The 47,375-nt window shown below is 44.2% G+C and carries 40 protein-coding genes; 10 read left to right on the top strand and 30 right to left on the bottom strand.

Annotated elements, in window-relative coordinates; all coding sequences use genetic code 11:
- The first annotated feature begins 125 nt into the window (after positions 1 to 125).
- The gene (locus A6D97_RS11670; protein ID WP_065584430.1) at positions 126 to 641 is read left to right on the top strand and encodes a GNAT family N-acetyltransferase; all 516 of its coding nucleotides are present in this window, start codon (positions 126 to 128) and stop codon (positions 639 to 641) included.
- A 253-nt stretch (positions 642 to 894) separates the two neighbouring features.
- Here A6D97_RS11670 and A6D97_RS11665 read toward each other — a convergent pair whose 3' ends face one another.
- From A6D97_RS11665 to A6D97_RS11585, 17 genes are all read right to left on the bottom strand, one after another.
- The gene (locus A6D97_RS11665; protein WP_017063903.1) at positions 895 to 1,554 is read right to left on the bottom strand and encodes a sugar transferase; all 660 of its coding nucleotides are present in this window, start codon (positions 1,552 to 1,554) and stop codon (positions 895 to 897) included.
- 9 nt (positions 1,555 to 1,563) lie between these two features.
- On the bottom strand, positions 1,564 to 2,751 hold the full coding sequence (locus tag A6D97_RS11660; protein ID WP_017065796.1) for a glycosyltransferase family 2 protein: 1,188 nt from the start codon (positions 2,749 to 2,751) through the stop codon (positions 1,564 to 1,566).
- Positions 2,748 to 3,848 carry a glycosyltransferase gene (locus tag A6D97_RS11655; protein ID WP_065584429.1) on the bottom strand — a complete coding sequence of 367 codons (1,101 nt, stop codon included), beginning with the start codon at positions 3,846 to 3,848 and terminating at the stop codon, positions 2,748 to 2,750. The genes A6D97_RS11660 and A6D97_RS11655 overlap by 4 nt, the downstream gene beginning before the upstream one ends.
- A gap of 398 nt (positions 3,849 to 4,246) precedes the next feature.
- Entirely contained in the window at positions 4,247 to 5,671 is a 1,425-nt protein-coding gene (locus A6D97_RS11650; protein WP_017063900.1) for a Wzz/FepE/Etk N-terminal domain-containing protein, read from the bottom strand.
- Entirely contained in the window at positions 5,668 to 6,786 is a 1,119-nt protein-coding gene (locus A6D97_RS11645) for a glycosyltransferase (RefSeq protein ID WP_017066742.1), read from the bottom strand. The genes A6D97_RS11650 and A6D97_RS11645 overlap by 4 nt, the downstream gene beginning before the upstream one ends.
- A complete protein-coding gene (locus tag A6D97_RS11640) occupies positions 6,779 to 7,564 on the bottom strand; it encodes an acyltransferase (RefSeq protein ID WP_017068359.1) in 786 nt (261 codons plus the stop codon). Before A6D97_RS11640 ends, A6D97_RS11645 begins: the two co-directional genes overlap by 8 nt.
- Before the next feature lie 92 nt (positions 7,565 to 7,656).
- A complete protein-coding gene (locus A6D97_RS11635) occupies positions 7,657 to 9,033 on the bottom strand; it encodes an O-antigen ligase family protein (protein WP_065584428.1) in 1,377 nt (458 codons plus the stop codon).
- A gap of 252 nt (positions 9,034 to 9,285) precedes the next feature.
- Complete coding sequence (locus A6D97_RS11630) at positions 9,286 to 10,392, bottom strand: glycosyltransferase family 4 protein (RefSeq protein WP_017063896.1); 1,107 nt, start codon at positions 10,390 to 10,392, stop codon at positions 9,286 to 9,288.
- The gene (locus A6D97_RS11625) at positions 10,373 to 11,884 is read right to left on the bottom strand and encodes a sigma-54 dependent transcriptional regulator (RefSeq protein ID WP_065584427.1); all 1,512 of its coding nucleotides are present in this window, start codon (positions 11,882 to 11,884) and stop codon (positions 10,373 to 10,375) included. Before A6D97_RS11625 ends, A6D97_RS11630 begins: the two co-directional genes overlap by 20 nt.
- A gap of 223 nt (positions 11,885 to 12,107) precedes the next feature.
- Positions 12,108 to 12,512, bottom strand: a complete 405-nt coding sequence (locus tag A6D97_RS11620; protein ID WP_017059589.1) for an Hpt domain-containing protein — start codon at positions 12,510 to 12,512, stop codon at positions 12,108 to 12,110.
- 389 nt (positions 12,513 to 12,901) lie between these two features.
- Positions 12,902 to 14,134, bottom strand: a complete 1,233-nt coding sequence (locus A6D97_RS11615; RefSeq protein ID WP_017059590.1) for a glycine betaine/L-proline ABC transporter ATP-binding protein — start codon at positions 14,132 to 14,134, stop codon at positions 12,902 to 12,904.
- Entirely contained in the window at positions 14,127 to 15,026 is a 900-nt protein-coding gene (locus A6D97_RS11610; RefSeq protein WP_017059591.1) for a proline/glycine betaine ABC transporter permease, read from the bottom strand. The genes A6D97_RS11615 and A6D97_RS11610 overlap by 8 nt, the downstream gene beginning before the upstream one ends.
- Before the next feature lie 147 nt (positions 15,027 to 15,173).
- Positions 15,174 to 16,166, bottom strand: a complete 993-nt coding sequence (locus tag A6D97_RS11605; RefSeq protein ID WP_065584426.1) for an ABC transporter substrate-binding protein — start codon at positions 16,164 to 16,166, stop codon at positions 15,174 to 15,176.
- 592 nt (positions 16,167 to 16,758) lie between these two features.
- Positions 16,759 to 17,448 (bottom strand): tyrosine-protein kinase family protein, encoded by a 690-nt coding sequence (locus tag A6D97_RS11600; RefSeq protein WP_065584425.1) that lies wholly within the window; start codon positions 17,446 to 17,448, stop codon positions 16,759 to 16,761.
- Positions 17,448 to 19,547, bottom strand: a complete 2,100-nt coding sequence (locus tag A6D97_RS11595; RefSeq protein ID WP_065584424.1) for an SLBB domain-containing protein — start codon at positions 19,545 to 19,547, stop codon at positions 17,448 to 17,450. Before A6D97_RS11595 ends, A6D97_RS11600 begins: the two co-directional genes overlap by 1 nt.
- On the bottom strand, positions 19,544 to 20,380 hold the full coding sequence (locus tag A6D97_RS11590; protein ID WP_017067078.1) for an OmpA family protein: 837 nt from the start codon (positions 20,378 to 20,380) through the stop codon (positions 19,544 to 19,546). The genes A6D97_RS11595 and A6D97_RS11590 overlap by 4 nt, the downstream gene beginning before the upstream one ends.
- A 62-nt stretch (positions 20,381 to 20,442) precedes the next feature.
- On the bottom strand, positions 20,443 to 20,772 hold the full coding sequence (locus A6D97_RS11585) for an STAS domain-containing protein (RefSeq protein WP_017059596.1): 330 nt from the start codon (positions 20,770 to 20,772) through the stop codon (positions 20,443 to 20,445).
- Positions 20,773 to 21,083: 311 nt separating this feature from the next.
- On the opposite strand from A6D97_RS11585, the gene A6D97_RS11580 reads away from it, so the two are divergent.
- Positions 21,084 to 21,926 (top strand): DNA ligase, encoded by an 843-nt coding sequence (locus A6D97_RS11580; protein WP_065584423.1) that lies wholly within the window; start codon positions 21,084 to 21,086, stop codon positions 21,924 to 21,926.
- 101 nt (positions 21,927 to 22,027) lie between these two features.
- On the opposite strand, the gene A6D97_RS11575 is transcribed toward A6D97_RS11580, so the two are convergent.
- On the bottom strand, positions 22,028 to 23,398 hold the full coding sequence (locus A6D97_RS11575) for an MATE family efflux transporter (RefSeq protein ID WP_017063888.1): 1,371 nt from the start codon (positions 23,396 to 23,398) through the stop codon (positions 22,028 to 22,030).
- Positions 23,399 to 23,851: 453 nt separating this feature from the next.
- Here A6D97_RS11575 and A6D97_RS11570 point away from each other — a divergent pair, with 453 nt between their 5' ends.
- Positions 23,852 to 24,460 (top strand): riboflavin synthase, encoded by a 609-nt coding sequence (locus tag A6D97_RS11570; protein ID WP_017063887.1) that lies wholly within the window; start codon positions 23,852 to 23,854, stop codon positions 24,458 to 24,460.
- A gap of 107 nt (positions 24,461 to 24,567) precedes the next feature.
- On the opposite strand, the gene A6D97_RS11565 is transcribed toward A6D97_RS11570, so the two are convergent.
- Both A6D97_RS11565 and A6D97_RS11560 read right to left on the bottom strand, forming a co-directional pair.
- Positions 24,568 to 24,771 (bottom strand): CPXCG motif-containing cysteine-rich protein, encoded by a 204-nt coding sequence (locus tag A6D97_RS11565; RefSeq protein WP_017059600.1) that lies wholly within the window; start codon positions 24,769 to 24,771, stop codon positions 24,568 to 24,570.
- Between the two features lie 63 nt (positions 24,772 to 24,834).
- On the bottom strand, positions 24,835 to 25,701 hold the full coding sequence (locus A6D97_RS11560; RefSeq protein WP_017059601.1) for a fructosamine kinase family protein: 867 nt from the start codon (positions 25,699 to 25,701) through the stop codon (positions 24,835 to 24,837).
- A gap of 585 nt (positions 25,702 to 26,286) precedes the next feature.
- On the opposite strand from A6D97_RS11560, the gene A6D97_RS11555 reads away from it, so the two are divergent.
- Positions 26,287 to 26,631 carry a DUF3802 family protein gene (locus A6D97_RS11555; RefSeq protein WP_010440912.1) on the top strand — a complete coding sequence of 115 codons (345 nt, stop codon included), beginning with the start codon at positions 26,287 to 26,289 and terminating at the stop codon, positions 26,629 to 26,631.
- Positions 26,632 to 26,738: 107 nt separating this feature from the next.
- On the opposite strand, the gene A6D97_RS11550 is transcribed toward A6D97_RS11555, so the two are convergent.
- On the bottom strand, positions 26,739 to 27,224 hold the full coding sequence (locus A6D97_RS11550; protein ID WP_065584422.1) for an NlpC/P60 family protein: 486 nt from the start codon (positions 27,222 to 27,224) through the stop codon (positions 26,739 to 26,741).
- A 104-nt stretch (positions 27,225 to 27,328) separates the two neighbouring features.
- Here A6D97_RS11550 and A6D97_RS11545 point away from each other — a divergent pair, with 104 nt between their 5' ends.
- Positions 27,329 to 29,374: a methyl-accepting chemotaxis protein gene (locus tag A6D97_RS11545; protein WP_065584421.1), complete on the top strand. Its 2,046-nt coding sequence runs from the start codon at positions 27,329 to 27,331 to the stop codon at positions 29,372 to 29,374.
- A gap of 206 nt (positions 29,375 to 29,580) precedes the next feature.
- On the opposite strand, the gene A6D97_RS11540 is transcribed toward A6D97_RS11545, so the two are convergent.
- Positions 29,581 to 30,384: a sterol desaturase family protein gene (locus tag A6D97_RS11540; protein ID WP_065584420.1), complete on the bottom strand. Its 804-nt coding sequence runs from the start codon at positions 30,382 to 30,384 to the stop codon at positions 29,581 to 29,583.
- Positions 30,385 to 30,452: 68 nt separating this feature from the next.
- Here A6D97_RS11540 and A6D97_RS11535 point away from each other — a divergent pair, with 68 nt between their 5' ends.
- Positions 30,453 to 31,199, top strand: a complete 747-nt coding sequence (locus A6D97_RS11535) for a tRNA-uridine aminocarboxypropyltransferase (RefSeq protein ID WP_017080483.1) — start codon at positions 30,453 to 30,455, stop codon at positions 31,197 to 31,199.
- Between the two features lie 163 nt (positions 31,200 to 31,362).
- Positions 31,363 to 32,271, top strand: coding sequence for an N-acetylglucosamine kinase (gene nagK, locus A6D97_RS11530; RefSeq protein WP_004733781.1), 909 nt, complete (start codon positions 31,363 to 31,365; stop codon positions 32,269 to 32,271).
- 188 nt (positions 32,272 to 32,459) lie between these two features.
- On the opposite strand, the gene A6D97_RS11525 is transcribed toward nagK, so the two are convergent.
- The 6 genes from A6D97_RS11525 to A6D97_RS11500 form a co-directional block, all read right to left on the bottom strand.
- Positions 32,460 to 32,726, bottom strand: coding sequence for a DUF2960 family protein (locus A6D97_RS11525; protein ID WP_004733780.1), 267 nt, complete (start codon positions 32,724 to 32,726; stop codon positions 32,460 to 32,462).
- Positions 32,727 to 33,007: 281 nt separating this feature from the next.
- Positions 33,008 to 34,825, bottom strand: a complete 1,818-nt coding sequence (locus tag A6D97_RS11520) for a bifunctional molybdopterin-guanine dinucleotide biosynthesis adaptor protein MobB/molybdopterin molybdotransferase MoeA (RefSeq protein ID WP_065584419.1) — start codon at positions 34,823 to 34,825, stop codon at positions 33,008 to 33,010.
- On the bottom strand, positions 34,825 to 35,409 hold the full coding sequence (gene mobA / locus A6D97_RS11515; protein ID WP_004733776.1) for a molybdenum cofactor guanylyltransferase MobA: 585 nt from the start codon (positions 35,407 to 35,409) through the stop codon (positions 34,825 to 34,827). Before mobA ends, A6D97_RS11520 begins: the two co-directional genes overlap by 1 nt.
- Positions 35,387 to 36,106: an energy-coupling factor ABC transporter ATP-binding protein gene (locus A6D97_RS11510; protein ID WP_065584418.1), complete on the bottom strand. Its 720-nt coding sequence runs from the start codon at positions 36,104 to 36,106 to the stop codon at positions 35,387 to 35,389. The genes mobA and A6D97_RS11510 overlap by 23 nt, the downstream gene beginning before the upstream one ends.
- 10 nt (positions 36,107 to 36,116) lie before the next feature.
- The gene (locus A6D97_RS11505; protein WP_017068184.1) at positions 36,117 to 36,815 is read right to left on the bottom strand and encodes an ABC transporter permease; all 699 of its coding nucleotides are present in this window, start codon (positions 36,813 to 36,815) and stop codon (positions 36,117 to 36,119) included.
- Between the two features lie 210 nt (positions 36,816 to 37,025).
- The gene (locus A6D97_RS11500; RefSeq protein ID WP_048612063.1) at positions 37,026 to 37,832 is read right to left on the bottom strand and encodes a substrate-binding domain-containing protein; all 807 of its coding nucleotides are present in this window, start codon (positions 37,830 to 37,832) and stop codon (positions 37,026 to 37,028) included.
- Positions 37,833 to 38,134: 302 nt separating this feature from the next.
- Between A6D97_RS11500 and A6D97_RS11495 the strand changes: the two genes are divergently transcribed.
- Positions 38,135 to 39,598, top strand: coding sequence for a sigma-54 dependent transcriptional regulator (locus tag A6D97_RS11495; protein ID WP_065584417.1), 1,464 nt, complete (start codon positions 38,135 to 38,137; stop codon positions 39,596 to 39,598).
- Positions 39,588 to 41,615 carry a cache domain-containing protein gene (locus A6D97_RS11490; protein ID WP_065584416.1) on the top strand — a complete coding sequence of 676 codons (2,028 nt, stop codon included), beginning with the start codon at positions 39,588 to 39,590 and terminating at the stop codon, positions 41,613 to 41,615. The genes A6D97_RS11495 and A6D97_RS11490 overlap by 11 nt, the downstream gene beginning before the upstream one ends.
- 368 nt (positions 41,616 to 41,983) lie before the next feature.
- Here the strand turns inward: A6D97_RS11490 and A6D97_RS11485 are convergent, their stop codons facing one another.
- Both A6D97_RS11485 and A6D97_RS11480 read right to left on the bottom strand, forming a co-directional pair.
- Positions 41,984 to 42,871 (bottom strand): mechanosensitive ion channel domain-containing protein, encoded by an 888-nt coding sequence (locus A6D97_RS11485; RefSeq protein ID WP_048612067.1) that lies wholly within the window; start codon positions 42,869 to 42,871, stop codon positions 41,984 to 41,986.
- A 1-nt stretch (position 42,872) separates the two neighbouring features.
- Positions 42,873 to 45,218, bottom strand: coding sequence for an AAA family ATPase (locus tag A6D97_RS11480; RefSeq protein WP_065584415.1), 2,346 nt, complete (start codon positions 45,216 to 45,218; stop codon positions 42,873 to 42,875).
- Between the two features lie 462 nt (positions 45,219 to 45,680).
- On the opposite strand from A6D97_RS11480, the gene A6D97_RS11475 reads away from it, so the two are divergent.
- Entirely contained in the window at positions 45,681 to 47,264 is a 1,584-nt protein-coding gene (locus tag A6D97_RS11475) for an ABC-F family ATPase (protein ID WP_009846736.1), read from the top strand.
- Positions 47,265 to 47,375 lie beyond the last annotated feature (111 nt).

Genomic DNA, 47,375 nt, shown 5'->3' with positions numbered 1-47,375 from the left:
ACGATTGTTCTGGTTAAACTCTAGGAACGTGGCCAATATCAGTTGACCACTACATGGTTTGGAAACGAAGCCAATACGAGAACTCAGGTGTATAATCCACATTTTTATCGAATTAGGCAGGACACATGGCGATCTCGTTTGAAACTCAAAGACTAAAAGTAGAAGAAGTTGCAGGTGAATTTACTGTTCCTGAACGTTCGGCTCTGCTTGAGCGAGTGCCTGGCATTCTAACCCCATCAGTTGTTGAAAACCTTCCACCATACTTTCACGGTATTGTGTCACGTGAACTGGCTGAAATTTGGCTCGATCGAATGTTGTCGGAGAGCCGCTTACTTCAAGTGAAATCCAACGATAATCAATTGATTGGTTTTCTGTTCGCTTATGTAGAAGACGAAAGTGATGCTCATATTGGCTACTTGCTTGCAGAAGAGTTCTGGGGCAAGGGTTTAGCGAGTGAGCTACTGAAGGGTTTCATCACAGAAGTCGCTAAAATGGAGTCATGGTCAACACTGATTGGCGGTGTCGATCGTTCAAACATAGCCTCTGCCAACTTACTTAAAAAGCTAGGTTTTGTTGAGCAAGCCTCTGACGAAAGTGCTGTGGTTTTCTATGAATATAAGCTTTCTCGTCTTAACTCTTAATTCTTAACTCTGAGCTCTCAGCTCTTAATTTCTAATCCCTAACTCAAGCCACATCTGCGTTATACATTCATTGCCAATGTTTACGTCAATTGATAGGGAAGAAACCTTATTACACCATTCAACTGAGAACCGAGAGCAGCGAGTCTAGTTAACGTGGGCTAATTCGGCACTCTGTGTTTCATTAGCGACTTTCCAATCGCCCCCTAAGGCTTTATAGAAAACAGGCTTTGTATCCACATTAGACCATACTGGTTTAGCGACCTCGACCATCTACCATTACGATGATTGTTTTAGAGATGATGCTGAGATCAGCGGCAATCCAAGACTTAACCGAACATAGGCTTAGTGCATAACTGTGGTCAAAACCTACTTTACGACGTACATCATCAATACAGGTGTCGTAACCTTGATTTACTTGTGCAAGCCCTGTAATACCAGGCATTACACCGTATGTACGGTCAGCAAAGTAAGGAATTTCGTTCTCTAGTTTGGTGTAAAAAGTAGGGCGTTCAGGGCGTGGGCCAATTAGAGACATTTCACCTTTCAGTACATTGATCAGTTGTGGCAGTTCATCAAGACGTGTCTTTCTCAAAAAGCGGCCAACAGGCGTGATTCGTGGGTCATTCGCGGTAGCCCAAACTGCACCAGAGCGAGTTTCTGCATCCTCGTACATGCTACGGAATTTCATGATCTCAAAGATTTCCATTTTCTCCGGTGTCGATTTACCAACGCGCAATTGACGGTAGAAAATAGGGCCACGAGAAGTGAGTGCAATCGCCATCGCAATCAACGGAAATACGGGCGCTAGCAAAATCAAAGCAATCAGTGAGCTTACAAAATCGAAAGTACGTTTAGCACGTGAGATTTTGTATTGGTATAGGTTTTGGGTAGATAGCTGTTCGATGTTCATCATAATAAGTCCTTAATGATTTGCTCGTGTCCAAGGTGAGTTTTCTAGTCCGATTAGGTAACGAATGCCACCAATGAAGTTGGCGTAGTGTCCAACTATCAAATAAGAGATTAATGAAATAGGTTTGTTTACTAGACGCTTTGGCAAGATGCAGCCAAGGACGCCAATGGTATAAACGGCAACTTGAGCCCATAACAGCGCTTCAAATACCAAGTAGTTGCTAAGTAAGATTGAGCACACTAAGCACACAATCATTAAATATGGAGTGAGTAGGCGAAGCCCTTTTCCTGAAAAGAACGCAAACGCGATGCCTTTAAACTTCGGGCTGAACAAGCCAAATAATCGAATCGCTTGTTGCATGTTGCCCGCTGAAATACGAAGTCTTCTTTTGAAGTCTGTTTCTAGGTTCGATTCTTCTAGCTCTAATGCCACCATTTGGGTTTCGTATTCGGCGATGTAACCTTGTTTAACGATTTGCATCGGTAAGATGAAATCATCATTAATAGTGTTGAGTGGAAGCAGTTCAAACAGGTGTGTTCTAAACAAGTAGAAAGCGCCATGAGAACCCAAGCTAGAACCTAACGAAGCCTCAGACTCTTTAACCGCGGTTTGGTACTGCCAATACGTGTTTTCGCCTTCATTGCCTGTTGGACAAAGTTGATACGTTGCGTTTACCACTCCAACCTTGTCACTTTCAAAATGAGCGGCAGCTATAAGCAAAGCATCCAATGAAATAAGGGCAGAAACATCACTCATCGCCGTGATATCACTGGTTATACGTGTCACTTCTTCATTAACAACCGCGACTTTACCTCGGTTTACTTGATGGTCATGTATCTCAAAATAGACATCACTGCACATCGCTTCTTGTATGGTCATTTGTGCAATGGCGACTGTGTTATCAGTGCAACCATCGCAAGCGATAATGACTTCCAACTTCTTTTTTGGGTAATCGAGTGAAGCAAGGTTACGAATCTTGTCTGCGATCCACTGTTCTTCGTTAAATGCAGGAACAAGAACGGTGATGGTCGGCAACGTGCAATCTTGCTGTTCCTCTTTGTAGCAACGATGACTCTCTTCAACTTTGCGTGCGGGGTGGCTTTTCGCATACCAACGCAGTAACAAAGGGTAGGCTGCGTGATGATAGACAATCAACGCACCTGAAAACAAACAAAGTCCCGCAAGCAACCAATCAATCATGCGTAAGCTCCTTCTGATATATCGTTGTAAGACGAAACCATTTTGATGATGTCAAAGTTTTCGAGTACGTAACGACGAGGTGACAAAAAACGCTCATTTTGCTTTTCTAATAGCGCACTAGCTAACCCCACAATGCTGCCGCTTTTGACGAGGGCGCCGCTGACTGGACATAAGGTTTCATCGACAGCTCCTACATTCATTGCGACGGTTGGAATATTGCATGCTTGAGCTTCAAGTGTAGAAAGCGGCAGCCCTTCGTGGCGTGAAGGTAGGCAGAACGTATCCAACGCTCCGTAAAACGTGGTCATGTCTTCAACTAAGCCAAGAAAGATGACTCGGTCACTCAGATTCAAGCGGCTAGTCAGTTGCTCTAGTTGATTGCGTTTAGTACCGCCGCCAGCCAATGCGACAACCATGTTTGCAGGTAAAAGAGTCAGTGCTTTAATAAGTTGGTCTTGGCCTTTGACATGTTCTAGTCGACCTGCACAACCGATGATGTGTTTGTCTGTCGGCAGGTTTAGTTTTGCTCTCGCGTGTTCTTTCGACATTGGCTTAAACTTCTCACAATCAACGCCATTTTTGATGGTAATGATGTTCTCATAAGAAAAAGCAGTGCGTAGTTGGTTATAAACACGTGTCGCGTCGGCAACTAACGTTGGTTGAGCAGCTTTTAAAGCAAGCGCTTGTAATCGACGACGTTTGTTGTTGTTCAGATGCCAAGCGTCATGTTCGGTATGGATTCGAGTTGGAACCCCGGTTACGCGAGCGGCATAACCAGCGTATAACAGTGGGCCAATATGATGGGTATGAACCACATCAGGGCGAATCGCGTTGAAGGCTTTAATTAGCTTAATAATGATATTGAATTGTACGCCTGGTGCTTTATCCAAAAAGACGATTTGCTTTTTGTATGGCTCTAGCTTCGGCCAGTTGTTTATAGACTCTTGTTTAGTACCCTCTAAACTGACAATCAACACTTGGTCTGTTGGTTTAGCAAGGCGGAGCAAATCCAGAGTTAGGGTTTCTAATCCACCCGGTGCAAGGTGCTGAACAACGTGTATGATCTTTTTGCCATGCTTCGTTAAATGCGTATTCATAGTTTGGACCCTGCCTTTATAATTGTTGTTTCGCCTTTCTGACGTTTCTCTTGAAGTAACTTCTTTAAAACGTTTAACTACACAAGGAGATTGCAGGAGTTGTGCCAATTAAATAACCGTTATTTTTCAGTTGTTTAGATTATTTAATTCTAGGGCAGTTTTCATTTCTCAAAATGGGAATCAAAACAAAATACAATCGAATGGCAGTTTGAATCATAGGGCTTGGGTAAATCGAAAGTAGCATTAGAACTTGGGGCTCTAAATAAACAAAACGCCAACCGAGTGTTGGCGTTTTGCTCTAGGATGCACGAAGCTAGGAAATTAGAAAGCTAGGAAGCACGAAGCTAGGAAATTAGAAAGCTGTGAATCTAGCAAGTCAAAAATGGCTTTGAGGCTGACTAGCTCATTTTAGGGATCACCGTTATCACAGGGACACCCAAGATATCTTCGATTTCGTCTTTGCGTTTGATTGAAGAATCAAACAGTTCAAACAATACCGCTAAACCAATACCCAAACCGATACCTGCAACGAATCCAGCCAGAATAAAAACAAAAGTCGGCATGTTAGATTTGACACTCGGTGTGAAAGGCAAATCGATAATCTTCACACGTTTGTTTTGCTCGAATACACCAAGCGAACCCGTTAGTTGAGCCATTTCATAACGCTCTGTCAGTTCATCATATAGTTGACGTTTGATTTCAACTTGACGTTTAAGGCGGTACATCTCTTTTGCATTTTCGCCGAAGTTATTGGCCTTGTGTTCCAATTCGAAAATCATAGTTCGAAGGCTTTTGGTCTCTTCAGTTAAAGACTCAAAGCGAGCACGAACCAGCTGTAGGCTGTGTAATTGAGTGACCAGAAGAGGTTGGGTATCAGAAAGTTTGTTCAGTGTCGTACTACTTGCGATGTCCCAAAGCTGGTCGCTGTTCATCGTTGGCTGGGTTACCTCGAGCAAACTCTTACGTTCATTCTCTAGTCTGTCTAGCTCACGCACTTTAGCTTGCACAGCACTGTGCTTGTCCGTGTATTTAGCTTGTAACAAGGTAAGGTCGCTACGAATGTCGATGATCTGGTCTTCTAATTTACCGATCACAGGGTTGGTTCTTGAAAGTTGTTGGTCGATTGACCCTAAACTTTTTTCGACACCCGATAACTCGGCCTCTTTTTCTGCCAGTGTTTGTTTGAGTGAAGCTAAGCGATTCAAACTTTGGCTCTGTACCTCAGGCGTCGAATGAACATTCTCATTCATGTATGCAGCTAGCGCTTCTTCTGCTTCTGCAAGCTCTGCGCTACGTTTGTCGATATGGATTTTCAAGAAGTTACTTGAATCTTCAATCGATGAACGTTCCGGTGCGAGTAACTGTTCAATGAAATGTTCACTTACCGAGCGCAGCGTCGCTTCCATTCCATTTGGTGTGTTCGACGTTAGACTTATCTTTAGAAAATCTTTTCCAAGCTGAGTCACCGTTAGACGTTGAGACAGGTCAGTAATGATCTCTTGTTTCTCAATTTCAGGCATATCTGGCGTGGTTAATTGCAGTTCATCAGCGACCGAGTAAAGCACATGTCGACTGTGAAGCAGTGTTCTCAATGCGTTAAGTCGATCTTTGAGCATCGTCGAAACGGCAATGTCTTCCAAGAATGGATTCATCTTGGCCGTTTCTTGAATCAACATACTGGTATGCGCGTCATATTTAGTTGGAGCCAACTTGCTCACACCAAAGCCTACAAAGGGCAAAATAAGCATTGGCAGAACGATAACGTAGCGTTGGCGCCACATCGCATTGATGATGACTAATAACCGCAATTTCAGATTATTCATAATAGCTCCAACATCCAATGTACGAAGTTACCACGGTTCTGCCAGCTCTCTTGTTCGACGACAGAGATAGGTGAGTTGCTTAGCTCGCGTGCATGATCAAGCGCCCAAATCATTTGGTTGGCACTGCCAACCGTGGTCACGTGCTCTTGGTATGGAACCAAAGCAGGGAACGGTGTTGTGATAATGGGTGTGCCCGCCGCAAGGTATTCCATTAGTTTGAGTGGGCTACAAGCTCGGATCTGCTCGTTATCAACAAACGGTAACAAGCTCACATCCCAGTGTTGAGAATAGCTTGGTAGCGTGTGGTGTGGACGAGGGCCAAGGTAATGTACGTTACTCAACTTAGGCAGCATGAGCGTATCAAGCTCGTTTGGACCTATGAAAACAAAGTCCCATTCCGGCATCGCATTCGCAACATGATCAATCATTTCATAATCAAGCCACTTAGAAAGGCTGCCATAAAAACCAGCAATAGGGCGGTGGTTGCTTGGTAAATCTTTTGCTCTTGGTGCGGGTGTTGAAAATAGGTCTACGTCGACACCATGTGGTAGCAAGTGCGCTTTATGCTTTGGAAATTTATCCATCAATTTTTTGCTAGCCGCGAATATAAGCGTTGATTTTTCGATTAGCTCTGATTCGTGCTGTGCAACGGTGTCATGATCAACACCAGCCAGCGCGCTAAAATCATCACCGCAGTAATAGACCACAGATGACTCGCCTAAGTGTCCGCACAAATCAACAGCGGTCGGAAGAGAAGTCCATAGGATAGGCGCGTTAAGATTAAGCTCTGCAATAACCGGTTTTAGTTGGTGCAACATCATTTGCTGAGCCAACTTTCTAGAAAATTTAGAAGCAGGCGCAGGGATTGTCTTTAAGTTAACGATAGTAATGTTGTCGTGTCCCTCAGAGTCGAGCATGTTTTGAGTTACGGCCTTGGTTTTACCAAACAACTTGTTGAACGCTCGGCTAACATCTTTGGCGGACAGCTTCGGTTGTCTTAAGCCAATTGAGTTGACCCATAAGACTTTGTGCTGCTTAGCAAGGTGACGAACTAAATGTTGAGTCGATGAAGGTAGGCCACCAAAGTCTTCACCAAATACGATTAAATCACGCATGGTCACCTCCATGAGTCTCTAACGAATCGAACATATCGGATTCTGTCACTTCAACGGGTTTGATGTGACCGACAACTCGAGCTGGGTTGCCACCTGCGATTGCGAAGGCAGGAATATTCTTTGTTACTACGCTGCCTGCGGCTATTACGGCACCTTCGCCGATGGTTACGCCACCTTTGACCGTCACATTCGTGCCCAACCAAACATCGGGTTCAAGAATGATGTCACCGATTTGCTGAGGGTCGTCACCTTCACCTAGCGCTCGGCGTTTTGCATCAAGCGGGTGTCCAGAGTATCCAAATAGAAAAGCGCCGCCTGCGATTCGTACGTTGTCAGAGATAACGACTTTACCGCCAACAGCGATAGTCGACTGCCAACCAATGTCGACGTTGTTGCCAATCGACAATAGTGGGTGTTCCAAGCCTTCAAGTGGCTGAGTACAACCAGAGAATGTCGTGTGGCCAGAGATACGGCAGTTGTCGCCAATCGTAATTTGCACCGGACCGCTGACGAAAGGCAGTCCACCATACAAATACAGGCGTTTGCCACATTGAGCCACACGACCTTTGAAAGCCGGAGTCCAGTAGAAGAATCGCGTAAAGCCAGAAACCAGATTCACCACTAGCTTGTGCGCTTGATATAGACAGCGATTAAATAGTTTAGGGGTAGGTAGCTCTGCGCTTCTGATGTTTTTCAAAATGAAAAACACATTTCTAATTCGAGAATTAGGATGAAACTTAAGCCAATGTTTGAATTGATGTATAGATACTGACGTCATAATGAAAATCCTCTGTTTTGTTATATAGAAGTACTTTCATATACTGTGCCATTTAATAAATATAATATTTTCAATGAGTTAAAATATAGCTTTTAGGTTTTCTCATTTTGACAGGCAGTTTGAGATACGTTTGAGACGCAAACTGTGAGTGCTGCGAGGATATAAATCGGCCAGTTGAAGCCTTGAGTCAAAAATGTCCCCGACACTATTGTGCCAATCAGACCTGCATAGATCGCATAGGCGACCGCATTAAGCTCGGGGGAGATTTCTGTGGCCGAGTTTTTTAACCTCGTTAGCGTAGAGCGAGAGGTTTTGATCAAAGAAACGATAAGGCAGACAAAAATGATCAGACCAATAAAGCCAGTCTCTGCCAACACACCAAACCAGGTACTGTGAACGGCGTGATTCAGTCCGTCCCAATGCGAACTGTAAAAGAAGTAGTTCGAGAAGAAGTTGTTCAACCCTACGCCGGTCAGTGGATTCTCAACTGCCATCTTTATTGCTGCTTCCCAAGCATAGATTCGACCCATTGCAGATTCATCGATACCTTGTTCAGCGGCACCACCAGAAGATCTGTCTGAGATACCAGCAACTAAATAGAGCACCACGGCCGCGAGAGTTCCCACTGAGATTAAGAGAACTTTAGAGCGCACTAGCTTCCACGCAAAAATACCAATCACCGCAATACAACCCAGTAATCCGCCACGGCTTTGAGTGGCAATAATGGCGGCGAGCAGTAACAGACAAACTAAGGCACTGATTAAACGTTTGGATCGTGAGATGCCAGTCGTGGTGGCTTGGCTTATTGTAAAGGCGAGTGGGAACATCAGTACCAGTGCTAGGTCGTTCGGGTCACCTAACATAGAGCCAAAATCGCGGCCAATAGTCACGCGTGAGCCCTCGACAAGCCCAATACCATTTACTGAGTTGTACACGGAAATAGAGCTGACTAAAGCGCCAGCGTAGATAATCGTCATCGCGGTTTTTGCGAGATTTTCCGTGGTGTTTACTAGCCAAGTAATCGCAAGCGTCATCACTATAATTTTCCAATAAACGCCCTTGAATTCTGCTAGTGCTATTGGCCTGTTGGACGCGAAGATAATACCAATGAAAACCAATACCCAAAATATGGCGAGCCAATTTAAACAAGGGTGCCAGAAGATTTTAAGTTCTTTACTGATTAATGCATGCCATAGAAGAGCCGACAGAGCGCCTAATGAAAGCATCAGCGGTATTTTTAGCGAATAGAGCTGAGGTATAGCTTCGTGAATTCGGAAAAATGAAAAGACAACGAACAATAGAACTAACCAGAATGTTTTGTTTAACACGAATAACCCGGCCAATGGCACAAGAGCGAGCGCCACAATGACAGCAGGGTGAGGCACAAAGTACCAAACAACACCAAGCCCAACACACAAGGTGCTGATCGTGATGATGACTGGCAATCTATTGGCTTCAGGGTTGACCATTGTGACCTCTATTGGCAAATAAACTCTTTAGGACTCGGCTCGTAATCTTTTTAAGACGTAGTTACGCCTGATGTTAAAGATTGCAAAGTGAGTGCCAGTTATGCATTTTATTTAACTTACTGATTTAATGTTGGATTATTAAGTGAGGGCGTAGCCTTGAGGTGAGTTTTGTCATTTTGAGAATCAGTATAAAACTGACTAAAGTACTTAAATCATCAAGCCCAAATAACCAGTTATCGACTAAGGCTAGAATTAACGGTCGAGTTGATAGATTTCCAACAACTGCGGGACAACGGCTTGTGGAGAGTATTGGTTTTTCACGGTTTCTATCGCGTGACTCTTGAGAGAGTTACGTTGCTCGTTCGTCAATGACATCCACAAAGATAAAAACTGTTCTAGCTCAGCTTCTGAATTTGCAAGGTAGCCGTTAACTTGATGCTCGATGAGTTGAGGCAAGTTACCAACTGAGGTGGCGAGAACGGGAATGCCACGAATCATGGCTTCTAATGCCGCCATAGGTAAGCCTTCAAAGCGAGAAGGGATGATTAACAGATCGATTTGGCTCCAGACGTCGTCCATATTGGTCTGATGCCCATGAAAGGTCACATTATCAGGCTGCGATTTAACTAAGATGTCCATTTCTGGCCCGTCACCAAAAAGCTCAAACCGAACATCAGGAAACTGTTTGGCTAATGCAACAAATCGATCAGGCGCTTTTTCATGGCTCAATCGCCCCACAAAACCAACATGGAATGGGCTTGATGAAGGGGAGCTTGTTAACCCGGTTGGCATTTTAACAAAGTTATTCAATTGATGGGTTTGACTCGGCACTTTCGCTTTAATCTTTTCACTGACCACGAGCGACTGATCAGAAAGAAAACTGCTGTAACGGTCGAGCCAATCATAAAGCCATACTTTGCCTGTTGGGGTTTCACCTGCGTGATAAGTGGTGATTTGCTTTGTGTTGTTGAAACGAGGCGGAAGCTTGATTAACTTGCTGACCAAACTGGCTTTGTAACCATGAGCATGGATAAGCCTTGGTTGATAATGTTGAACTGCACGTTTCAGCTGTGTCGCGCTATTGCCATTTGAATCTACAGAACATGAGGCTAAATCGGAGAGGTAACTAAAAGGGATGTTCAGCGCATTCAACTTTTCAACGATGATCGCTTCAGGATTAAACTTAGTCAAAAGAACGATACGAACAGCCTCTGAATACTGAGCGCTTTCCGATATCAGGCCTTGTGCTAATTCTAAAACATGCGTTTCTATGCCTCCAAAAGTTTGGCTGTCGATCAACAGCCAAATCTCATGAAGGTTTATGTCGAGTACACCTTGGTTAGGCTTGATTGTACTCATCTTCCGATTCCCAAGCCTGTTTCTTACGATAAACAGTAGAAGGGCTAAGTTCTAACAGCACAGCAGCGTTTAACACATTCCCATCGCAATGATTGATGGCATGTTGAATGGCTTCACGTTCTATTTGCCACATTGGACGAATAGCACCTTCGCTTGTGGTAAATGCAGGCGTCATCGGCTCGTTGTGAGCTTGAGCAACTGACGATTGTTCCAACTCTTCCGGAGTAATCGGTGGCAACTTAGCTTCTGGTGCTTCAACAACTGCAGGTTGAGGCGCAGTTACTCGAATTGGTGTCACTGATTTAGATGATGGAGCGGCATCTACTTTATTAATCGGAGGCGGTAACATGTCTTTAGTCACGCTCGTTTCATTGTTCAACACCACGATGTTACGGATGATGTTTTGCAACTGACGCACATTGCCTGGCCACGCATAACGTTTAAGTAGATTCTGCGTTTCTTTGTCTATTGATTTGAACTTCTTCTTGTCTTGCTTCGCGTAAAGTTTCAAGAAGTGATTAGATAGGGTGACAATGTCACTTCCTCGTTCACGAAGCGGTGGCATTTCGATAGGCACAACGTGAACACGATAGTAAAGGTCTTCTCTAAAACGTCCTTCTTCTACTTCAACCAGTGGATCGCGGTTGGTCGCACAGATAATTCTGACATCCACTTTAATCTCGCGGTTGCCACCGAGTGAAGTAAACGTACCAGTTTGCAAAAATCTGAGGAGCTTCTTCTGCATCTCCAGTTCCATTTCACAAAGCTCATCGAGAAATAGGGTACCGCCATGCGCTTGCATTGCTGCACCTTTCCGGTCGGTTGTCGCACCGGTAAACGCACCTTTAACGTGACCGAAGATTTCACTCTCCATTAGGTCTCGAGGGATAGCGCCGCAGTTAATGGCCACGAAGGGTTTACCATTACGCTGACTCTCTTGGTGAATCGCTTCCGCACACACTTCTTTACCTGTACCACTTTCGCCGTTAATAAACACGCTGGCAGTGGTTGGTGCTACCGAATCAATGATCTTGTAAACCGCCTGCATGGGTAGGCAAGAGCCAATGAAATTATGAAAACGATCACGATCGAATTTGCTTTGCATGTTATCGACGAGGTTTTCGAGTTTCGCTCTTTTTAGATGCAAGCTAACAGAGGTCTTGAGTCGATCGGCTTGAATGGGTTTCTCTAAGAAGTCTTCTGCACCGCGTTGGATAAGGTCTACCGCGATGTTTACTGAACCATGCGCTGTCGCGATGATGACAGCGGTCGGTATTTCGTTAGCAGTAATCCAATCTAAGACTTCTTCGCCTGGCATGTCAGGAAGCTTAAGGTCGAGAATCACAAGCTGTGGAGAGTGCCTTTCAATGAAGGTCTTAGCTTCCGCGCCGGTTTCGACGTGGAAAATATCATAGGGCTCGTCTTTTACGTACTGCTTGTAGAGTACGGCGAGTGAGGTGGAGTCTTCAACTAACAATACCTTAGGGCGCATTGTGTATTCCTTTTGAAACTTTATCCTAACCAATCAATAACATAGTGATATGCAACCATCAATACGAGTCTTGTGTATTTGTTATCTACCACATGCAATCTTTTAAGAAGCGGCCTGTATAACTTCTCGCATTGCTGTTCATGATGGAGCCCATCTTATGGCGACTATATTAATAACGACTGTTTTGAGTTTTTAATCTGATACCGATAATGAACATGCAAAGCTAGCTGAAGCCTGCCTCTTTCCTTTCAAGCAAGGCTTTTATTGAACGCTCTGCGAGCTCTAGTAATTCATCAACTTGTCGAAATGCCGCATCATGACTCTGTTCTAAACATAGCTTTTCTAAAGCTCGAGCTAATTCACCCAAAGGGCGATTACCTAACGAAAGCGCTGTGCTGCCGAGAGTGTGGACCTCGAACTCAAGTGTTTGAGCGTCTTTCTGCGTGACTGCCTCTTTTATAGCGACCAAGCGTGTTTGTGATTCTTCGACATAATGGTCGATCAAGATAGGGATAATGTCCGCACTTGTATCGCGAATCATTTGCTCCAGAACGCTTTCATCGACAAGCTCGCTCACTTGTTGTGAGTTTAGATTTGTAGCTGCGTCTGACGCTAAAGTAGAATTCATCAAACTAAGTCCTTTTATTGAGCTTAATATCTGTTAATACTATTAAGTTTTAGTCATTTTCTAGAATAATTTCAACTGGTTGCCGTACAAATAGAGCATTTAATTGGCATCTCACTCATCTTGCTATTGGGTTTGTGACAAACCTAACGGACTGATTTTATTTTGTTTTCTCTTATGAAATATAAACTTAGGCACCCATTAGCCTGGGTACTTATAAGCTTAAAGGGGAGAGTGCAGGACAAAGCGAGGCCGATACACATAAAAAAGACCACTGCAGTTACTAACAACAGTGGTCTTAGAGCGGTTTATGTAGTTTAGGCTAATCTAAATAGCAAGAACTCAAACAATGATAATTTAAACAGCCGTGCTTTAAATCACGAAAAGTAGGACTACGAAGCTTTATCAATTTTTGGCTTTGGGTCGGCTTCTACTTCTTCCTCGCTACTTTCTGAGAAGATATCAGCAACAGCGCTTCTCTCGAGTTCACCTTTTAGATTACCGTCTTCATCAACAACTGGAAGAGAGTAGTCACAAGACATAGTGTCCGGTAGCACTTCTTCAATCACCGCATCTGGTAAGATGGCAGGGACTTCTTCGTATATCTCATCACTAAAATCATGTACCGATGAATCTTCAACGGCGTCTTGTAGACTTTCTTGTGTGACTAGGCCTTGATAGCCGTCATCCGTTACGTGATAAGCGTAATCGTTTTTAAGCATCTTCATTTGTGCCAAAGCACCTTCAATTGTTTCTGATGTGATTCGATACAGAGGAGGCTGCATAACGGTTTCAACGGTCAGTGCACGAGCACGGTTTACGTCTTTCACGAACGCTTCCACGTAATCATCGGCTGGATTTAGCAGAATCTCATGTGGTGTGCCTTGTTGTACTAACTCGCCGTCTTTCAAAATTGCGATTCTATCGCCTAGGCGGAGTGCTTCGTCCAGATCATGTGTGATGAAAACAATCGTCTTATGAAGCTTCTCTTGAAGTTCAATAAGCTGGTCTTGCATTTCACTTCGAATCAAAGGGTCGAGTGCCGAAAAGGCTTCATCCATTAACAAGATTTCAGCGTTAGTACACAGAGCGCGCGAAAGCCCAACACGTTGTTGCTGACCACCTGAAAGTTGCGCTGGGTATTGCTTGCCGTAACCTTTTAAGCCCACGGTTTCTAACCATTCGTTGGCTTTCGCTAAACGGTCTTCTTTTTTGATGCCTTGTACTTCCAACCCGTACGCAACGTTTTCAACCACAGTGCGATGAGGCATTAAGCCAAAGCGTTGGAATACCATCGACATTTTATGACGACGGAACTCTTCTAGCTGTTTAGTGTTGAGGCTCATCACATCAATGCCTTCAACCATGATTTTACCTTGAGTCGGGTCAATCAAACGGTTGAAGTGGCGAATCAGCGTCGATTTACCCGAGCCAGAAAGCCCCATGATAACGAAGATTTCACCACGGTTAATCTCAAGGTTGATCTCTTTTAAACCAACGGTATGACCCGTATCCGCAAGAATCTGATCTTTGTGTTCGCCGTTTTGAACTCGGTTCATAACAGACATTGGTTTCGGTCCAAACACCTTGTACAGACCACTAATTTCAATCAATGGTTTAGTCATGCTTGAATCCTCCTAAATGCGCATTAGTTCTTCTTGCGTACGCCTGAGAAGCGCGGTCAAAAAGGATTGCGAGGGCAACGATGGCGAAACCATTCATCAAGCCTAATGTGAAGTACTGGTTAGTAATCGATTTGAGAACCGGTTGTCCTAGGCCTTTCACACCAATCATGGATGCGATAACAACCATAGACAGTGCCATCATGATGGTTTGGTTAATACCCGCCATGATCGTTGGCATTGCTAGAGGAAGTTGAACACCCCATAAGCGTTGCTTTTTGCTCGCACCGAAAGCGGTAGCGGCTTCAAGGACTTCTTTATCAACTAAGCGTATGCCTAGGTTAGTTAGACGAATTACAGGTGGGATCGCGTAGATAACCACGGCGATTAGCCCTGGAATCTTACCGATGCCCAGTAGCATTACCACTGGAATCAAATAAACGAACGCAGGCATGGTTTGCATGATATCGAGCATCGGCGTAACAATTGACTGAGCTCGATTTGAACGAGCCATCGCAATACCAATCGGAATGCCCAAGAATATTGAAACCAAGGTACATACAGTGATGATACTGAGCGTCCGCATGGTGTCTTCCCACATTCCAAAGTAACCAATGAGAAGTAGAGAAGCAACACAGCCTAGAGCCAGTTTCCAAGAACGGCTTGCTGCGTAGACAAGGCTGGTACACACAGCCAGGACTATAATCCAAGGTGTTGAGATAAGGAGTTTTTCAAACCAAACGAGGAATGAAAGAAGAGGGTCAAAGAGAGATTCAATCATTTCGCCGTATTCACGGGAAAATTCACGGTATGCGCCATCTAGCGTCTTTTTTATGGTTCGTAAATCACCGCGTTCCATCTCTGGAAAGCTTGATAACCAATTGCTGTCAGCCATTTTATATCCTTATAGTTCGGAGCCACTTGTCCATGCGATAAGAAAATCGCTAATGAAAAGGGCTCCGAATCATGAATAACATCAAGTATAGCGACGTTATTTCTGTTTTATTGTTGAAGCGTAATCACTTGTTATTAAATCAAGCTCTTACAGCTCTGCTTCAACTTTCTTAGCCACTTCTTCAGAAACCCATGGGTGCCATACTTCTGGGAATTCACTTAAGAAATGCAGACTCGCTTCTTCGCCATCAGCTTGGTTGTCTTCCATCCAAGCAAGTAGCGAGTTCATTTTGTCGTTTGTGAAACCACGTTTAGTAAAGTAGTTGTACGCTTCAGGAGCACGTGACGCAAAACTTTCAGTGGTAATCGTGTGGACAGGTGAAGGCGGGTACATGGTTGCTTTTGGCGATTCACAATCTTCTTTGGTGGTACAGTTAAGGAACTCTTCCTCATTAACGCCACTGCCAAAGTCGACTTTAACCATGTCGTATTTACCTAGCACAGCGGTCGGTGCCCAGTAGTAACCAAACCAAGCTTCTTCACGTTCATAAGCTTTTGCGATAGAGCCAGATAAGCCGGCACTCGAGCCTGGATCAACAATCGTGAAACCGCTGTTTTCTAGCTCAAGAGCATTAAACAAGTTTCCGGCGCTGATCTGACAGTTCCAGCCTGCAGGGCAGCTGTAGAATGCAGATGTATCTGGGTCTTCAGGGTGTTTAAATAAGCTTGCGTTTTTGCGTACGCCTTCGATGGTTGCCATTTCAGGGTACTGTTTTACTAGGTAAGCTGGAACCCAAAAGCCTTCTTCGCCGCCGTTCACAAGTGCTTTACCTGCGTAGCGAAGACGTTTTTCTTCAACACCTTTATCTAATGCGTCTTTTAAGCTGTTGCTCCAAAGTTCAGGTGCAACATCAGGCTGGCCTTTTTCGATCATAGACGTGCCTGTTGGCATAGTGTCGCCAGGGATAAGTTCAGCATCACACCCATAACCATGTTCAAGGATGAATTGGTCGATATTGGCGATCAGTGTTGCAGAGTTCCAGTTCATATCTGCGATTGTTACGCTGCCACATTCTCCAGCGTTAGCATTACCGCTGGCTGCTGCTACTAACAAAAATACGGAGCTTAACTTGTATTTCATATTGAGTTTCCTTTCTCTTTAATAATACAACTAAGGTAACCAAGGTAAATTGATTATCTAAATTGCTCGATGGTGATCCTTTCCGTGTATTTGAACCATTTGAGCAGAAGGAGGGATGGGTGAAGTTTGAATAGATAAACGTGCAAAGTCAGTGAAGTGTGATTTGCCAATTCATCCACTGTGTTTCAACAGCCATCGGATAACTTTGTCAAACTATTACAAATTCGTCAAAAACCACCTCTATTTATAATCTTAGGGAATAATCGTACGAATTCCATCTTTGATGCGATTTACATGGCACTTTAACCGTCTGTGTCACATTACCGCTAAAGTTAGGTATGGGGCTGTTGATTTCTGAAGGGATTTACAGGTGGTAAGACCATGGTTGGCGTGTGTGAAATGCGTTGAATGGTTTTTAAAATCTTATTTTCAATAATAATTTCGCCAAAAACACCCAATTTGGTTTTGGGGTATTTAGAGCTGTCGCGTCTTGAAGTTTAATAGGATAGGTGGCTGTCATGGTATTAATGACAGCTATACAGTTACGTAAGAAAGCTATAGTTGTACAAGAAGCTATAGTGGCACGAAAAAGTTACATCGGCAGGTTTAAAAACTCATTTTGATACAGCTTGTTTGCCAAGCTATCGCGAAGTTTAGTTGGAAGGAATTTCATTCGATTGATTTGTCTTACCAACTCTTGTGCAAAGCTAGGAGTTTGTTTCATGTTCATCACGCAGCCCATTAGGTTGATACTTTGTGCATCAAGCAGCTTTTTCGCTTGTTCTAGGTGGTGACTCGACGTTTCACCATAGGCGACAACCATCAATGTGCTGTCACAAGCACTCGCCACAGACTGAGCCGGAATGTTGCCTTTGTTTATGTTGAGAAGCGGTGAGGTGTCGATGATGACTCTGTCGTATTTCTCTAGCCATTTGTTGACCACTTTTTGTAACGTTGTCGGATCTTTATAAGCCAATTGCGTTGAAGCAACTTGTGGAGCAGGTACACCGATAAACGTACGCTGAGATTCAACATGTTCAATCAATTGACCTTGCTGATTATCTTCTAGCATATTCAAATCTTTGAAAGCAGGGTTGAATAAGTTGAGATCAACATAAAGTGTTGAATGACCCGCAAGAAGAAAACGCTCAGCTAGTGCGGTTGCAATAGATGTTACACCGTCACCTGAATGGCAGGCGGTGACGCATATTGATTTTTGGCCGTTAAGTTCAGAAGCTAAATACAGTTGCTCGACTTCGGCATGGGTCGCTGAAATTGTCATTATAAAGCTCCTATTAATACGATGGTGGTGGTGATACGCAGTATGTCATCAAGTCCGACGCGTGCTTTTTCAATAAAGCTTTCGCGACGGTCTGGGATGTAAATCGTGTCACCAGCGCGTAGCACCGGCAAGTTGTAAATGTTCGCCGTTTTGCTGAATTCAACAAGGTCAAAAGTACGAGCCTGACCTTGGCAGCAAGACATATTGACGATGGTAATTTTTTCTACATAAGCATTGTCGGTAGGTCCTGCTGCTTCTGCCAGAATATCTAGAATGGTCATGTTGTCGTTGAACACATAACGCCCCGGATTGTTAATCGCACCAAGCACACGAACGGTTTCTTCTTTCGGTGTATCTAACCAGTTTTTGCCTTTCTCTGGGATGTAAATCGTGTCGCCAGTGGTTACGTTTGGCAGTAACGATTCGTCACCGGTTTCGAAGTACAGTGATAAGTTAAGTTTGCTTACTTGCGAATAGGTTTTGTCACGATGCGTTACTCGAACGTTGTGGATGTCGGCATCCTTTGTTGGACCGTCAGCCGCAGACAAGATATCAAGGAAGTGCATGTCTTTGGTGAAGCGGTAACGACCGGGTGCATTCACTTGTCCAAAGATGTAGATCGAAGCATCAGAGCTTTGACGAACCCATTGTGATTTATTGTCTGAAGGATCTTGTGGCAAGTCGTGAACACGCACGATAGAGCCCGCTCGAATTTGTGGCATTTGGTCACGTGGCGCACCATTTCGAATAAAATCATCAAGGTTAAACACAACTAGCTTTCTACCAGTAACAACTTCGATTTTCGATGTGTCAGCGCGTAGCGTAGGGCCACCGACGTGTGCCAATAATCCCATGAAATTCATTTCATCTGACCATTCAATACGACCAGGTCGATTCACCTCACCAATCACGTTAACTGCTCTGTCTGGCGTGATTTTCAACCAAGACTTCTCGTTCATGTCGGTTTTCTCGGGAACGAAAATCGCGTCACCCGCTTTGATGCTAGGAGGGTTAGAGTTAGGTAAGCCTTCAGTGTAAGCCGCTAAATCGAATTTAAGCACTCTGCCATCTGCTTTGATAACACGGATTTGTCGTGACTCTGCAAATCGAGTTGGGCCGCCCGCATTCGCCAAGATATCCATAAAGGTCGCGTCTCTTTTGCCTTCAAAAGCACCAGGGGCTGCGACTTCGCCCATTACGTAAACCATGTTGGCGCCGGATTTGATCTCTTCTTCTTGCTTGGGAACGAAAATGGTCGCACCCGGGCGTAAAATTGGAAGCAGACTTTCGTCACCAGAATCTAAGTAACGTTTTAGGTTGAATAGCGTTGGGGTGTTGTTCGAAATCACTCGGATTTGCTCAACACTGGCATAACGAGTTACGCCGCCCGAACGCATAAGTACGTCGACAAGGTCGGTGTTCTCTTTGTAAGTGAACGAACCCGGCGCGTTCACCTCACCAAACACTTTGATGGAGTTACGAGAATCAGCACTGTCACCTGAGTTAGCAAGCTTTGCTGCGTCAAACTCTTGCTCGATGTTACTGACTAATGGAGAAGCTGGAACGAATAGTGAATCCAGTGATTGAAGAGTAGGTAATGCTGACTCGTCTCCTGAATCAAGGAATCGTTTGTAGTTAAACTCTTTCTTATCTGCGCCTCGCTTAAGAATCAGCTTATCCAGTTGCGCGCCCGGGCGTAAACCACCCGCAGCGTAAAGTGCCATTTGGATGCTAGAACCTAATGAGAGCGTGTATTCGCCAGGCTGTTCTACATAACCTTGCACGTAGATGATGATTTGCTGCTCTTTTACATACACCGAAGCGTTCGAAAGATCTTTGTAAGCGGTTGCCAGCGACTCTAGAACGACTTTGTTAAGCTGTTCGCTGTCGTAACCCGCAACAAACACAGCGCCTACTTCAGGAAGGGTAATACGGCCACGCTTATCCACTTGGAACCCCGTGTTTAAGGTACTTTCACCGGGTACGTTAACTTGGATTAGATCACCGACTTGAACCGCGTCTGAAAACTCATCGTTAGCATTGACGACATTCGCAAAGCATAACGATAGGGTGATGATAAAAGCGATCAAGGATTTCATAATCCACCTCCCATTTTCTCGGCATTCTTAGGCGAGACAATTTCAATACTTACTCGGCGGTTCGTTAAACGCGTGCCGTCGGATTCACCTTCAAAAAGAGGGACGGTTTCGCCAACAGAGACGGCTTTGATTCGTTGAGCGCCTAGTCCAAAAATAGTCAGGTAGCGTTCGACTTGTTTCGCTCGTCCAAGTGCTAACTTGTCGTTGTATTCTTCGGCACCCGTTGCATCAGCATGGCCGGTAACAACAAGGTCTAGGGATTTGTGTTCTTTAAGTAAAGTGGTCGCCTCGGCCAGTCTTCCCATATATTTAGGATTTACTTCAGTCGAGTTTTCCGCAAATTGGTTGTCAACATTAAGCAGGTCATACAACTGTTCAATAACCGACAGTTGCATTCTAAATTGATTTTCATTTTTTGGTGGCTCACAGCGGGCTTGTGAAGTTACGTAATCCAGTTGGACCTCAAGTTCATTTAGGCGTTTTCTTTGGATCACTAAGTCGTTGGCTGCATCCAGTAGTAGACCGCCTTGAAGTTCACGAGCAATACGATTTTGCTTTTCGATTGCTTGAACAACAGCAGCTGGGAAACACCAACGAGCACCTTCTTGGATCAAAGCATCAAGGTGCAATTTAGCGAGCTGCCAATCAAAGCGTAATCCATGTTCTGGACCAAGAGGCTCGTCTGGCATGACAGGAGAGAAGTCTGAGTTTTGATAGTTAATAGAATCGTAACTTTCAGCCAAACCCCCTGTGCCTTGTTCAGGATAGCTAGTACAGCCACCCAGAACGAGAGCGGACAGAGAAAGGGCTATGTAGTTTTTCAGTATTTTCATGCCAACGTCCTATGTTTCTAATTTTTCTTATTATTTTTTGTTACTTCTAGCTTAGTGGGTCTTCATGAATTTGCAGGATTTTTTGAATTTACTGGGATAGCGTGGCCAATACGTAGTAGGTTCATAATTTCAAGAGGCTGACCAGTCACATTTTCAAGTCGCATGTTGCGTTCGCGCTCAGTCAGACGTTTGAACATATAAACAATCGCGCCAACACCAGATGAATCTAAAAACTCAACCTGGCTAAAATCAACTTCGATTTCAGGGTGACCATCGTTAGAAATCACATCATCGATGTCGGTTTGTGCATCACGACTGCCTGCTGCATCCAGATCACCGAAAATAGAAAGTGTCAGTGTCGTTGTGTTTAAATCAGTCTTACGTAGTTCCATAGCGATATCTCCTTTTAAGTATGTATGGACAACTGCACTGAATGTGCCAACTTTTATGTTGTTATTTTTCAATAATTTATGTTTAGTACGAATTCCTATCTCAAATTGAGAAAAGACGTTTCTCAATATGAGAACTAAAAACGGCGGAATATATGAGAGTTATAGGTCATTAATTTAATGAATAAATGAAAAGGTTAGATAAGGTTGATGAGTGGATCGCATCTTCTAGCAAAGGTTGTCTACCTACGTGTCAGAACGCTTAGGATTAAAGGCGTTTGTTGACCACTACAGATATCAATACGGAGCAGATGATGAGATTAACTAAATTGGCGATAGCAACTCTATGGGCGTGTTCGCTCTCTTCTCATTCATCCTATTTACCTCCCGACCATTTGGTACTGGCCAATACATACCAACAAGGCATTGATGTTTCTGAATACTGGAAGAGTGAAAAGCTTGATGGAATTCGGGCTCTTTGGGACGGACAACATCTTTATACACGCAATGGTAATCGCATTTACTCACCCAAGTGGTTTACTGAAAACTTGCCTAAGGTCCATCTCGAAGGAGAGTTGTGGGCAGGAAGGGGCAAGTTCCACCTTGTTCAATCTACCGTTCTCGACCATACGCCGAGTGACACAGCATGGCGCCAAATCGATTTCATGCTGTTTGATATGCCAGGCGCCGCAGGAGATTATCAAAAGCGCTATTACAACATTTTGCATTGGGTAAGCGTGATTGGAGAATCTCATGTCAGCTACATAGAACATGTACCAATTCACAGTGAAGAGGCTTTGTTTCATCAACTTGATAATGTCGATGAGCGTAATGGCGAAGGTTTGATGCTTAGAAAAATCACCAGTCGTTATCAAGCAGGCCGAAGTAATGATTTGTTAAAACTGAAAAGGCATCATGATGCCGAAGCCACAGTTATTGGCTACAAGGGTGGGACAGGGAAGTATAAAGGGATGATGGGTTCAATCTTGGTTCACACAGAAGAGGGTGTGGAATTTTATATAGGCAGCGGGTTCAGTGACCAAATGAGACTCGCACCGCCAGAGATCGGCAGCCGTATTACCTTTCGTTACAATGGTTTTACTCAAAACGGAAAACCCAAGTTTGCGCGCTTTGTTCGAGAGAAGAGTGAATATTAAGGCAGATACGATCTACCTGACCATTAAACGAAAAAGAGCCCTGAAAATCAGAGCTCTTTTTTTTATTCGAAATCAGATAGATCGACTTAGCGAGTACGAATCTAGCGAGAACTAAATTCTAACTGAACGTCATCGTCCTGCTTGTGCATCCAGTGTAGACGCATACCCAGCATAATCGCGGCTGACGTTAGACCGACGATGAAACCAATCCAGAAGCCGTGCGCACCCATAGGGTCAACAATCCAATCTTTCATACCCAAGATGTAACCGATAGGAAGACCAAGCAACCAGTAAGCCACAAAGGTGATGTTGAAGATTGAACGCATGTCTTTGTAGCCACGCAGAGCACCCGCAGCGATAACTTGGATGGCGTCAGTACATTGATAAACCGCCGCGAACAACAGCAACTGCATTGCAACCATAATTACTGCCGTGTTCTCTGTGTAAAGTAATGCAACCTGTTCTCTAAACAGAATCGTTAACGCCGCTGTCATAAGGGCTGTCACTAAACCAACAATGATACCCACGTGTGTCGCGATCTTCGCACCTTCGGTGTTGTTTTCGCCCAACTTATGGCCAACACGAATACTCACGGCTGCACCGATACTCATTGGAATCATGAAGACCAGCGAAGAGAAGTTGATCGCGACTTGGTGCGCGGCAACAATCAATGAACCCAATGGTGCAACTAACAGAGAAACCACCGCAAACAGAGTTACCTCGAAGAAGATAGCGGCCGCCACAGGGAAACCAAGTCTAAACAGACGAATTTGAGCTTTAAGTTGCGGTTTATGGAACGTACCGAAGATGTTGATTTTCGCCAAACGCTTTGATGTTAAAACGTAAGCGAACAGTAGTGCAAACATCACCCAATATACGATAGCCGTTGCAACGCCACAGCCAACACCACCCAGAGCAGGAGCACCAAGTTTTCCGTATACGAACATCCAGTTCAGCGGGATGTTTAATAGCAAGCCAATAAAACCAATCACCATCGCAGGCTTGGTTAAAGACATACCATCGGTAAAGCTTCGCAATGTTTGGAACAACAAAAACGCAGGTACAGCAAACATCACCGCATTCATATAGCCGATGGTCTTTTCCGCCATGAGTTGTTCAATGTCCATCCACTCCAATATCAATTGTGTTTGAAAAAGCACACCAATGATTGGAAGGGAGATGACGAGCGCTAAAAATGCGCCTTGTTGAATTTCGAATGGAATTTTTACTTGTCGACCAGAACCATTCAGTTGTGCAACGACAGGAACCAACGCCATCAATAGACCAACACCAAATAGGATTGATGGTAGCCAGATACTTGCTGCAATCGAAACCGCCGCCATATCGATAGCACTTACGCCACCGGCCATTACGGTATCAACAAAACCCATTCCAGTTTGTGCAACGGATGCGATCAATACTGGGGTCGCAAGTTTAATTAGATTCGAGGATTCTTCTTTGTAACGATGCACAAACAACTCCAAATAAGAGGGAAAATTAGAATAATAGTGTAGGAAAGGACATTCTGAAGGAATCAGAGACAATGATCTTAAGCTTCCACTGGACGAATCATAAAGAAATGTCACAATAACTGCTATGAAAAACTGTTATTAGGGCGTGTTGATCTTTCGAGCTGATTTTTGCAGCGAGTTGCTGGGCCTTTATACAAGGCAGAGGCTTTGATGTGTAGCTAGCCTACATGAGAAGCCGATAACGTAGTAAAAATGACCAGCAAACGCTGCCCGAAGGGTTCGAGCTGGGCGCCCCCGCAAAAAGCGTTTTACTCTTTGTTGAGGGAGATTTGCTTAGGATGCTAGGCTACTTCCCCCTCGCCGCGATTAAAACGTTTTTGACTAGGCGTCCCCATCCGAACAAAATTTAACCGCGAAAGGTCAACACGCCCTAGAATGCTAAATAGGAATCTTATGTTTACAGGTATCGTTCAAGGCATGGCAACACTGGTTGCTATCAACAAAAAAGAGTCGTTTCAAACTCATACCATTGAGCTAAGCGATGAAATGGTTGAAGGATTAGCCATTGGTGCTTCAGTAGCTCATAACGGTTGTTGCTTAACGGTAACGGAAATTTCAGGTAACCAGATTGCTTTTGATTTAATGCAAGCGACATTGCGATTGACGAACTTAGGCCAACTGAATGTTGGTGACAAAGTGAATGTTGAGCGTGCAGCAAAGTTTGGTGACGAAATTGGCGGGCATAGCATGTCTGGCCACATTACTCTGATGGCTAATCTAGTCGATGTGATTAAAACAGAAAACAACCGTACACTTTGGTTCGAACTACCAGAAGAATCGATGAAGTACGTATTGAGTAAGGGTTACATTGGTGTTGATGGTTGTTCATTGACGATTGGTGAAGTGGAAGAGAACCGTTTCTCTGTTCACCTGATCCCAGAAACTCTGAATCGTACTCTGTTTGGCGGCCGTGAAGTAGGCGACCAAGTGAACATTGAGTTCGATCCACAAACGCAGGCAATTGTTGATACTGTCGAGCGTGTATTAGCGAACCAGAAATAGCCACTAAGCGCATTGAATCGGTGGCAATAAAATCACACCGATGACCAAATTAAAAAAGAGCACGTGAGGTGCTCTTTTTTAATTTGGTTTAAACGAGAAACTGATTGTCAGAATACTTGTTCATCATCGGCATCAATCGAAAGGTTGATTCTGTCTCTTACTTCGTCAACCTGCATATCCAAATGAATGGCATTGCAACACGCTGGACAATCATCATAGAAGTCTTGGCTACCATTAGATGCATCAAGCGTGATGTTAATACCGTGCCCACAATGCGGACAGGAGACATGTTTCTCTGTGTATTTATGCATGGCAAATTCTCCTCACTGTAACTGATACCAATCGTATTCGGTTATAAACAGCTGTAATTGGTATTAAACGGCCTGTATCTTCTGAATGCATGCTTCAGTGTGTGCTAAATATTCGCCGCCAAATTGATTGCAGTGGTTAAGAAGATGGTACAAGTTGTAAATGTCTTTCCGATCAGTATAGCCAACGTCGAGTGGATTGACGCTCTGGTAACCTTCATAAAACTCTTTAGGGAAACCTTCAAACAATTCAGTTAACGCCAAATCACACTCATGGTCCCCCCAGTAACAAGCAGGGTCGTAGCAAATTGGGCCAAACGCAGAGTTAGCAACATTGCCATTCCAAAGATCCCCATGAAGCAAAGAAGGGCGAGGGTTGTGGCCAGCAAGACGCATATTCACCACATCAACGATGTCATCGATATCACCAAACTCGATGCCTTTCTCTTTGAGCAGTTGCAGTTGGAAACCAATGCGTTGCTCAGAGAAAAAGCGACCCCATTTCTTATGCCAAGGGTTGGGTTGAAGTGTGCTGCCGATATAGTTGTCTTGGTCGCAACCAAACTCTTTTTGCTCGCCCCATTGATGAAGCCGCGCAAGCTGAACGCCGAAATCGAAGCTATTGTTGCCCGTCTCGAGCGGTTTGGTCGGCAAGTAATTCAGAATAATGAACGAGCACTCTTTGGTTTTGCCAATAAGCACCAACTCAGGAACGTAAACAGTGGAGGTTTCTCTTAACAAGCGTAAGTTCTCAGCTTCAATTTCAAACTTAGGTAAAAATTCTCGCTGATTCACTTTCACAAAGTAACGCTCATTACCATCGCTGATCATATAGCAATCGTTAATGTCGCCACCAGAAACCTTGGTACGTTCAGTAATCTGAAAGTTAAATAGAAGAGTATCTGAAAGTTGTTGAGAAATGGCCTGCCACATAGGAAATCCTCAAAGACTGAAAGTTAAAAAGATTGAAGGTTAGAAATACTGTTTGTTTAATAGCAATAGTTTAGGATAAATCTGAACAATTTATAGACGCACTCGTCAATGTTCTTAGCTCTTCTTCATCTTACGTAGAATCAATTGGCCGAATTGTGAACTCGAACTGATTCAAGCTCTTTGAAATACAAACATAAATTGAAAACCTGACGTGATGAAATAGTTTGGAACTGGTCTCACAATCGAAACGGTTTTGAACGCCACAAACTGGAAAAGAGGTTTGAGCTTGTTATTGTCTAGCGACTAAATCAAATGAGCTTTTAGAGTAAGTTGAAAGGGCTATTGTTAACTGGCGCAATACTTTGCTTCAAAGTTTGTCTTACACTTCTTTAGCGTGAATTTACTTATGTCGTAAGTAGGCAGGTATACCACATAAAGCTATATCGATTTAATTTTAAGCTGAAATACTAACTAGGATCATTTAAATGTGGTTTTGGGCAATAAAGTGATGACAAATAGCTTCATTTACATAGTATTAGGCAAGTACGTATTAATCTGCTCTAGAGCTTAAAACGGAGAATTATTGTGGTTGTAGAAACCGATGGCTATTTGGCTTTAATCGAGCACCTATCATTCAACCTTGATGTGTTTACCAATAGTAATGGTGATACTGGAAACGAAAGTGTCGAAGACATTGTTACCGACATGATTTCAACAAACATCATGGCTATTTTCGAGCAAAACCCAGAGTTGCATTCGAGCGTTCGTTTTCAACTTTTGAAAGAAGCAGATGCCGTAGTAGCGGATCTTGGTGAAGTATTAGCGGGTGTGTGGGCTAAGAAAGCGACTAACGAACAAATTGTATTCCTCGATGAGTACATCGCGTTAGTGAAGAACCTGTTTGATACTGCTGTTGCTAAATACGATTAACGGTTTGTTTGCTCATTTATCGTCGTAATTAATCAGCATAATAACAACGGGCGTTTAAGTCGTATCTTTCTAGAGTTACCTCGCTCAGCGGTTTATCTTTCGAACCGCTATAAACGCCTAAAGTGCCAAAACTTGGATGCCCAGTAAGGGTTATCTAACCTAGAAATAATGACACCTTTCGATGTCGAGGCATGTAGAAATTGGTTGTTTCCTAAGTAAACGCCTACATGTCGCACCGTCATCGAAGTCTTGAAAAACACCAAGTCACCGCTTGTTGCCTGCCCATACGCAATTTCTTTTCCCTTTTTACTCTGGTCTTTTGTGGTTCTTGGTAGAGCTTGTTGAGTCGCATTTTGCACGGCGATTTGAACAAAAGCAGAGCAATCTATACCTCGAAATGATGTCCCACCGAAATGGTATGGCACACCTTTCCACTGTTCATACACGCTCATATAAGCGTTTGTAGTCAATTGTTCTGATTTTGATAAGGGTCTCTGTGCGGTTTGACTGAGCTGAGAAGGCGATGGTGACGAGCTACAAGCAGCCAATGTTGCTAAAGTTATTGTAACTACAGCCATTTTTCTGATTTTCATATGTAACTCTTCTGACAAAAAACTGAAATAAAAACGTCATCAAGGACTTCTAGTATACGACCTAACTTAAGGATATCTCTTTTCGTAGTCAAACTGGATTTCACATGCCCGACACAAATTTATCAATAAAACCCTCACGTTATACATTCTCGCTCATTCAAACCGTCACTGCTGTATTTATTTCCATTCTTTTACTTGTTACTTTTTTATCAATGGTTAGCATTCGGGGCGTTGAACGGGTCGGGGGACATTTTGATGCACTCTCGGAACAAGCATTACCCCTTGCTCTACATAACGCCGAATTAACGCAAAGCGTATTAGAACAAGTAAAACTTCTCACTTACAGCACCCAATCAACCGACTTAGATACACTGAATGCCACAAGGGGCTCAATTGACCAACTCGCGACAGAGAGCAATACCACGCTAGAGGAACTTCTTTTTATTTCCCAATCTTTTCCTGATGCGATCTCTTTAGAGCAACAACAAATCCTTGTCGATGACATGGCGCAACTGCAAGCTATGACCAACACGGTACTGCTGGCGCAGATTGAGATTCAAAGTAAGCAAAATCTGATCGACAGTAAAATGGGCGAGTTCCGTTATGGCGTTGGATCTATCGGACCAGAAATGAATCGAATCAGCTCATTCTTGGTTGAAGACAACCCAGAAGCGAGCGATGCAGCGAACCGATTTACATCCAGCGCGTCTGCTATGGCGAACACCTTCTTGATGCTGATGATGCAATCTGACATTGATAAAGCACAAGACGAATACCGTCAATTGAGAAACCGAATCGCAGGTCTGAACTTGGCTTACAGCGACTTTGCCGATTGGCACCCAGATATCGCTGAGTTCGCGAGCTTGACGGCGCCTTACGAGATGGTGAAAGAAGGCTTTACCGAAGAAGGCGTAATCAAACAAATCCTCTTGAAACTCGAACTGGTTCAGCAGCAAGAGCAAAACTTAACGCAAGTCATTAACTTAGCGAACACCGTCATTAGCACATTGAATCAGCTGTCTTCCACCGCTTCCCACCTGATTGATGAAAGTGAACTGGTTGTAAATCAAACCATTACCAATATTGATCGTGTGTTGTTTATCAGCGGGCTAGTGATTGCCGTAATCATTGTGATTTCATGGTTCGTGTTACGCCGTTGGATGAATAAAGGGCTTAAAAACATAACTCAACAGTTGAGTTCACTGGCAGATCATGACTTCTCTAAACAGAGTGAATTACTGGGGCCGCTAGAGCTGCAAGTTATTACTTCGAAACTCAATACGGTCGTTGATTCAACCGCAGATTCGGTTCGTTTAGTAACGCGCAACTGTGAGACGCTTTATCAAACGGCAGAAGTAAGCCACGACGCTGCAGAGCAAACCAATTCGAGCTTGAACGAGCAGAACGAATCACTTCAGAATATGATCACCACCATTACGGAGCTGGAAGCATCGATTGGTGAGATTGCTCGTATCTCTAACGCATCGAATGACGACGCGCAGATAGCAGAAAACGAATCAGTCAATGGTAGCCAAGTGATCGGCCTTAATCAGAAGCGATTACAAGCGCTTGAGCACTCTCTTAGCATGAGTGAAGAGTCGATGGCTGACTTGGATGGTCGAGTGAAACAGATTCGTGAAATGGTCGACATGATCAGTGGTATCGCTGAAAACACCAACTTATTGGCACTGAACGCTGCGATAGAAGCGGCGCGAGCAGGTGAACAAGGTCGAGGTTTTGCGGTAGTTGCAGACGAAGTGCGTAAATTGGCGAGCGGCACATCCCAGCAAACCACCAATATTCGTAGCATGATGAACGAACTAGTAGCGGCAGCAGATCGCTCACGTGCTTCTGTAACGGAATCGAGAAGTGAGATGGCCAATGCACTGGAAACCAGTGGCGATGTAAGACAAGCCTTCGAGAAAATCGAATTTGCGGTTAGCCAGATCAAAGGGCGTGTTGAGCAAATCATGGTGGCTACCGAAGAACAAGCTCGTGCAACTGTCGATGTTACCCATTCAATCACTCGAGTATCTGAGCAGGGCGAGAATACTAAGCTGCAACTTGAATCTATGATCGAGAGTTCAGAGCAAGTCGGAGAGATAGCAGGGCACCAACAAGCCATGCTTCATAAGTACGTGCTGAAATAGACGAGCGTGATAGTTAAGCTAGTGTGCGAAAGAGTTTAAGCACTAGCAGTACTTAATCATTAACTACGCTTATAACGACTATCGATACAGAAGCGCCCTTAAGTTCTCACAAGAATCTAAGGGCGTTTTGTTTTCGGATTAAGATAACTTTGGTATTAAGCTAAGGTTGGTCTCAATATAAGCTTGAGACTCAACTGAATTCGAACTTAATCTTTCGTTGTCGGGAATCGTGCAAATGGCTGACGTAACATTAAATCTAGCCGTTGCTCTTTACCATCTTGAATCTCGGGAACACCAATATGCACCTTGTCATGACCAAGCTTGGGTTGGGCGCGGTAAGTCTTAAACCAGATGTCCCACACTGATAAAAAGAAGCCAAAGTTTGAGTGCGTTTCCTTAACAATGACTGAGTGATGAACGCGGTGCATGTCTGGTGTCACAATCACTTTTCTCAATCGTTTATCGAACCATAGCGGAAGACGTGCATTACTGTGGTTAAACATCGCACTCGCATTAAGAACAATTTCAAATATCACGACCGCAATGACAGGCACACCAAGTGCGATCACCAAACTCACTTTGATGAGCATTGAAAGAATCATCTCAATAGGGTGAAAGCGCGTTCCGGTTGTGACATCAATATCTAGGTCCGCATGGTGAACTCGATGTAGCTTCCACAACCAAGGAACACGGTGAAACACCAAGTGCTGCAGGTAAATGGCGCAATCTAACAGTAATACGCAGACCAGAATGGTGAGTTCTTTCGGAAGTGACAGGGTATTGAACAGACCCCATTGGTTTTCTTGCGCAATGACCGCCGCTTGGAATGCTGCAATAGGAATCAGAGTGGCTAATAGAAAGCTGTTCAAAGCGACCAGCGCAAAGTTGTTTCCCCAACGAAACCACTTGTTTTGAGTCAGTGTTTTACGCGGAAAACGGTATTCCCAAAGCGCACACAATCCAAAAACGACAATAAAACAAACAAGGCGAAGCAGTGATGGGTCTTGCATGGGAATTCCTTCTATCATTCTAAGGACACTGTAAGTACAATCGTGCCACTTTTCTAGAGTTATCGTTATTGTCCATGAGAATCCACGCTTTTCACCGTTTATATCAACATCGTTTATCCATTGCTACCAAACCGTTTAATGCGCGCGGGTGTAAAGTCGTGCGATGTGAATTCTGCAAAATCAAACAAGACAGCTGTATCTGTGAGCATCAACCTAACGTTGATACGAACGTCGCGACTATGTTGATCTTGTCAGACAACGAAATCTTAAAGCCAAGTAATACCGGCCGTTTGATTGTTGATACGGTTAAAGACAGTTACGCCTACCTTTGGCATCGTACTGAGCCAAATCAAGAGATGTTGGATGTCCTCAAAGATGACAAATACCAACCTGTGATCGTATTCCCTGAAGACTATACCGACGACAAAACGCGCGTAGTTCAAGATCTGCCACAAATGCGTGACCCAAACAAAACACTATTGCTGATTTTCATTGATGGCAGTTGGCGCGAAGCACGACGTATCTTCCGTCGCTCAGAGTATCTGCAAGATTTACCGGTGTTGTCGATTGAGCCGGAATCGGTTTCTCAATACATGATGCGTAAGTCAGACAACGAACAACATCTATCAACGGCCGAAGTAGCGAGCTTAGTTTTGAAACAAGCCGGTGAAGAACAGGGCGCTAAGACTTTACAGCTATGGTTTGAAGCATTTCGTGAAAGCTACATGTTGAGTAAGACGCGTTATAAGTCCGATCCAACCAAACCAAGCCTGAATGCTTTCATAGAGCATACTAAAAGTGAGACGTCACTCTAACCTTTAACCGCTTTGTGCTGACTTGTTGTTCAAACAGATTCGAACACGAGATAAGTTTGTTATCTATCACGGTTTGTAGGGGGAGTGTTATGGATAATGCTTCCTAGTTGTTTAATTTAAAAATTTTATTTGCCCGAATTTAGGGAAAAATTGGAGAGATTTCATGTATTACGGCTTTGATGTTGGCGGCACAAAAATTGAGTTTGGTGCGTTCAATGAAAAACTTGAGCGAGTAGCAACCGAACGCGTACCAACGCCTACTGAAGATTATCAACTGCTACTTGATACGATTGCCGGTTTGGTAAAAAAATACGATAGCGAATTCTCTTGCGAAGGCAAAATTGGCCTTGGTCTTCCAGGCATGGAAGATGCGGACGACGGCACTATGCTTGTTGTTAACGTACCGGCTTCAACAGGTAAGCCATTACGCAAAGACTTAGAAGCGCTGATTGGTCGTAGTGTTAAAATCGAGAACGATGCGAACTGTTTTGCGCTGTCTGAAGCGTGGGATGATGAATTGAAAGATGAACCATCAGTAGCTGGCCTAATTCTAGGTACTGGTTTTGGTGGTGGTTTGGTTTTTGATGGCAAAGTATTTTCAGGACGTAACCACGTTGCTGGCGAGCTCGGCCATATGCGTCTTCCTATTGATGCATGGTTCCACCTTGGCGACAACGCACCGTTACTAGGCTGTGGTTGTGGCAAGAAAGGTTGTTTAGACAGCTACCTATCTGGTCGCGGCTTTGAACTGATTTATGAGCACTACTTCGGTGAGAAAAAGAAAGCGATTGAAATCATCCAAGCGTACAACGAAGGCGAAGCAAAAGCAGCTGAGCACGTTGACCGTTTCATGGAACTATTGGCTATCTGTTTCGCAAACCTATTTACTGCACTTGACCCGCATGTTGTAGCACTAGGTGGTGGACTTTCAAACTTCGAACTTATCTACGAAGAGATGCCAAAGCGTGTTCCTAAATACCTATTGTCTGTAGCGAAATGTCCAAAGATCATCAAAGCGAAGCACGGTGATTCAGGTGGCGTTCGTGGCGCAGCATTCCTTAACATTAAGTAATCATTACTTACCGTTAAGCTAATTAAGGTTAGATAGTTAAAAGCATAAATAAAAATGCCGCAATCTCAAAAGAGGTTGCGGCATTTTTTATTGTTCGGTGTTTCCGTTTCTTTAGCTCTTAACTTCTTAGCTCTCAAGTGCAAACGAAAAGCAAGAAACTACAGAACGAGAAAAAGAAGCCAGAGGGCTTACTTCTTCTTTTTACCAACACCAAGGTTGTCTTTTTGCTTCAACGTAAGCTTAGTAAAGCCAAGCTTGCGGAAATAGTTGTCTTGGTAGTTACGAACCGCTTTAGTATCAGAAATAAACTCAAGCTGTTGCTCAGTTTTTAGGTACTCAGTGATGTCGATACCTTCGGCTGCAGCTACAGCTTCTTGGATCGTGCGGTGTTCTTGTTTCGAAAACAGTAACTCTTTGTCTTCGTCTTTGTAAGTGTACAGAATGGTACGAGCCATGATGCTCTCCAATAGAATTATTACTTTGCGCGCACTCTACATAAAAACAGTACGTGGCTCAAGGTTATGATAAGAAATCTTAAGATTATCGTTCTAACGTTTAGCGTAATTTAAGCTATTTGTCTTTTAGGCAACGAACAGGTTGTCTTTCACGAAACGAAAAGAACAAAAAGCCCCTTAACATCGAAAGCTCGATAGAAGGGGCTTCGTCTATGTCTTAGCAATGAGCTTCTAAGTCAATTAAAAAGCAGCTAAGTCAATTTAGGTGTTTGAGCTTTGAATCAAACACGACCTTGCAGAGGAATGATCGTCACTGTCTCGCCAACTTTCACAGTATCAACTGCTGGAGAGATTTCGATTAAGCAGTTCGCTTCACTCATTGAACGCAGAATACCTGAACCTTGCTTGCCCGTTGTTTTCACTTCAAGCACGCCAGATTCATTCATCGAGAACACACCACGGCTAAATTCAGTACGGCCTTGGCGTGAGCGCAGTTGTTCAGTTGCTACAGCATTTGCTTTTACTGGTGTCCAGTTCGTTTGACCTTGAAGCTTACGGATCGCAGGCTCAACAAAGTTAATGAACGACACCATCACAGCAACAGGGTTACCCGGTAAACCAAAGAACGGCTTGTTCTCAATCTTACCGTAAGCCAATGGGCGACCTGGACGCATGTTGATACGCCAGAAGTTGATTTCACCCAGTTTATCTAACGCAAGCTTGATGTAATCCGCATCACCAACAGACACACCACCAGAAGTCAAAACCATATCGGTTTCAAGCGACGCAGAATGCAGCACATCCATCATCTTCTGCTCATCATCTTCAATGATGCCGTAATCGACGATGTCACAGCCGAGCTTTTGAAGCATGCCGATAATAGTAAAACGATTTGAGTCATAGATAGAGTTTGGTTTTTGCTCGTGCCCCGGCGCTTGAACTTCATCACCCGTAGAGAACACACCCACTTTCACTTTACGCAGAACAGGGCAGGTACCAAAACCTAACGACGCCATCATGCCCATTTCTGGCGCTTCAATGCGTGTGCCACGTGTAAAGACAGGTTGGCCGATTTCTAAATCTTCACCTGCCATACGGACATTTTGTCCGACCGAGATTTTAGCATCAGGGAAGCTAACTTTATCGCCATCTCGGACGGCTTGTTCACGCATCACGACAACATCAACGCCTTCTGGCATTGGTGCGCCCGTCATGATCTTAACCGCTTCACCTTGTTGAACGATTTGCTCGTAGCTGTGACCCGCCATGACTTCAGCAACGATGTTGTAGCTGTCCAATTCTAGATCTTCACTACGAATTGCATAACCGTCCATTGCAGAGTTGGTATTCTGAGGAACGTTGATTGGCGAAATCACATCTTCAGCCAGCACACGGCCGTAGCCTTGCAGTAATTCAACACTCTCTGTGAGATCGAGTGCGTCAATGCTATCAACAATCTTTTGCTGACCTTGAGTAACGGTTAAACCTGCAGGAGAGAACGAATCACAACAAACAGCTGGCGCAGCGTCTTTTGAAGATGAGCATGACACTGCTTTGCCTGTTGTAGAGGCAAGGTCAAAGGACTGCGCGTAATTGATGATGAAATCACGAATCGCTTCTAAATCGCTGATCGCCATTTGTGGCAGTTCTGATTCAACTTGGCTGTCTGCCGCGATAGCAATAATGTTGTTATCGTTTGGATATAACCAAGGTTTGCCCACTTCATCTCGGTGCAGTTCAATTTTAGGGAAGGCGATGTTCTTACAGCCTTCAACCAAAATCAGATCAAGCGTGTTGGTATCAAATCGAGTCAGCAGGTAATCAAAATCGGCTTCGGCTTCTGGTGTTTCTGTCATCATCACGTGACGATTACGAGAAGCGATCAACATTTGGTTTGCGCCCGCTTTACGCAAGCGGTAACTGTCTTTACCCGGCTTATCGACATCAAAATCGTGGTGAGCATGTTTTAACACGCCAACTTTTAAACCCGCATCAGTCAACAGAGGAAGCAGGGCTTCAAGTACGGTCGTTTTGCCTGTACCGCTATAAGCAGCAAAGCCCAATAAAGGAAGGTTAGGGCGTTGTTTAGAATCTTTCATTATTGAAGCGTTCCGAATTGGGTGAGTTCTTCTGGCGTGTTGAGATTAACAAAGCAGTTAGGAGAATCGCTGAAATCAACGTATTCGGTAACACACTCTTTGTATAGCAAGATGATTTTACGGTCACCACGTTCCAAAAACGCTTCTAACTTTGGTAGAACACGTTTGTGGAATAGGGTGAATACAGGTTGCTTAAATTCGCCATCATGCGCGACAAGAATGTCACTGTCTTCTTTAACTGCAGAACAAAAACGCTCAACAAGGTCGTCACTGATTTGTGGGCTGTCGCAAGGGACAAAGCCGACCCAGTCTGTGCTCGCGTTTTTAAGGCCAGCATGAATGCCACCCAACGGACCTGGGTAGTCAGGGAAAGAATCGGAAACAACCGGAGCAAATGCTTGGTAGCTGTCTAAGTTACGATTGGCATTGATAGTGATGCTGACATCTTGTTGTGACAGCTTGTTTATAACGTATTGAATAAGCGGAGAACCGTTGAGCTCAACGAGTCCTTTATCTTTTCCGCCCATACGGCTGGCCTGCCCGCCAGCCAAAATAACCCAACTAGTTTGCGTTGGAAGCAGCATAAATATTCTCTTGTGCTTTATCTTTCTTAATAACTTGAAAAAGCGGGGATTCGGTCAAAGTATTGTCTTTGATCCACCATTGCTTCTTACATAAGTCGGTTAACGCGTTAGTTTGGTGACTAGTGATGACTAAACTCGCGCCTCTTTGAAGAAGATCTTCGGCCATTATCACCAATCTTTCAATAGATTCTTTGTCTAAAGAGGCACTTGGTTCATCCATAAGCAAGATTGACGGCTTAAGAATCCAGGCTCGTGCCATTGCAACGCGTTGACGCTCACCACCAGACAACACAGAAATGTGTTCATCTGCCAAGGTTTCTAAACCTACCATTCTCAATGCATTAATTATTTGAGCTCGCTTATCTTTTTGGCTCTCTTTGTTAAAGCGAATGCCATAAGCGATATTTTGGTACACCGAACCATCAAAAAGATAGGGGGTTTGATGCAGGTAGATAATGTCTTTGAACTTGAGCCTAGGGAATAAGATCTGCTGCCAGCTTTGTGTCGGAGACTGAATGCGGCCAGAGCTGGGCTGAATCAATCCAGACAATATTTTAAGTAGGGTCGTTTTACCCACACCATTATCTCCTTTGAGATAAATGGCATCGTTGGGGCCGATCGACAATTCGGGAATATGGAACAAAACACGCTCTTTGTAGCGCATTGAAATTTGCTGCGTTGTTATTTTTATACTCATGACAGCGTTCCTAAGTTCTTAAATAGCCTTTTCCTCTCACACTGGAAAGGAAAAAGTTAAGGGCTAATGCCAATGCTAATAACACCATACCGAGGGCGACGCCTTGAGCGAATGCGCCTTTGTGGCTTTCCATAGCGATAGCTGTTGGGATGTTTCTTGTCATCCCCATAATGTTGCCACCGACCATCATTGAACAACCAACCTCAGTGACGATACGAGAGAAGGCAGCGATAGTTGCAGCTAAAAGAGGGAAGCGCGTTTCCCAAATTAACGTACACGCCACACGAGTCGTTGATACGCCAAGCGTGCGCGCGGTTTCTACCGCTCGGCGGTCACTGGCCTGCAGAGCGCCATGCATCATCGCAACTAGGATTGGGAAACAGATCAGCATCTGACCTAGAATCATCGCCTTTTGGGTGAACAGTAATTCCCAATCACCTAACGGGCCAGAGCGAGAGAGCATCATGTACATCAACAAACCGATAACCACGGTTGGGATAGCTTGCAGGGTGTTGATCACCGATAACAATGCCCACTTCCCGGGGAACTCGGTATAAGCCAATAAGAAAGCCATAAGGATTGCAGGAACAATCACTAATGAGATGGCGGACAAAGATACGCTGAAAGATACCGCGACGATTTTCCACAATTCGTGGTCAAAACTCACTAGTAGGTTCATTGCATCAATCGTTGTTTGCCATAGGGTCATGAAGTATCTCGTGTGAATCGATAATAGGTCTTTATCGGTAATGACTGATGTTAATCATAGCTGACCCAAACTATTTGAGTGTGTATTGGTCAGCTATTGTTTCTTTAAATGCTTCAGTTAACTGGTTAGTTAAGCGTAGTGCTAATTGGAATTAGTACTTACAACAAACCATTCTCAGCTTGTTATAAACGAATCTACGCTGACGAAAAACTACTCTGCGCTCGCTACAAACAGCTGTTTGCCATGCAGTTTAAAGTCGTTAATCAGTTTCTGACCTTTAGGGTTCACCAACCAATCACTGAATACTTTCGCTGCTTGGTAGTTAATGCTTGGGTAGCGCTCTGGGTTAACAAGGATTACTTGGTAAGGATTGAATAGGTTCTTGTCACCTTGGAAAAGGATTTTAAGATCCAGTTTGTTTTGGTAAGCCAACCATGTGCCACGGTCTGTCATGGTGTAGCCTTGCATCTCTGACGCCATGTTCAGAGTAGGGCCCATACCTTGACCAACACTGCGGTAACCACCAAAGTTTGGTTCAATTTTAGTTTGCGCCCAAATACCCATCTCTTTCTTATGAGTACCAGAGTCGTCGCCACGAGACACAAACGTCACGTTATTAGTCGCGATCGCTTTGAACACATCTGCCACTGCTTTTTGAGATTCTATTTTTGCAGGGTCGTTTTGTGGACCAACGATGACAAAGTCGTTATACATCAGCTTACGAGGTAAAACGCCGTAGCCTTTTTCTACGAAATTCGCTTCAGCTTTTGGTGCGTGAGTCATTACCAAATCAACATCACCATTTTCGCCCATGCGAAGTGATTTACCGGTACCCGCAGCTAGAACATCAACCTTGATACCAGAATCTTTTTCGAACTCAGGCAATAAGTAGTCCAGTAGACCAGAGTGATAAGTACTTGTGGTTGTCGCCAACTTAATATGAGTGGTGTCTTCCGCGCTGCTAGCCGTGTAACTGACGATAGATAGAGCTGCAATAGTTAGGGGAATTGCTTTCATTATTATTATGTCCATTCTGTTATAAATGAATGACATGCCTTCAATTTTAAAGGGCTCAAAGAGGGCATGTGCATAAGACGCTAATTGTTGTAATTAGAAATCTACACCTTATTAGCAATCTTAATGCCAACAAATAATGCATCAGATTTCATTAAATTGCTGTTATTTCGGACAAAACTGAGTCTTTTACCCCGTTAAAATGAATCAAAACATGAGCTAGGACAAAATGTCGCACATTGTCCCTGTTGGAGAAAAGGTTAATTGGTACACTCTGTCCCAACTTTTCTCACCGGCTAATCATTATGTCTTTACCTAGTTCATCTGCATCCAATCTCAACCCGAACACATTGACTCAGTATCAGGCCTTTTCCGTTTTGGTCGTCGATGATGAATTGGGTATGCAGGCTATCTTAAAGAAAGCACTAGGTAAGTTCTTTGGCAAGGTGTCGAGCGCAGGATCGGTTGAAGAGGCTGAAACGCTGCGTTCGAGCGAACATTTTGATCTGATTGTCCTTGATATCAACCTACCAGGCCGATCTGGCATTGAGTGGGAAGAGGCGTTTAACGACAACGACAAACGCGCCGATGTGATTTTCATGACGGGTTATGCCGATCTAGAGATGACCATATCCGCGCTTAAGCTTGGTGCTTCAGATTTTATTCTTAAGCCGTTCAACCTCGAACAGATGATACAAGCGGTTCTGCGTTGTATGGATAAGCGACTCGACCAAAGAATGCAGTACGCGTTGAAGCGTGATGTGAGTCGTCATATCAAGACTGAACTGATTGGCAATTCAGACAAGACCAAACAACTTAAATTGCTGATCAGTCAATTTGCACCGTCTCGAGCGTCCGTCTTGATAGAAGGTGAGTCGGGTACCGGCAAAGAGCTGGTTGCTCGTGGTGTACATGAAGCCAGTAAACGCACAGGTCCATTTGTGCCAATCAACTGTGGTGCGATTGCTCCAGAGCTTCTAGAAAGTGAACTGTTTGGACATACATCAGGCGCATTTACTGGTGCGAAGAAAAACCGTGAAGGTCTTTTCCGAGTCGCAAGTGGTGGCACCTTGTTCCTTGATGAAATTGGTGAAATGCCACTGCCAATGCAAGCTGCATTGCTACGCGTGTTAGAGCAAAGAACCATTCGTCCAGTCGGTAACGAAAAGGAAATTTCCGTTGACGTACGAGTGGTGGCGGCGACCAACCGAAATCTTCAAGAAGAGGTCGATAAAGGGCACTTCCGCCGCGATCTGTTCTACCGACTCAATGTACTTAAGATTGATGTGGTGCCATTGAGAGAGCGCCCGTCAGACCTGATTGAACTTGTTCCATACTTTACTCGTCTTTTATCGAGCGAGCTTGGCATGCCAGTTCCAAATTGGGCACATGAAGATATCTTGGCGTTGAACGAATACGAATGGCCGGGAAATATTCGTGAACTTAAAAACTTAGTCGAACGATGCATTCTTTTAGACAAGCCACCAGCACACTATTGGCGCGAGATTAATGGTGATCCTGTTCCCGCTAGCATTTCAGTGACGGTGTCACATGGTGCGGAAATGCCAAACTTGAATAATGCAGACGCTGCCGAGGGTTATCCAAACACTTGGACACTCAAAGAAGTAGAAAAATCTCATATAGAACAGCTGGTTAGTTTTCATGATGGCAATAAATCGGCAGCTGCAAGAGATCTTGGCGTCGCACGTAAAACGCTAGAGCGTAAGTACAAAGATTGGAACACAGAAGGCTCTGAATATGCCGATTAGACGTCGTTGGTGGTCAAAGTGGGCGTTCCGATTCAAAACCATGGTTCGCTACCGATTATTATTCCTAACATCAGCTCCGATCATTCTGACCTTGTGCGCGCTTGTGGCTATCACACTTTATTGGTCAATACGTTACACGTGGCAGGGCGCTCTGATTGATGTTGATGAACGCTTGGATGTTGCCGATAACAGTATTCACCTGATCCAAAATCAGCAAGCATACAACGTTCGTGCGTTCGCCGAGTCTTATAACTTTCGAACCAAACTCGCGAGTGATCTTTCACACGAAGAGCTAACTCGCTGGGTGTCTGAGAACAAATCTCGCTATGAGCTCGATTTTCTGCGCTGGCGCAGTGTCGAGAGCATGGAAAAGAAACTCGAATATCTAAACTTAACTCACAAGCCTTCATTTTTCAGTGTCTTAAGCCGTAATGAACTCAATTATCTCGATCGTGACCTCGCTAAAAAAGCGGAAGTTCCGATGCTCAACGGGCAAGAGGTCGAGACTCGCGGATTGGTAAGCCGAACCGTTGTATCCATCAAAGATGAACATGATCATGTGATTGGTTTTCTGGATGGTGGGATCTTACTGAATAACAGTACTCAACTTGTTGACCAAATCAGTAACCTTATCTATCCACAACGAGAAGGTTTTAATCGTCATATAGGAACGGTCACGGTTTTCCTTGATGATCTTCGTGTTAGCACCAACGTGCCTTTGAGCAGTGAAGACAGTGTAGGGCGCGCCATTGGTACACGTGTTTCTCACGAGGTTCACTCGAAAGTCTTGAATGAAGGTAAAGAGTGGCTAGATCGAGCGTATGTTTACGATGCTTGGTACATCACAGCTTACCAACCAATCCATGACCAGTTTAATAATGTGATTGGTATGCTTTACACCGGTTATTTGATTTGGCCGCTGATAGAAACGTACTTAACCAACCTTGGCGAAATTAGCATTACCATTGTGTTGCTTCTGTTGGCATCCGGTTTGATCGTTCACCGTGGCGCACGTGATCTTTTCAACCCAATCGAACGCATTCATAAAGTGGTGAAGCTAGTACAGATGGGGCAAGACAAGCGAATTGGTACGCTAGGTTTGGATGATCAACACGAACTGACACTGCTCGCTAAACAGTTCGATAAGATGTTGGATCTACTGCACGAGCGTAATCAAGAGATTCAACAAGCGGCGTCTGAACTAGAGTGCAAAGTGCATTCTCGTACCGCGAGTTTGAAAGAGAAAACTGAAGAACTTGAACTGCACATCAAGCTTCTTAATCAAGCCAGAGATAAGCTGGTGGTCAATGAAAAACTGGCCGCGTTAGGTGAATTAACGGCAGGTATTGCTCATGAGATCAATAACCCAACCGCCGTGATTCTTGGCAACGTTGAACTGATGAAGTTTGAACTGGGCGATGAAGTGAGCCGTGTAGATGAGGAAGTCCACGCGATCATGGAGCAGATTGACCGAATTCGAAATATCACACGAAGCCTGCTTCAATACAGCCGTCACGGCGGCGTACAAGACGAAATTACGTGGCAACATATCAACCCAATAGTGGATGAAAGTATTACGCTCGTAAAAACAGGTGCGAAGAAGAAAGGCATTGTGTACGTATCGCAGCTGAACGCTAAAACCTCAGTCGAGGTCAATCGAAACCAATTGCTACAGATTCTGGTTAACCTACAAATGAACGCGATTCATGCAATGGACGGTCAGGGCACGTTAACTATTTCGAGTGAAGACTGGGTTGAAAATGGTGTGTCTCATGGCGCTATCGTTCATGTTCAAGATGAAGGCTGCGGTATTAAGGAAGAACAACTGAAACGTATCTTCTCGCCTTTCTATACCACCAAACGAGATGGCACGGGCTTAGGGTTGTCAGTATCTCAGAGTATCTTGAGCCAAACTGGCGGCGAGATCCGAGTTGAATCTGAGATAGGTAAGGGAAGTTGCTTTAGTATCTATCTTCAACAGAAAGCGACACCTCAATTGCTTGTATCAAACCTATAAGTTCTAAGAACTCATTCACTGATATTATCATCTGATAATATTTCTAACGCGCTTGTGCTATTACACGAACGTTTTAGCCCAAGCACGAAAATTCCGCACTACTAATCTATCGCAAACCAAATCTCAACTCGCTGCAAATGAGGTACTCCAAGCCTCACAATCGCTCGCAGAAGACAGTCAGAAAATGGCGAACACTACAGAACACCTTACTGAGCAATTGAAATACTTTAAGGTTTAGCATCAATAGGACTATTAGCTTAAAGATAAAAAGCTCATAAAAAACACCTCCGCACTTGCGATAAGTTCGGAGGTGTTTTTATTTATGGCTAGTCATTTGCTATAAGCAACAAACGTCTAAAGCATCAAGCCTAATGCGCCGCTACTGAAATTTTCGGTGGGTTGATGTTGTGCTTCTTAAACTCTTTCATCACACGCAAAGTAATGTCGGTTTCAAACAGCTTCTCATACGCAGTATCCACAACGTAAGCCTTACAAGTTAGCTGTATTGCTAGGTAGTTATCGGTAATCGTCTGTTTAACCAAAACCGTTACAGGTTTCGGCAAGTGGATATAACGACTTGAAGACGCCGCTTCTTGAATCAGATCGCGGGCTAGGGTGATGTCTTCATCCATACCAACGTAAAACGGAATCACCACCTGCATGTCCAACGCACCGTAGTTACCACTGGTGGTCACTTCATTTAAGAACTTGTTGTTCGGAATGGTAATGATGTCATCGTTCAGGGTTCTCATTCGCACTGAACGCAAACCAATGGTAATGATATCACCGTAGTTGCCTTCGAACGTGACGCGGTCACCAACTTGAAAGGGCCTATCAATCATTACCGTGATGCCCGCGATGAATGAAGCTGCCAAATCTTTAAGCGCAAAGCCGACTGACACGGCGAGGGTACCACCAATCAAAGCCAGTATTTGGTCGTTGATTCTAAAGCTCATCATGAACACGATAAGACCTGTGCTCACATAGATAAAGAACTGAGTAAACGACTGCAGTTTCTGTAGCAGCATTCGGTATTGCACGAATTGGCTACCAAAACTGGTCACCATCGAGTTGATAAACTTAAGCAGCAACCACATTGCAGCGATAACGATCATGGAGAAGAACACGCCGCTCCATCGCACTAGGCTCGCTATCTTTGAGATGTTTTCTACATTGGCTAACTCTTCCGTCGCAAAGGTCGGGAAACTGACAGCACTTGCCAAGCCAACAAATAGTAGGATAAATAACTTCTTCATTTTACTTCACCAGTAGATGTTGACGGTCGAGAACGTTAGTAATGTGGCGGAACCAGTGCTCGGAAATTCGAGCCTTTTCTTCATGCCAACCAATATAACCACGGCTTTCAAAGTAACGCAGAATACCGGTTATCTCAGCCGTACTTAGCTGCGTACAATCAGACAAGACTTCTGGAGACGCGATTTCCAACTGCACGATAGATCGAAGTACAGCCAACATAGGTTTTGGCATGTTTTCCAGCTCCTGTGCTTCAGGAACATGAAACAAGCGCACCACGGCTTGATCGGTATCTTTGTTTCGATTCAAAGAGAGTCGGAAGAAGCGCAGCGCAACGGTAGGGTTACCATCAGAGTAATGCCACAAGATGCGGTAGAAGCCTTGGCGTGCTCGATCTTCCTCACTCATGTCATCTTGGTCCCACTGTTTAGGCACCACTAAACCATCAAACGATAACGGCTTCTCAAGCTCCGTATTGATACGGCTATTTAGAAGCTCACCGACTTGTTTCTCTGTCCAACGCGGAAGGAAACACACCAAGTCAAACAGCAAACGTTCGCCACGCGCTCTATCCACAAATCGCCAGCTTGATTTGGCGATCGATATCACGACACGGTGGTTCTTTTTAGAACGACGCAGAAGGTTGGTCAAACGAATCAAATCAGACAGGCCACCGACCATTGGTTGCACCAGTCGTTGTGCGTTATCAATCGCGATAAGGTAAGTGGTATTGCTCTTACGAAGATGCGCTAATATTTGAATTTCAGTCGCTTCTTCGTCCAAGCCAATGCTCACGGCTAAATGCGCTAAAAGCTCTTGGTAACCCGCATAAGGGCAACTCACGTATACAGGCTCAGCGTTAGAGACTTTGTGCAGTAAGGTATATAGCAGCGTTGTCGCGCCGACACCACGTTCGCCAGACACAATACAGATAGCCGGGCTGTCTGACATTAAGTAGCGTGATAACTGCTTAATTTCATCTCCCGCGTAATCTATCAACGTACTGTCGATATTACCCGGAAGAATGTATTCATAGGTTTGATCGCCTTTGATTCGAACCAAGTTTTGCTGATTCTTATCAAGGTCAGACTGTTTAGCAACTTCAATTCTAAATAGATAAGCTAAGGCCTGGCTAAACAAAGTGTAATTGGATAGCAGGGCCATAATTCGATGTTGAAAGTTGTAAACACTCAACCACACGATGCCAATGGCCGTCGCCAATATATTAAGTAAGAAGGTATCCTTGCGGTTTACTGCCCAATTCACCCAAACCGGGCGATCAGAGATGTGTTGCAACGTATTGAAGACCTTCGCTCTCCATAGTCTGAGAACTGAGATCGTGACCAGCACAAACCAGAAAAACAGAGCGCTGTAAATCCAGCTGTAAATCGTACCTTTGCCTAGCGTAATACTTGATATCTGGAGAATCACACCCGCAACGATGAAGCTCCACACGTAACGACGAATAGTCGATAGGCGTAGTACTATCACTTCTTGATTTGATGTACGACCTAAACGGTAGGCAAATTCCAAAATAAAGCTGATGGCAATCGAACCACCTAGAATCCACCAAGTGAAGATCTCCAGGAAAATCAAATGTTGAAGACTAGGGATACTAGAAAGCACTCTCAATGACAATGTGATGGCAATTAGCCAAGCAATCGCACGATCAGCGCGGCTGATATACCAAATCACGCGAACCAGAAAAGGAGGGTTCGTTTTCGCTTCAAGAAAGTTAATTCGAAACAGTTCAATCAAGCGGGTGCTGTTGGCAAGCCACCACACTAAACCGAAGTAGATGAATAACACTTTTAGTGAGGCACCAATCACTGGCACTGGCGAAATAAAGATGTCTTTAACGAGCGCTTTAAAGCTACGAATTTGAAAGTAAACAAGATACTCAATGTTGAGCTTGGTTAATTCCCACTCTTGCTTAAATTGAGTTACGCCGTAGGGGCCAAAACCCGTTAGGCGCTCTTTATTAGCGGAATTCGTCTGCTCTAACAGGTGTTGCTTGCTCACATTCAAGCTATTCAAAGTGACGTAACTGGTTTGAACGGCAAACCATTGATCGGCGTCGTTGTTCGCTCTGTAGGCTTTTATCTGTTGCTCGAAGGTTTTGATTTCCTGCTTTTGAACTTGTAGCACTTCAGCGAGCAATATATTGACTTGGCGTCTGTCCGACGGTTCCATAAAGAGGGGGTCGGGTAACGAATCAATTCGATCATCGAGATCAACAGCAGAATCGGATACCTGCGGCTGAGATTGTAAGTCATATTCCAAGTTGGCATGACTAGGCCAAGAGAGAATGGCCAAAGTGAGGATTAAGAAGCGCGATAGTGAACGCATAAAAGTCTCTTAGAATTATGAGGTTAGGATTACTATAGTTAGATAATCTGACTTTGTGAAATCCAACCCCGTGTCGGGGGCGAGTACTTTATTCCTGTTTCGAGCGATTTTGTCATGAAATTGTCAGGGATTAGGCTAGTATTTGAGCATCTTTATTATGTCTTCTGTTGCGTTGATCGGGTTGGCTTTTACTGTGACCAATCAGCATACGATATATTCAATGGTTGGCATGATTTGGGACGTTATATACCGCCCATTATGGTGCGCTGTTCGATATTTTGTTTTTCCTTAAAATCGACGGTTTTACGGCGATAAATAGAAAACCAAAAATGTGAGTCAGTTCAAACTATGATTTGGCTAGGTTATCACTCACTTAATGGCCAGTAATTGCAATCAATACTTGCAGTTAAAGCCCTGAACAAGTAACGTTGCGGCGTTTTTCACATTAAAAAGGTAATGGCATTGATCTCCACAGCAAATATCACCCAACAATTCGGCGCTAAGCCACTTTTCGAAAATATTTCAGTTAAGTTCGGCGAAGGCAACCGCTACGGTTTAATCGGCGCGAATGGCTGTGGTAAATCGACGTTCATGAAGATCCTATCTGGTGAACTTGAGCCAAGTGCTGGTAACGTAAGCTACGATCCAAACGAGCGCGTTGCTAAGCTAAACCAAGACCAGTTTGCTTACGAAGAATTCACGGTAATCGACACGGTTATCATGGGTCACAAAGAGCTTTGGGCTATTAAGCAAGAGCGTGACCGCATTTACTCTTTGCCAGAAATGAGCGAAGAAGACGGCATGAAAGTGGCTGACCTTGAAGTTCAGTTCGCTGAAATGGACGGTTACATGGCAGAAGCTAAAGCTGGTGAGCTTCTTCTAGCGGTAGGTATTGAAGAATCAATGCACTTCGGTCTGATGAGCGAAGTAGCACCGGGTTGGAAACTTCGTGTTCTATTGTCTCAAGTACTGTTTGCAGACCCGCATATCATGCTTCTTGACGAACCAACGAACAACCTGGACATGGACACCATCAAGTGGTTGGAAGACACGCTAAACCAACGTAACTGCACAATGATCATCATTTCGCACGACCGTCACTTCCTAAACTCTGTTTGTACACACATGGCTGACCTTGATTACGGCGAACTTCGTCTATTCCCAGGTAACTACGATGAGTACATGACGGCTGCGACTCAAGCTCGTGAGCGTCTACTGTCTGACAACGCTAAGAAGAAAGCACAAATTGCTGAACTTCAAACGTTCGTATCTCGTTTCTCTGCTAACGCATCTAAAGCGAAGCAAGCAACGTCACGTGCTAAGCAGATCGATAAGATCCAACTAGACGAAGTTAAAGCGTCTAGCCGTCAAAACCCATTCATCCGTTTCGAACAGTCTAAAGAGCTATTCCGTAACGCACTTGTGGTTGAAAACCTATCTCAAGGTTTTGAAGAAGACCTATACAACAAGTTCGACGGTATTTTCGAAGTAGGTGAGCGTGTTGCTATCATCGGTGAGAACGGTGTGGGTAAAACAACACTACTTAACACACTAGCTGGCGCTCTTGAGCCTCGCACAGGTGAGTACAAGTGGTCTGAAAACTCAAACATCGGTTACTACGCTCAAGATCACGCACACGATTTCGAGACAGACATGAACTTGTTTGATTGGATGAGCCAATGGCGCCAAGAAGGCGAAGACGAGCAAGTTGTTCGTGGCTTCCTAGGTCGTATGCTATTTGGTCAAGACGACATTAAGAAATCTGTAAAGGTTATCTCTGGTGGTGAGCAAGGTCGTATGCTTCTTGGTAAGATCATGATGCATAAACCAAACATCCTGCTAATGGATGAGCCAACAAACCACATGGATATGGAATCTATCGAAGCGCTTAACTTGGCTCTTGAGAACTACAAAGGCACATTGTTCTTCGTATCTCACGACCGTGTATTCGTAGACTCGCTTGCAACTCGTATCCTTGAAATCAAAGATGGCAAGATCAACGATTTCCGCGGTACTTACGCTGAGTTCTTGAAAGCACGCGGCTAAGCTTTAAGTTAGCCTTAGTTTTCAACTCTATGCGTTGGAAATTAAGCTATAAATTGAAAATTAAAAACGCCGTCATACTAAAAAGCATGACGGCGTTTTTGTATCTAGTTA

The organism is Vibrio sp. ZF57 (assembly GCF_001691235.1).
Lineage (GTDB): Bacteria > Pseudomonadota > Gammaproteobacteria > Enterobacterales > Vibrionaceae > Vibrio > Vibrio crassostreae_C.
Note: the sequence above shows the minus strand (reverse complement) of the source record. Positions and strands in the feature narration are given on the sequence as shown.

Excerpts from the sequence above, each read along its gene's own strand:
- A6D97_RS11670 (WP_065584430.1), top strand. The coding sequence starts at position 126 with ATGGCGATCTCGTTTGAAACTCAAAGACTAAAAGTAGAAGAAGTTGCA.
- A6D97_RS11665 (WP_017063903.1), bottom strand. The coding sequence starts at position 1,554 with ATGATGAACATCGAACAGCTATCTACCCAAAACCTATACCAATACAAA.
- A6D97_RS11660 (WP_017065796.1), bottom strand. The coding sequence starts at position 2,751 with ATGATTGATTGGTTGCTTGCGGGACTTTGTTTGTTTTCAGGTGCGTTG.
- A6D97_RS11655 (WP_065584429.1), bottom strand. The coding sequence starts at position 3,848 with ATGAATACGCATTTAACGAAGCATGGCAAAAAGATCATACACGTTGTT.
- A6D97_RS11650 (WP_017063900.1), bottom strand. The coding sequence starts at position 5,671 with ATGAATAATCTGAAATTGCGGTTATTAGTCATCATCAATGCGATGTGG.
- A6D97_RS11645 (WP_017066742.1), bottom strand. The coding sequence starts at position 6,786 with ATGCGTGATTTAATCGTATTTGGTGAAGACTTTGGTGGCCTACCTTCA.
- A6D97_RS11640 (WP_017068359.1), bottom strand. The coding sequence starts at position 7,564 with ATGACGTCAGTATCTATACATCAATTCAAACATTGGCTTAAGTTTCAT.
- A6D97_RS11635 (WP_065584428.1), bottom strand. The coding sequence starts at position 9,033 with ATGGTCAACCCTGAAGCCAATAGATTGCCAGTCATCATCACGATCAGC.
- A6D97_RS11630 (WP_017063896.1), bottom strand. The coding sequence starts at position 10,392 with ATGAGTACAATCAAGCCTAACCAAGGTGTACTCGACATAAACCTTCAT.
- A6D97_RS11625 (WP_065584427.1), bottom strand. The coding sequence starts at position 11,884 with ATGCGCCCTAAGGTATTGTTAGTTGAAGACTCCACCTCACTCGCCGTA.
- A6D97_RS11620 (WP_017059589.1), bottom strand. The coding sequence starts at position 12,512 with ATGAATTCTACTTTAGCGTCAGACGCAGCTACAAATCTAAACTCACAA.
- A6D97_RS11615 (WP_017059590.1), bottom strand. The coding sequence starts at position 14,134 with ATGACTAAACCATTGATTGAAATTAGTGGTCTGTACAAGGTGTTTGGA.
- A6D97_RS11610 (WP_017059591.1), bottom strand. The coding sequence starts at position 15,026 with ATGGCTGACAGCAATTGGTTATCAAGCTTTCCAGAGATGGAACGCGGT.
- A6D97_RS11605 (WP_065584426.1), bottom strand. The coding sequence starts at position 16,166 with ATGAAATACAAGTTAAGCTCCGTATTTTTGTTAGTAGCAGCAGCCAGC.
- A6D97_RS11600 (WP_065584425.1), bottom strand. The coding sequence starts at position 17,448 with ATGACAATTTCAGCGACCCATGCCGAAGTCGAGCAACTGTATTTAGCT.
- A6D97_RS11595 (WP_065584424.1), bottom strand. The coding sequence starts at position 19,547 with ATGAAATCCTTGATCGCTTTTATCATCACCCTATCGTTATGCTTTGCG.
- A6D97_RS11590 (WP_017067078.1), bottom strand. The coding sequence starts at position 20,380 with ATGAAAATACTGAAAAACTACATAGCCCTTTCTCTGTCCGCTCTCGTT.
- A6D97_RS11585 (WP_017059596.1), bottom strand. The coding sequence starts at position 20,772 with ATGGAACTACGTAAGACTGATTTAAACACAACGACACTGACACTTTCT.
- A6D97_RS11580 (WP_065584423.1), top strand. The coding sequence starts at position 21,084 with ATGAGATTAACTAAATTGGCGATAGCAACTCTATGGGCGTGTTCGCTC.
- A6D97_RS11570 (WP_017063887.1), top strand. The coding sequence starts at position 23,852 with ATGTTTACAGGTATCGTTCAAGGCATGGCAACACTGGTTGCTATCAAC.
- A6D97_RS11565 (WP_017059600.1), bottom strand. The coding sequence starts at position 24,771 with ATGCATAAATACACAGAGAAACATGTCTCCTGTCCGCATTGTGGGCAC.
- A6D97_RS11560 (WP_017059601.1), bottom strand. The coding sequence starts at position 25,701 with ATGTGGCAGGCCATTTCTCAACAACTTTCAGATACTCTTCTATTTAAC.
- A6D97_RS11550 (WP_065584422.1), bottom strand. The coding sequence starts at position 27,224 with ATGAAAATCAGAAAAATGGCTGTAGTTACAATAACTTTAGCAACATTG.
- A6D97_RS11545 (WP_065584421.1), top strand. The coding sequence starts at position 27,329 with ATGCCCGACACAAATTTATCAATAAAACCCTCACGTTATACATTCTCG.
- A6D97_RS11540 (WP_065584420.1), bottom strand. The coding sequence starts at position 30,384 with ATGCAAGACCCATCACTGCTTCGCCTTGTTTGTTTTATTGTCGTTTTT.
- nagK (WP_004733781.1), top strand. The coding sequence starts at position 31,363 with ATGTATTACGGCTTTGATGTTGGCGGCACAAAAATTGAGTTTGGTGCG.
- A6D97_RS11525 (WP_004733780.1), bottom strand. The coding sequence starts at position 32,726 with ATGGCTCGTACCATTCTGTACACTTACAAAGACGAAGACAAAGAGTTA.
- A6D97_RS11520 (WP_065584419.1), bottom strand. The coding sequence starts at position 34,825 with ATGAAAGATTCTAAACAACGCCCTAACCTTCCTTTATTGGGCTTTGCT.
- mobA (WP_004733776.1), bottom strand. The coding sequence starts at position 35,409 with ATGCTGCTTCCAACGCAAACTAGTTGGGTTATTTTGGCTGGCGGGCAG.
- A6D97_RS11510 (WP_065584418.1), bottom strand. The coding sequence starts at position 36,106 with ATGAGTATAAAAATAACAACGCAGCAAATTTCAATGCGCTACAAAGAG.
- A6D97_RS11505 (WP_017068184.1), bottom strand. The coding sequence starts at position 36,815 with ATGACCCTATGGCAAACAACGATTGATGCAATGAACCTACTAGTGAGT.
- A6D97_RS11500 (WP_048612063.1), bottom strand. The coding sequence starts at position 37,832 with ATGAAAGCAATTCCCCTAACTATTGCAGCTCTATCTATCGTCAGTTAC.
- A6D97_RS11495 (WP_065584417.1), top strand. The coding sequence starts at position 38,135 with ATGTCTTTACCTAGTTCATCTGCATCCAATCTCAACCCGAACACATTG.
- A6D97_RS11490 (WP_065584416.1), top strand. The coding sequence starts at position 39,588 with ATGCCGATTAGACGTCGTTGGTGGTCAAAGTGGGCGTTCCGATTCAAA.
- A6D97_RS11485 (WP_048612067.1), bottom strand. The coding sequence starts at position 42,871 with ATGAAGAAGTTATTTATCCTACTATTTGTTGGCTTGGCAAGTGCTGTC.
- A6D97_RS11480 (WP_065584415.1), bottom strand. The coding sequence starts at position 45,218 with ATGCGTTCACTATCGCGCTTCTTAATCCTCACTTTGGCCATTCTCTCT.